66 protein-coding genes and 5 tRNA genes (2 of these 71 only partly in view) are annotated in these 57044 nt (G+C 38.3%); 9 read left to right on the top strand and 62 right to left on the bottom strand.

The genetic code is table 11. From position 1 onward, the window contains the following. From comGG to AC1VNJ_RS02035, 8 genes are all read right to left on the bottom strand, one after another. Positions 1–367, bottom strand: the 5' portion of a protein-coding gene (comGG, locus tag AC1VNJ_RS02070) for a competence type IV pilus minor pilin ComGG (RefSeq protein ID WP_482640278.1). Its footprint begins 8 nt before the window's first position; the window shows 367 of its 375 coding nt (coding positions 1–367); it begins with the start codon at positions 365–367; the stop codon falls past the left edge of the window. After that, positions 357–794: a competence type IV pilus minor pilin ComGF gene (comGF, locus tag AC1VNJ_RS02065; RefSeq protein ID WP_328152864.1), complete on the bottom strand. Its 438-nt coding sequence runs from the start codon at positions 792–794 to the stop codon at positions 357–359. Before comGF ends, comGG begins: the two co-directional genes overlap by 11 nt. Next, complete coding sequence (locus AC1VNJ_RS02060; RefSeq protein ID WP_033579698.1) at positions 791–1129, bottom strand: type II secretion system protein; 339 nt, start codon at positions 1127–1129, stop codon at positions 791–793. The genes comGF and AC1VNJ_RS02060 overlap by 4 nt, the downstream gene beginning before the upstream one ends. After that, complete coding sequence (gene comGD / locus AC1VNJ_RS02055; protein WP_033579697.1) at positions 1113–1550, bottom strand: competence type IV pilus minor pilin ComGD; 438 nt, start codon at positions 1548–1550, stop codon at positions 1113–1115. Before comGD ends, AC1VNJ_RS02060 begins: the two co-directional genes overlap by 17 nt. After that, positions 1537–1848 (bottom strand): competence type IV pilus major pilin ComGC, encoded by a 312-nt coding sequence (comGC, locus tag AC1VNJ_RS02050; RefSeq protein ID WP_016765560.1) that lies wholly within the window; start codon positions 1846–1848, stop codon positions 1537–1539. Before comGC ends, comGD begins: the two co-directional genes overlap by 14 nt. A 14-nt stretch (positions 1849–1862) precedes the next feature. Continuing rightward, a complete protein-coding gene (gene comGB / locus AC1VNJ_RS02045; RefSeq protein ID WP_033579696.1) occupies positions 1863–2909 on the bottom strand; it encodes a competence type IV pilus assembly protein ComGB in 1047 nt (348 codons plus the stop codon). Beyond that, complete coding sequence (comGA, locus tag AC1VNJ_RS02040; protein ID WP_311264976.1) at positions 2900–3952, bottom strand: competence type IV pilus ATPase ComGA; 1053 nt, start codon at positions 3950–3952, stop codon at positions 2900–2902. The genes comGB and comGA overlap by 10 nt, the downstream gene beginning before the upstream one ends. A 270-nt stretch (positions 3953–4222) precedes the next feature. Next, positions 4223–4606: a Spx/MgsR family RNA polymerase-binding regulatory protein gene (locus tag AC1VNJ_RS02035; RefSeq protein ID WP_028411612.1), complete on the bottom strand. Its 384-nt coding sequence runs from the start codon at positions 4604–4606 to the stop codon at positions 4223–4225. Between the two features lie 261 nt (positions 4607–4867). Between AC1VNJ_RS02035 and AC1VNJ_RS02030 the strand changes: the two genes are divergently transcribed. Beyond that, the gene (locus AC1VNJ_RS02030; RefSeq protein WP_013059179.1) at positions 4868–5104 is read left to right on the top strand and encodes a DUF2626 domain-containing protein; all 237 of its coding nucleotides are present in this window, start codon (positions 4868–4870) and stop codon (positions 5102–5104) included. A gap of 37 nt (positions 5105–5141) precedes the next feature. Here AC1VNJ_RS02030 and AC1VNJ_RS02025 read toward each other — a convergent pair whose 3' ends face one another. Beyond that, positions 5142–5774 carry an MBL fold metallo-hydrolase gene (locus tag AC1VNJ_RS02025; RefSeq protein WP_028411613.1) on the bottom strand — a complete coding sequence of 211 codons (633 nt, stop codon included), beginning with the start codon at positions 5772–5774 and terminating at the stop codon, positions 5142–5144. Positions 5775–5983: 209 nt separating this feature from the next. Here AC1VNJ_RS02025 and AC1VNJ_RS02020 point away from each other — a divergent pair, with 209 nt between their 5' ends. Next, a complete protein-coding gene (locus AC1VNJ_RS02020; protein WP_028411614.1) occupies positions 5984–6160 on the top strand; it encodes a DUF2759 domain-containing protein in 177 nt (58 codons plus the stop codon). A 35-nt stretch (positions 6161–6195) separates the two neighbouring features. On the opposite strand, the gene AC1VNJ_RS02015 is transcribed toward AC1VNJ_RS02020, so the two are convergent. The 24 genes from AC1VNJ_RS02015 to AC1VNJ_RS01900 all read right to left on the bottom strand — a co-directional run bounded on the left by AC1VNJ_RS02015 (position 6196) and on the right by AC1VNJ_RS01900 (position 25388). Next, positions 6196–7098, bottom strand: a complete 903-nt coding sequence (locus AC1VNJ_RS02015) for a M14 family metallopeptidase (RefSeq protein WP_028411615.1) — start codon at positions 7096–7098, stop codon at positions 6196–6198. A gap of 111 nt (positions 7099–7209) precedes the next feature. Continuing rightward, positions 7210–8178, bottom strand: a complete 969-nt coding sequence (locus AC1VNJ_RS02010) for an ROK family glucokinase (RefSeq protein ID WP_013059183.1) — start codon at positions 8176–8178, stop codon at positions 7210–7212. Positions 8179–8180: 2 nt separating this feature from the next. Then, entirely contained in the window at positions 8181–8387 is a 207-nt protein-coding gene (locus tag AC1VNJ_RS02005) for a YqgQ family protein (protein WP_028411617.1), read from the bottom strand. A 181-nt stretch (positions 8388–8568) separates the two neighbouring features. Beyond that, entirely contained in the window at positions 8569–10089 is a 1521-nt protein-coding gene (locus AC1VNJ_RS02000; protein ID WP_482640277.1) for a rhomboid family intramembrane serine protease, read from the bottom strand. 134 nt (positions 10090–10223) lie between these two features. Continuing rightward, complete coding sequence (locus tag AC1VNJ_RS01995; RefSeq protein ID WP_013059186.1) at positions 10224–10400, bottom strand: hypothetical protein; 177 nt, start codon at positions 10398–10400, stop codon at positions 10224–10226. Positions 10401–10451: 51 nt separating this feature from the next. Beyond that, on the bottom strand, positions 10452–11249 hold the full coding sequence (locus AC1VNJ_RS01990; RefSeq protein WP_482640276.1) for a DUF92 domain-containing protein: 798 nt from the start codon (positions 11247–11249) through the stop codon (positions 10452–10454). After that, positions 11236–11802, bottom strand: a complete 567-nt coding sequence (locus AC1VNJ_RS01985; protein WP_482640275.1) for a 5-formyltetrahydrofolate cyclo-ligase — start codon at positions 11800–11802, stop codon at positions 11236–11238. Before AC1VNJ_RS01985 ends, AC1VNJ_RS01990 begins: the two co-directional genes overlap by 14 nt. Positions 11803–11850: 48 nt before the next feature. Then, complete coding sequence (rpmG, locus tag AC1VNJ_RS01980) at positions 11851–12000, bottom strand: 50S ribosomal protein L33 (protein WP_013059189.1); 150 nt, start codon at positions 11998–12000, stop codon at positions 11851–11853. Between the two features lie 238 nt (positions 12001–12238). Beyond that, the gene (locus AC1VNJ_RS01975) at positions 12239–14518 is read right to left on the bottom strand and encodes a sugar phosphate nucleotidyltransferase (RefSeq protein ID WP_482640274.1); all 2280 of its coding nucleotides are present in this window, start codon (positions 14516–14518) and stop codon (positions 12239–12241) included. Then, on the bottom strand, positions 14515–16833 hold the full coding sequence (locus tag AC1VNJ_RS01970; protein WP_482640273.1) for a glycosyltransferase: 2319 nt from the start codon (positions 16831–16833) through the stop codon (positions 14515–14517). Before AC1VNJ_RS01970 ends, AC1VNJ_RS01975 begins: the two co-directional genes overlap by 4 nt. Continuing rightward, a complete protein-coding gene (locus AC1VNJ_RS01965; protein WP_482640272.1) occupies positions 16826–17320 on the bottom strand; it encodes a DUF4912 domain-containing protein in 495 nt (164 codons plus the stop codon). The genes AC1VNJ_RS01970 and AC1VNJ_RS01965 overlap by 8 nt, the downstream gene beginning before the upstream one ends. 67 nt (positions 17321–17387) lie before the next feature. Further along, entirely contained in the window at positions 17388–17594 is a 207-nt protein-coding gene (locus AC1VNJ_RS01960) for a hypothetical protein (RefSeq protein ID WP_176544770.1), read from the bottom strand. Positions 17595–17713: 119 nt separating this feature from the next. Beyond that, positions 17714–18373 (bottom strand): phosphate signaling complex protein PhoU, encoded by a 660-nt coding sequence (gene phoU, locus AC1VNJ_RS01955; RefSeq protein ID WP_013059193.1) that lies wholly within the window; start codon positions 18371–18373, stop codon positions 17714–17716. Positions 18374–18395: 22 nt separating this feature from the next. Beyond that, positions 18396–19193 (bottom strand): phosphate ABC transporter ATP-binding protein PstB, encoded by a 798-nt coding sequence (pstB, locus tag AC1VNJ_RS01950; protein WP_370506071.1) that lies wholly within the window; start codon positions 19191–19193, stop codon positions 18396–18398. A 388-nt stretch (positions 19194–19581) separates the two neighbouring features. After that, entirely contained in the window at positions 19582–19713 is a 132-nt protein-coding gene (locus AC1VNJ_RS01945; RefSeq protein ID WP_255219741.1) for a hypothetical protein, read from the bottom strand. Positions 19714–19839: 126 nt separating this feature from the next. Beyond that, positions 19840–22017, bottom strand: a complete 2178-nt coding sequence (locus AC1VNJ_RS01940) for a peptidoglycan D,D-transpeptidase FtsI family protein (RefSeq protein ID WP_033579690.1) — start codon at positions 22015–22017, stop codon at positions 19840–19842. Between the two features lie 161 nt (positions 22018–22178). Continuing rightward, positions 22179–23456, bottom strand: a complete 1278-nt coding sequence (locus AC1VNJ_RS01935) for an MFS transporter (protein ID WP_033579689.1) — start codon at positions 23454–23456, stop codon at positions 22179–22181. A gap of 129 nt (positions 23457–23585) precedes the next feature. After that, the gene (sodA, locus tag AC1VNJ_RS01930) at positions 23586–24194 is read right to left on the bottom strand and encodes a superoxide dismutase SodA (protein WP_013059198.1); all 609 of its coding nucleotides are present in this window, start codon (positions 24192–24194) and stop codon (positions 23586–23588) included. Between the two features lie 197 nt (positions 24195–24391). Then, positions 24392–24484: transfer RNA gene (locus AC1VNJ_RS01925), tRNA-Ser, on the bottom strand. Between the two features lie 11 nt (positions 24485–24495). Next, positions 24496–24572, bottom strand: a tRNA-Ile gene (locus AC1VNJ_RS01920). A 3-nt stretch (positions 24573–24575) separates the two neighbouring features. Next, a tRNA-Asn gene (locus tag AC1VNJ_RS01915) sits at positions 24576–24650 on the bottom strand. 40 nt (positions 24651–24690) lie between these two features. Then, positions 24691–24764, bottom strand: a tRNA-Met gene (locus AC1VNJ_RS01910). A 1-nt stretch (position 24765) separates the two neighbouring features. Continuing rightward, positions 24766–24840: transfer RNA gene (locus AC1VNJ_RS01905), tRNA-Asn, on the bottom strand. Positions 24841–24902: 62 nt separating this feature from the next. After that, on the bottom strand, positions 24903–25388 hold the full coding sequence (locus AC1VNJ_RS01900) for a DUF456 domain-containing protein (RefSeq protein WP_028411626.1): 486 nt from the start codon (positions 25386–25388) through the stop codon (positions 24903–24905). Positions 25389–25731: 343 nt separating this feature from the next. On the opposite strand from AC1VNJ_RS01900, the gene AC1VNJ_RS01895 reads away from it, so the two are divergent. Then, the gene (locus tag AC1VNJ_RS01895) at positions 25732–26514 is read left to right on the top strand and encodes a DUF1189 domain-containing protein (protein WP_482640271.1); all 783 of its coding nucleotides are present in this window, start codon (positions 25732–25734) and stop codon (positions 26512–26514) included. A gap of 151 nt (positions 26515–26665) precedes the next feature. On the opposite strand, the gene AC1VNJ_RS01890 is transcribed toward AC1VNJ_RS01895, so the two are convergent. Continuing rightward, complete coding sequence (locus AC1VNJ_RS01890) at positions 26666–27877, bottom strand: MFS transporter (RefSeq protein WP_482640270.1); 1212 nt, start codon at positions 27875–27877, stop codon at positions 26666–26668. A 76-nt stretch (positions 27878–27953) separates the two neighbouring features. Here AC1VNJ_RS01890 and AC1VNJ_RS01885 point away from each other — a divergent pair, with 76 nt between their 5' ends. Both AC1VNJ_RS01885 and ispG read left to right on the top strand, forming a co-directional pair. After that, the gene (locus AC1VNJ_RS01885) at positions 27954–28286 is read left to right on the top strand and encodes a hypothetical protein (RefSeq protein WP_033579687.1); all 333 of its coding nucleotides are present in this window, start codon (positions 27954–27956) and stop codon (positions 28284–28286) included. A 151-nt stretch (positions 28287–28437) separates the two neighbouring features. Continuing rightward, positions 28438–29541: a flavodoxin-dependent (E)-4-hydroxy-3-methylbut-2-enyl-diphosphate synthase gene (ispG, locus tag AC1VNJ_RS01880; RefSeq protein WP_201763664.1), complete on the top strand. Its 1104-nt coding sequence runs from the start codon at positions 28438–28440 to the stop codon at positions 29539–29541. Between the two features lie 36 nt (positions 29542–29577). Here ispG and AC1VNJ_RS01875 read toward each other — a convergent pair whose 3' ends face one another. Then, positions 29578–29943, bottom strand: coding sequence for a G protein-coupled receptor family protein (locus AC1VNJ_RS01875; RefSeq protein WP_013059205.1), 366 nt, complete (start codon positions 29941–29943; stop codon positions 29578–29580). A 259-nt stretch (positions 29944–30202) separates the two neighbouring features. On the opposite strand from AC1VNJ_RS01875, the gene AC1VNJ_RS01870 reads away from it, so the two are divergent. Further along, a complete protein-coding gene (locus AC1VNJ_RS01870; RefSeq protein WP_034271152.1) occupies positions 30203–30778 on the top strand; it encodes a 5' nucleotidase, NT5C type in 576 nt (191 codons plus the stop codon). Positions 30779–30808: 30 nt separating this feature from the next. Here the strand turns inward: AC1VNJ_RS01870 and AC1VNJ_RS01865 are convergent, their stop codons facing one another. The 3 genes from AC1VNJ_RS01865 to AC1VNJ_RS01855 are packed head-to-tail and all read right to left on the bottom strand — an operon-like array spanning position 30809 to position 32837. Continuing rightward, the gene (locus AC1VNJ_RS01865; RefSeq protein ID WP_013059207.1) at positions 30809–31222 is read right to left on the bottom strand and encodes a Fur family transcriptional regulator; all 414 of its coding nucleotides are present in this window, start codon (positions 31220–31222) and stop codon (positions 30809–30811) included. Beyond that, positions 31219–32061, bottom strand: a complete 843-nt coding sequence (locus AC1VNJ_RS01860; protein WP_028411633.1) for a metal ABC transporter permease — start codon at positions 32059–32061, stop codon at positions 31219–31221. Before AC1VNJ_RS01860 ends, AC1VNJ_RS01865 begins: the two co-directional genes overlap by 4 nt. Further along, positions 32058–32837, bottom strand: a complete 780-nt coding sequence (locus AC1VNJ_RS01855; RefSeq protein WP_028411634.1) for a metal ABC transporter ATP-binding protein — start codon at positions 32835–32837, stop codon at positions 32058–32060. Before AC1VNJ_RS01855 ends, AC1VNJ_RS01860 begins: the two co-directional genes overlap by 4 nt. Positions 32838–33110: 273 nt before the next feature. Here AC1VNJ_RS01855 and AC1VNJ_RS01850 point away from each other — a divergent pair, with 273 nt between their 5' ends. Next, the gene (locus AC1VNJ_RS01850) at positions 33111–33362 is read left to right on the top strand and encodes a DUF2624 domain-containing protein (RefSeq protein WP_013059210.1); all 252 of its coding nucleotides are present in this window, start codon (positions 33111–33113) and stop codon (positions 33360–33362) included. A gap of 49 nt (positions 33363–33411) precedes the next feature. Here AC1VNJ_RS01850 and AC1VNJ_RS01845 read toward each other — a convergent pair whose 3' ends face one another. Continuing rightward, complete coding sequence (locus AC1VNJ_RS01845) at positions 33412–34299, bottom strand: deoxyribonuclease IV (protein WP_028411635.1); 888 nt, start codon at positions 34297–34299, stop codon at positions 33412–33414. A 28-nt stretch (positions 34300–34327) separates the two neighbouring features. Then, the gene (locus tag AC1VNJ_RS01840; RefSeq protein ID WP_099000494.1) at positions 34328–35647 is read right to left on the bottom strand and encodes a DEAD/DEAH box helicase; all 1320 of its coding nucleotides are present in this window, start codon (positions 35645–35647) and stop codon (positions 34328–34330) included. Positions 35648–35832: 185 nt separating this feature from the next. Here AC1VNJ_RS01840 and AC1VNJ_RS01835 point away from each other — a divergent pair, with 185 nt between their 5' ends. Together AC1VNJ_RS01835 and AC1VNJ_RS01830 are read left to right on the top strand one after the other, a co-directional pair. Further along, positions 35833–36537: a YqfQ family protein gene (locus tag AC1VNJ_RS01835; RefSeq protein ID WP_028411637.1), complete on the top strand. Its 705-nt coding sequence runs from the start codon at positions 35833–35835 to the stop codon at positions 36535–36537. Between the two features lie 128 nt (positions 36538–36665). After that, positions 36666–37616, top strand: coding sequence for a 4-hydroxy-3-methylbut-2-enyl diphosphate reductase (locus AC1VNJ_RS01830; RefSeq protein WP_028411638.1), 951 nt, complete (start codon positions 36666–36668; stop codon positions 37614–37616). 43 nt (positions 37617–37659) lie between these two features. On the opposite strand, the gene AC1VNJ_RS01825 is transcribed toward AC1VNJ_RS01830, so the two are convergent. From AC1VNJ_RS01825 to AC1VNJ_RS01720, 22 genes are all read right to left on the bottom strand, one after another. After that, positions 37660–38781, bottom strand: a complete 1122-nt coding sequence (locus tag AC1VNJ_RS01825; RefSeq protein ID WP_049166210.1) for a Nif3-like dinuclear metal center hexameric protein — start codon at positions 38779–38781, stop codon at positions 37660–37662. Further along, positions 38778–39482, bottom strand: a complete 705-nt coding sequence (locus AC1VNJ_RS01820; protein ID WP_154991833.1) for a tRNA (adenine(22)-N(1))-methyltransferase — start codon at positions 39480–39482, stop codon at positions 38778–38780. Before AC1VNJ_RS01820 ends, AC1VNJ_RS01825 begins: the two co-directional genes overlap by 4 nt. Before the next feature lie 169 nt (positions 39483–39651). Next, a complete protein-coding gene (gene cccA / locus AC1VNJ_RS01815) occupies positions 39652–40011 on the bottom strand; it encodes a cytochrome c550 (RefSeq protein ID WP_028411641.1) in 360 nt (119 codons plus the stop codon). Positions 40012–40142: 131 nt separating this feature from the next. Next, the gene (locus AC1VNJ_RS01810) at positions 40143–41282 is read right to left on the bottom strand and encodes an acyl-CoA dehydrogenase family protein (protein ID WP_028411642.1); all 1140 of its coding nucleotides are present in this window, start codon (positions 41280–41282) and stop codon (positions 40143–40145) included. A 384-nt stretch (positions 41283–41666) separates the two neighbouring features. Beyond that, entirely contained in the window at positions 41667–42800 is a 1134-nt protein-coding gene (rpoD, locus tag AC1VNJ_RS01805; protein ID WP_013059219.1) for an RNA polymerase sigma factor RpoD, read from the bottom strand. 65 nt (positions 42801–42865) lie between these two features. Beyond that, entirely contained in the window at positions 42866–44674 is a 1809-nt protein-coding gene (dnaG, locus tag AC1VNJ_RS01800; protein WP_016765586.1) for a DNA primase, read from the bottom strand. Positions 44675–44715: 41 nt separating this feature from the next. Further along, complete coding sequence (locus tag AC1VNJ_RS01795; protein ID WP_028411643.1) at positions 44716–45186, bottom strand: YaiI/YqxD family protein; 471 nt, start codon at positions 45184–45186, stop codon at positions 44716–44718. A 311-nt stretch (positions 45187–45497) separates the two neighbouring features. Beyond that, entirely contained in the window at positions 45498–46301 is an 804-nt protein-coding gene (locus AC1VNJ_RS01790) for a pyruvate, water dikinase regulatory protein (protein WP_014458195.1), read from the bottom strand. Positions 46302–46334: 33 nt separating this feature from the next. Beyond that, positions 46335–46973, bottom strand: a complete 639-nt coding sequence (ccpN, locus tag AC1VNJ_RS01785) for a transcriptional regulator CcpN (protein WP_025750542.1) — start codon at positions 46971–46973, stop codon at positions 46335–46337. Positions 46974–47231: 258 nt separating this feature from the next. After that, positions 47232–47996, bottom strand: coding sequence for a DNA repair protein RecO (gene recO, locus AC1VNJ_RS01780; protein WP_033579683.1), 765 nt, complete (start codon positions 47994–47996; stop codon positions 47232–47234). A 27-nt stretch (positions 47997–48023) separates the two neighbouring features. Then, positions 48024–48167, bottom strand: coding sequence for a YqzL family protein (locus tag AC1VNJ_RS01775; protein WP_014458193.1), 144 nt, complete (start codon positions 48165–48167; stop codon positions 48024–48026). A 155-nt stretch (positions 48168–48322) separates the two neighbouring features. Further along, positions 48323–49228 (bottom strand): GTPase Era, encoded by a 906-nt coding sequence (era, locus tag AC1VNJ_RS01770; RefSeq protein WP_013059225.1) that lies wholly within the window; start codon positions 49226–49228, stop codon positions 48323–48325. Beyond that, positions 49221–49619 (bottom strand): cytidine deaminase, encoded by a 399-nt coding sequence (locus AC1VNJ_RS01765; RefSeq protein WP_033579682.1) that lies wholly within the window; start codon positions 49617–49619, stop codon positions 49221–49223. Before AC1VNJ_RS01765 ends, era begins: the two co-directional genes overlap by 8 nt. 91 nt (positions 49620–49710) lie before the next feature. Next, positions 49711–50082 (bottom strand): diacylglycerol kinase family protein, encoded by a 372-nt coding sequence (locus AC1VNJ_RS01760; protein ID WP_016765589.1) that lies wholly within the window; start codon positions 50080–50082, stop codon positions 49711–49713. Beyond that, entirely contained in the window at positions 50066–50536 is a 471-nt protein-coding gene (gene ybeY, locus AC1VNJ_RS01755; RefSeq protein ID WP_033579681.1) for an rRNA maturation RNase YbeY, read from the bottom strand. Before ybeY ends, AC1VNJ_RS01760 begins: the two co-directional genes overlap by 17 nt. After that, positions 50533–52641, bottom strand: coding sequence for an HD family phosphohydrolase (locus AC1VNJ_RS01750; protein WP_182028503.1), 2109 nt, complete (start codon positions 52639–52641; stop codon positions 50533–50535). The genes ybeY and AC1VNJ_RS01750 overlap by 4 nt, the downstream gene beginning before the upstream one ends. A 62-nt stretch (positions 52642–52703) precedes the next feature. After that, positions 52704–53678 (bottom strand): PhoH family protein, encoded by a 975-nt coding sequence (locus AC1VNJ_RS01745; protein ID WP_033579680.1) that lies wholly within the window; start codon positions 53676–53678, stop codon positions 52704–52706. 3 nt (positions 53679–53681) lie between these two features. Next, complete coding sequence (gene yqfD, locus AC1VNJ_RS01740) at positions 53682–54869, bottom strand: sporulation protein YqfD (RefSeq protein ID WP_028411649.1); 1188 nt, start codon at positions 54867–54869, stop codon at positions 53682–53684. A gap of 16 nt (positions 54870–54885) precedes the next feature. Further along, positions 54886–55170, bottom strand: coding sequence for a sporulation protein YqfC (gene yqfC, locus AC1VNJ_RS01735; RefSeq protein ID WP_013059232.1), 285 nt, complete (start codon positions 55168–55170; stop codon positions 54886–54888). Positions 55171–55229: 59 nt separating this feature from the next. Continuing rightward, on the bottom strand, positions 55230–55691 hold the full coding sequence (locus AC1VNJ_RS01730; protein ID WP_482640269.1) for a hypothetical protein: 462 nt from the start codon (positions 55689–55691) through the stop codon (positions 55230–55232). 31 nt (positions 55692–55722) lie between these two features. Continuing rightward, a complete protein-coding gene (floA, locus tag AC1VNJ_RS01725; protein WP_028411651.1) occupies positions 55723–56706 on the bottom strand; it encodes a flotillin-like protein FloA in 984 nt (327 codons plus the stop codon). Beyond that, positions 56706–57044, bottom strand: partial view of an NfeD family protein gene (locus tag AC1VNJ_RS01720; RefSeq protein ID WP_482640268.1) — the 3' end only. Its footprint extends 993 nt past the window's final position; 339 of the gene's 1332 nt are visible here — the last part of the coding sequence; its start codon lies beyond the right edge, outside the window; its stop codon occupies positions 56706–56708. The genes floA and AC1VNJ_RS01720 overlap by 1 nt, the downstream gene beginning before the upstream one ends.

Raw genomic sequence — 57044 nt, 5'->3', positions numbered from 1 at the left:
TCCACTTCACAATGTGCTGGTCCTTTTTTTGAATATATGCGGTTTCTGTCAATGCTCTTCCTTGCAGTGTTTGACACTTTATTTTTAGGATAATCATCTGTTCATCTTCACTTACTACGTCGTATGAAACCGTACCCGTTTCTAACACTAAGGGTGCAGATGGAGATTTATTATGTTCTTTTATTTCTTTTTTTACATGTACAACCGCGTTTTCTAAAAGATGCTGCAGACGATTTTTCTGCTCTACTTCTTGATAAAATGAACTTTTCGTCACAAAATAAGTAGTTTGCTGAGCTACTAACAGAAGAAAAAGCGCACAAAATGCCAACACAACCGGGAGAATAAACCCTTGCTCATTATCTTTCATAAGCAAGCATCAAAAACGTCGTAATGGTTTCTTCTCTAACTTTGTTAACACCGTCTGTTGAACGAATCAGCAGCCTTTCTTTTTGCTGTTCATACATGATATTCTTAATATGCTGCAGCACAACTTCATGACCGCTTTCATCCACTCGTCTTCTTATCTTGTCTTCGTATCGTTCATAAGTGATGATCTGATTATTTTCCATTTTCAACGTAAGCGTAGTCGCATGAATTCTCACTTCTTTTGCTTCTCGATATTCCATAGCAAGTTGATTCACAAAAATTTCCCACTCCATTTCATTCATACTAAAGTCTGGATTATATGTTTGCTTAGCTAGCGGAATGATAATGGGGAAAAATGAAACAATGATCAAAAAAAGAGCAAAACTGACTAACATCTCTACAAGCGTAAAGCCTTTTTCACTTTTCACTTCAACATCACATCACACTTCTTTTTCATTTTATCAGCCGAATCTGTCCATTCTACACAAAGCTTTTGAGCACTTTCTCCGTTCCACTTCAGATAAAACACAACGTTTTCTTTTACGATTTTTTCTCGCCGTTTATATCCTGTTTCATATTTATATTTCAATAGCTCTTCGTGCAAGATAGCATCAGCTTGATACGAAACATATTGCTTCTTTTCTTCTTCCTTCATCTGAACATACAAAGGAATAATTGTACCGGTTAGGAGTAAAAGCATGCTAAATGAAACAAGCATTTCTAACAAGGTATAGCCCTGCTGACCCTTACATCTTGTCCACATAAAAACGCCCTCTACCTATTTGAAAAGTAACTTTGTATTTAAACTTTTGACTGCTGATAAAAATGGTCTTTGCTTGAGAAATATTGCCGTTTTTGTTGTATTGTATCGTGGAATTGCCGCTTCCAAACGTGATATGAATGGTGGAATCATAGGCGCGCTTATAAAGAACGGCACGAGAATCAGAAACAATATATTCTGTTCCCTTCGGTGCGAAGTTAATTTTAATTGGAGATTCTCGGTTCATGGCTGTCTGCTGCACATAAAACGTGTCGCTTTGCAGCTGTCGCAAGAATAATGTGATTTTGTAATATTCCACAAGCGGCCGAATGGTTACGATAATGGAAAACATCATCACTTGCACAATAAATAAAACCATCAGCATCTCAATGAGGGTAAATCCTCTTTGCTTAAGAAGAACCACTAGCCGTAACCTTTCCGGTACCGTCAATTTGAATAGCTTGACCATTTGGACACACGGTGCCTTCTTTTAAGTAGCCTCCTGCTTCAAGCTCTTCTAGACTTGGTTTTTCGCCGTTTTCAAGCTCATATACTTGTACCTCAGCCTCTACGGTTTTGACAAGAGCTGAGCAGCCTTTATTGTTAATAACCGTATTATGCTTTAATACATTTGGAATCATAATGAGCAAAAGCACGGTAATAACGAGCATAACGATTAACATTTCAATAAGGGTAAACCCTTTATTACCTTTTAGAATCATATTCTTTCACCCTTCTACAAGCTCGACATCACTTCTAACATCGGAAGCATAACGGACATATACATAAGCAGAATGACCATTCCGATGAACAAAAATGTAAGCGGCTGTACATATTTTAAAATACGAAAAATAAATTGTTCCATTCTTTCCATCATAAATAGACTGTAATCATACAGCTCTTGAGAAAGCTCACCGTTCTGCTGGCCATGCACAATAACGTGAGCCAAGTCTTTTTCATAATGAGATTTAGCTGAAACGATATGATCTAATCGCATTCCTGAGGAAAGTTGATCTGTAAAAGCAAAAGCTTCCACTTGAAAGAACGGATGATGCTCCTGCTTTTGAAAAAGAGCAAAACATTCATAAATAGATAAACCACCGTTTAATAAATTGCTCATATGAACAGAAAAAAAGTAGGAGTTAAATAGCCGTGTGAACGTTCGGATAACGGGAACTCTCATAAAAAGCTGCATTTGAACTACGGGAGGCAATTTTTTAATGTAAATCACATAAAACAAATAAAGGATGATTGGCATACTGATGACTGCAGGTAACACAAAAGGAAAGAACGACATCGCCTGCATAAATAAGAGGATAAACGAAGACTGCTTGTTTCCAAAGGATAAGTACAGAGCTTCAAACTGCGGAAGTAAAACCGTACTTAAAACAAATAAAATGGAAAGAATAAACAGAAGCAGCAATACGGGATATTGAACAAGCTTTTGAAATTTTTTACGATGCCTTACTTTTTCTTCAATCATTGAGCTACTTTCTTTTAAAGCAAATTGAAGGTTTCCATGCTGTTCCGCAAAATATAAATAGCTTAAAATATCACGGTGAAACTGAAGTTTAACAAAAGCATCGTGCAAAGATTCTCCTCGTTTTAACTGCTCAAGACATTTTTCAATATCCGTTTTTTCTTTGTTAGATACTTGAAACGTCAAAAATGAAAGAGCTTGAGAAAGAGTGTAGCCTTTTTCTAAGAGCTTGGAGACCTGCTTAAGAATTTTTGCTTGCTGAGCGAGAGACCACCTTTTTTGTCTATTTGTCTTTACCCCCATCCGTCTAGCGAATGCGGATATAAATAGCCTAGCGCAATTCCTTTTAGAATAACATCTCGGAGCGTCTTATAATCATAATCCGCATTTTCTCCTTTCACTTCTCTCATCACTGCGCCAAGCTCCTTGCCATAAAGCAATTCGTATATGCTGGACTGACGATGCTTCCTCATTTTTTTACAAGCAGGGTGGCATTTTCCCGAACACAGCGGACAGCGAATTTCTACAAGACGCTGTGCAGCTACTGCTACAAGAGTCTGCTCCATTTCTTGAAAGCTAACGCCAAACTCAAGCAGCCTGTACAAAGATCCTTTTGTATCTTTAGTATGCATCGTTGTCAAAACCAAGTGTCCGGTAAGCGCTGCTCTCACAGCAATTTTGGCGGTCTCACTATCTCTTATTTCTCCCACCATGATAATGTCTGGATCATGGCGCAATATAGCTTTTAAACCAGTCGTATACGTAATCCCTGCGCGTTCATTTACCTGCACTTGAAGCACGGTTTCACTCGGTTTTTCAATAGGATCTTCTAGTGTAATAACATTTCGATTAAAAAGGTGCTTTACTTCGTGTAAAAGAGTATATAGAGTAGTGGTTTTACCTGATCCTGTAGGACCGGTAAAAATAATTAATCCATGAGAGAATTTCAAGAGAGAAATAAGCTTTTTAGTATGTTCAGGAAAAAGAGATAAATGTTTGAGAGAGGTAGATTGTTGATGAGGCAAAAGCCGAATAACAAGACTTTCATCATGAGAAGTAGGAAGAGTTGATAAACGCAAATTTACTTGATAGTGATCAACGGAAGTGGTCAATGCACCATTTTGAGGTTTTCTGCGCTCCCCAATATCCATTCCCCCTAAAAATTTAAAATGCGAAATGAGCCGTTCAGACATTTCCTTTGAAATAACCCTCTTTAAAATAAGCTCCTGGTCAATTCGCAGCTGAATCACAGCATCTTTCTTTCGGGGCACAATATGCACATCAGAACTTCGACACTCACATGCATCTCGTATAACGTAAGTAGCAAACTGTTCAATTTCGGTCAAACGATCATCACTCCTTTATTTGTAATGAAGATGATTCTTAAAACACCTAGAAACAGTAATTTCGACCTTTTTCGAGATTTCCCTCCTTCTTTTTTCATTTTTTATAATTTTTTTCGTATACGCTTCTTTTCTTCGCTTCAGTCCTTGTACACGATGTACAACTTCTGTACACCTCTAAACGATTACATAAAAAAAAGACAACGTGATGTAAAACTCTACGCTGTCGTTTTATTCGTTATTTACTGAATTGAGCTTCTTCATCATGTATACTTACACAACTAGAGACGCAAGACTTGTTTTTTTCTTGACCAAATTTTTAAGTGCAGATTCGTTATAACCTACTACAAGCTTTTTGCCATCCGTTAAAATGGGGCGGCGAAGCAAACGAGGATGTTCAATTAATAGATTAACTACTTGTGATAACGTCATGCTGTCCACATCAACATTTAACTTTTTATATTCCTGACTTCTTTTAGCAAGAAGTTCATCCATCCCTTCTGTTGTCATAGAAAGAAGTTCAAGCATTTCTTTATGAGTAGGTGTTTCTCTAAATAAATGACGCTCTTTAAAATTTACATCTTCCTTCACTAGCCACTTTTTCGTTTTACGACATGATGTACAGCTCGGGTACGTATAAAATTTAATTTCTTCCATATGAAACCCTCCCGTTTTTTAGTTATAGATTGTTTATATACATTGTACACGTTTTGTATAACCTTTGTATAGTATTTTGCATACGTTTTGTATAACTTTTTTTCTTCTGTCGTATTTCAAGGAAAAGATAGCGTTTTCAGGAAAGAAAGGATGTATTATAATGGAAAAGTATCGATATAGTTTCATAAGTGCTTTCTAGTGCTTACACAGCGATGACATTCATCATGACACTAACTAAGTTTGATAAAGGAGGAAATGGACGTGGAACGAATGTACCGTGTAATGGGGTTCTGGACAGCAATTTTCACTGTAATGTTTTACCTCGGTCACATGCATAAGACTTCTTTACTCTTTTTAGCTCAAACAGGCTTTTTTGTAATTCTTAGTTATTTAAAGCTGTCTGAAAGAATGTACATTTACGTTTTTGGAGCATATTTGACCGTCTTTTTTGTGGGGTTCACGTACTGGTCAACTTTTATGATGACACCAGGACAGTAAAGAGAAAAGCGATGGGCTTCCATCGCTTTTTGTATTCTTAAAACCCATTTAGAAAAGGATTTTGATCCATTTCGTGTCCCACAGTTGTTTCAGGTCCGTGACCGCTTAGTACAAGCGTATCTTCTGGAAGGGACAGCAATTTCGATTCGATGCTTTCTAACAGCTGAGCTTGATTACCTCCAGGTAAATCTGTGCGCCCGATGCCGCCTGCAAAAAGCGCGTCACCAGATACTACAAAGTTACCCGGTTTGAAATAATATGAAACGCTGCCAGGAGAATGACCAGGCGTTTCATACACCTCAAATTGGAATGAACCGATTGTTAAATTGCCTTCTGATGAAATAATATCGGTTGCATCTGGAGCTGTAATTTCTCCTAGGTCAAAAAATTTCGACCCGTTTAAGTCACTATTATGGAGCCATTCTTTTTCGTTTTTATGTACATAAAGCGGGATAGAGTAGTGATTCATCACCTCATCTACTCCTCCAATGTGATCGAAATGAGCGTGTGTCAGCAAAATAGCTAATGGTTTATACGTTTGTTTTTCGAGAAATTCAACGAGCTGTTTTCCCTGAGCTCCCGGATCAAAAATTAAACATTCTTTTTTTTCGTTAGCAACGACATAACAATTCGTTTGAATAGGTCCTAGCGGTATACGATGATAGTTCATAATGTGTCCTCCTTGTGTAAATTTATTTCCGTTATATGCATTATCATACACACATCATCTTATAAATGAAAGTAAGGACCTTTCTAAGCCAAAGAAGCAAAAGAAAGATTGGTTTTCATCTCGACAAACGGTTAGAAAAGTTTTACAATTGAAGGGATAAGCTAATGATAGCGCTTTAATTTTAAGTTACCTAAAGGAGGTTTCTTCGAGTGGGTCTTATGATTATTTTTGCACTAACAACATTGCTAGGCGTATTTGCAGCTATTTCATCTTTGAGAAATAAAAACATATTAGGCATTGGTTTTTCGGTACTAACATTCGGTGTATTCGGATGGTTTACCGTGATGACCATCATACATCACGGCTATCCGGCGGTACATCATTAAAAAAGCCATGCAAAGCATATGCTTTGCGTGGCTTTTTAAATAGACAGATAATCCATTGCCGCAACTAAAATAGCTTTAGTCGGATTATATACGCGCGATATTTGAGATAAAGGCAGCGGATTAATCCCTTTTCCCAATTCTAGGGTGAACCCCAGCTTTTTCTTTTCTAAAATAAACCAATCCTTAAATCCCGCGTGACTATCAATCGTTTTGACAGCTTTATAACCGCTTACCCTTTCAAAATAGCTTGCTATTTCCTCTGCTTCCTCAGGCTCTTCATTCATATACCCCCAATAAAATTCTTCTCCTTGGGTATGTAAAGCAATCACACAATCAAAATCATGACGCTCAACGAGTTTTACCATTGCCTGAGCTTCAGGTTCAGAGAGAGATTCATAGCCTGGAAAATCTCGATAATGCGGCGCTTTAGGTTCTTTACGCTTTTTTTCGATTTCCCAATAAGCCGGAAACTGATTGTTTAAGTCCACCCCTCGGATATTTGCTTTCCAGCTTTGAAAATCTGGAAAATCTCTCCCTATTTTAGAAAGAAAAGACGCATAAGGTTCGCCTACACCAGGACCTTTTAAGACCAGATCTACTCCGTCTGGGTTAACAATTGGAACTGCAGAAAGCGTAATTTGATTAAAAAGAGCTCTTGAATCTTGCCCGTTCAACGCCTGATCATAATGAAGAGCAGCTAAATAATCTTCCATAAACTGTAGAAGAACATTTGTCGTAATCCATTCATTAGCATGAAACGACGCATTGATATGAACCTTTCTCTTTCCGTTTCCAATTAAAATATGAGGAATCGGCTTTCCAAGCACGCTGCACCCTATCCATTCAAGAGAACCATAGGGATAATAAGTCAAAAGTGTTTGTATGTCTTTTATGGTTCGCTTGTAATCGTAAGGCTTTTGGATATCTATAATTCGCATAATCTTCACTCCTTTACACTATGTATATGTAAAGATTGAAAAGATGCATGATAAAAAAGCGCTTTGACATTTAGTCAAAGCGCTTTTTTATCTCAGTTAGATTCATGCTTATTATTCAAAATAAGATTTAACTAACCAAGCTCCTCCAATAATTCCCGCATCGTTTCCTAAAGTAGCGATTGCTAGTTCAGCACCTTGCGCTACGCGAGGAAATGCAAAACGTTTGAAATAATCTCTTACCGGTGCAAGTAATACCTCGCCTGCACGAGACACACCGCCACCTAGAACGATTTTCTCAGGGTTTAATGCATTAGCAGAGTTTGCTAGTGCTAGGCCTAAATGAAAGGCAACTTTATCTACAACATGCATAGCTAACTCGTCTTTTGAACGAGCTGCATCAAATACATCTTTAGATGTAACTTGTCCGTTTTGTTCTAACACTGTGCGAAGCTCACTTGGTTTGTCCGTTTCCGTTAACTCTTCCATCGTTAAACGTACAATCCCAGTTGCTGAAGCAATTGTTTCCAAACAGCCGGTTTTGCCGCAGTTACACGGTGCACCGCCTTCAGGAATAGATGTGATGTGGCCAATCTCACCAGCTGCTCCATTTACGCCTTGTACAATTTCACCGTTGGCAATGACACCGCCGCCAACACCTGTGCCAAGCGTAACGCACAGCAAATCTTTTGCTCCGTCTCCAGCACCTTTCCACATTTCCCCAATGGCTGCAATGTTTGCATCATTGTCTACTACAACAGGAAGAGAAGTTTCTACTTCCAAGATATCTTTGATAGGGAATTTTTCCCAACCTAAATTGACAGCTACTTCAATCGAACCGTTTGCAAAGTTGACAGGCCCCGGTGCACCAATACCAATTCCTACCAATCTTGACTTTACTTCTCCAAGATCGTTTAACTTTTTATCAATTGCTTTTGCAATATCTGTTGGAATTTTACGGCCTTGCTCGCTCACATCCGTATTAATTTCCCACTTGTGAATGATTTCTCCATAATGATTAATAAAGGCCATTTTTATTGTTGTACCGCCTAAATCAACTCCAACTAACCATTTGTCATCCATGTTCATTCATCCTTTTTCTCTTTTTGTTGTTTTAACTCTCGACGAAGCAAAAGAATTGCCATTTGGTAATCACGTACATCAATCAAATTAGACTGATATAATTCTTTTACTTCCGCTTCCATCAGCTCTAAATCAGCAGTACGATCGCCTACGTATATAAAAATGCCGAAGGACTTTAATAATTGTTGTACATCATATAACGTATTCATTCTGTCACCTTTATCCTATTTTCTAGGTGATATGATTCATTTATTTTGAGATAACTCAACAGTCATTCAGTCATAAACAGCGGCCGTATTTAACGCCCACTGCTAGGTCTACATATTAATATTCTAGTAAACGTTCTCACAATAGTAAAGTATAAAATATTAAATTCGTCATTCAACAGTTTTAATTTTCTAGCTGTCGCTTCAGCTTTTCATATTTTTTACTTTGTGGTTCAAGCGCAATTGCTTTGTCGATATTTTGTGTGGCCGCTGTAATATCATTCAGTTTTATATTCACCAAAGCTAAATTGTAATACGCCTCATGAAAAGTTGAATCATACTTTACAGCCTGATTCAATTGCTGTTTAGCTTCTTTATAATTTTCAAGATAAAATTCTGCGCTAGCACTGATAAAATATATGTCACTATTGCTTGTCCCTTTTTCAATAAAAAGCTTGATGGCGTCTTTTGCTTCTTCATACTGCTTCTGCTGAAGATACGTAGCCGCTACGCTGAGTGCATATGGCTCATCTTGATAAACAGAACGCTCATGATATCCATAAAAAAGCAGACTTCCTACTAATAAAAGCGTGCAAATGAAAGCCGGAATCTGAATATACAGCTTTTTTTGTTTGGGTAAACTGACGATACTCGCAGCTAAAAATCCGCCAACCAAACCGCCAATATGCCCTGCATTATCGACGTTCGGCGCAACAAATCCAAAAATCAAGTTAATTACAATAATGACAATGAAACTCGACCCCATTGTTCGAAAAAAGAAGCGTGGATTTGTTCTTGCTATAAACAGTAAAGCTCCAAAGCAACCGAAAATAGCCCCTGAGGCTCCTGCGGAAATAGACGTATTCCATATAAAACTTCCTAGAGATCCTGCAAACCCGGCAAATATATAAATAAAGACAAAACGCCCGCTGCCATATATCCTCTCTACAAGCGTTCCTAAATAATACAGGGCTACACTATTCATAAGCAAATGCAGAAGTCCTATATGCAAAATTATAGGTGTAAAAAAACGCCACCATTCGCCTTCCATAATTAAGGGGTTGTATTTAGCTCCGTATTGAATCAGAGTGAGCGTATTTTGTGTACTGCTCTTCCACTCCAGAAATAGAAACATTAAGATTTGCAGCGCTAAAAATATATATGTAAAAATAGGCTTCCCGTATCCAGCTATTTGCTGTTCTTCGCTTTGTTTTTTCTGTACAAAAAGCACAATTTTATGTTTCCACTGCTCTATTCGCTGTGCTTCTTCTTCGGAAGAGAAATTGTCTGCGCTTTCTAATGTAAGACCTAGCCGTTCGAATAAAGGTTCATAAGCGCTTGCTTTCTCTGCCGTTAGTTGTTCAACGTAACTATTCACTTTAGAGGGACTCGGCGCGCTTTCTAAGGACTGCTCTGTATAAAAAGGATCAAAATCAGCAAAGTAAATCGTGTTAAGAGTAAGCGTTGATTTACCTCTCTGCTTTCGCACATTCTCAGCTCTTTGTAATGCGTACAATACATCTTTTTGCTGCTCAACGGCTGATTTAAAATTCCGGCGAACTATGCGGACAATTGACTTATCTTTACGATGCGACGATTGAAACCATAGCTCAGAAGCATCAGCTTTCATCGAAATCAGCTCATATGAAGAATGGCCAAGCAATTGCTGTGCCACCTGCAAATAATAAAAATCTTGCCTAGACAAATAGTCACCTCCTCACACTCTCTATATGTAAAGATGGCAGAAAGCCAGGAAAAAAGCAACGATTTTCCCTTTTTCTTTTTCTACGAAAAAACACCTTACATGTCTGTAAGGTGTTTTTTATGTATCTTTCGCTCTTAGCGGAAGACCTGCTTCATTAAACGATCCCGAACAAACGGCAAATTAAAAAATGAACGAACAGCTAGACTGCGAATAAATGAATTTCCAAACAGCGAATTTAAAACACGGTATCTCATTTGGTAGCCCAGCGTTCCAACAACTAAAAGCGTAAGTACTAATACAATATGTCTCATTTTCAAGCCTCCTTACGTTTACTTTGCTCCTATGACGAACATTTTATGCTCTTATATAGGTAAAAGCAGGATAAGGATTCCGCCTGTAAAAGCAGCAAGCAAAATAGCGGCAAGATTCACAACATCATTGTTAAAGAACGTTATTCCTTTTTCTTTTACGGTTGGCTTGCCGCAATGATCTTTCCGTTCCGTTTCAATACCGCAGCTTTGACAGCGAAAGCGAACTTGCACACTTGCTCCAAGAAGAGTGTCTATAGCGTTTCCAATAAAACCAAAGCACCCAACTAGCAATATACTACTCAGCGATATGGATGGAAAAGCAAAATAACAAGCGGCAGCAATAAGAAAAGCTCCGGCTGCTCCGGCTGCTGTACCTAAAAGTGAAACGGCTCCTGAAGTACCCGCTTCTACTCTCTTTAACGTCCAAATGTAAAACGGCGGCTTCTTACTAAGAGACCCTATTTCAGATGCCCATGTGTCAGCATTAGCAGCTGAGATACTAATCATAAACATCCACATGTAAACAGGCAAAGCTGTTGCAGCATATAACAAACCGCAAGCAGCAGCTACACCTCCATTAGCAAGGACTTGAATGTAATCTCGCCTGTCGTGCTTCTCTAGCTTTTCTTCTAATGCGCGTTTTTTTTCTTTTTTATACTTACTACACAACGTAGAAGTGCTAAAAAATAAGAGTAAGAGTAAAAAACCTTGAAGCGAAAAACCGATATAAACGCTCGCTCCTACGATGAAAGACATGCAGGCTCCCGATACTGTCAGTGCTTTTGCTATGTAGCCCGCTCCTGCCATGAGTAATATCACGATTATCATGACAGCATCAAACGGATTCACAGCAAATAAGCTCCTTCTCTGTCAAAATATATTCAACGGGAATATCATGAGATTCATATGGAACCTCTGAAACGACTTGACAATCAAACGCAAGGCTTAGCTTCTGTCCGGTATAATCTGTTAAATAACGATCGTAATAGCCGCCTCCATAGCCGATACGATATCCATTCTTGCTATATACCACGCCAGGCACAAGGAGTAAATCAATTGAAGATTTTGAAATGGGAACCGTTTCTTCAACAATTGGTTCGGCTAACCCGTAGTACACTGTTTCAAGCTGTGAAAAATTCGTAATCTCGTAGAAAATCATTTGAGATGTTGTGGGGTTGCATTTTGGAACAGCTACTTTCTTTCCATCTTTCCAAGCCCGTTCAATGATGGCTTTCGTATTAACTTCTTTATTTCTTGAAACCGTAGCTGCAATGACTCTAGCCTCTTTCCATAAACAAGTTTCATACAGTGCATTTGCTATGCTCGTTGAATGTGCCTCGTGCTGCTCTTCAGAAATTAAATTAAGAACGCGCTTCATCTCTTTGCGCAGATGAGATTTCATTTTAATTCCCCCCTATAAAAAAAAACAGCAGGATTGTACTCCTACTGCTTACTTTGTTTCACGATGAAGTGTAACTTTTTTAAGTCTTGGGCTGTATTTTTTTAACTCAAGACGATCTGGGTTATTACGCTTGTTTTTAGTTGTAATGTAATTACGGTCACCAGTTTCAGTGCAAGCTAATGTAACGTTTACGCGCATCTATTTTCCCTCCAAACATTATAAACATAAATCAGACTTTAATATAATATCATTTTTCGAAAGGAAATGCCAGTCTGTTTTTTTGAAGAAAGTCATTTAATTTCATTTCTTCACTTTTTCTTTCCTCTTAGAGCCCTGAGTTCCTTCTCTGCTGCGCCTTATATATGAAGTTTCTTGAAATAAGCGGAACTCTTTTTACGAGAGGCGCACTTCCTTTCTTTTAAATAAAATCCATTATTTACACTCTTTGATACTCTTGTATTTTTTCTACAAAATATGCCGACAGCTTCTTGGCAGTCTGAGTGTTTAACGCCTCGGAATAAATATTTAATACAGGCAAGTGACCATCGGGCAAAATAAGCGTCCATTCATGAGGATCATGATAAATTTTCAAGCCATCAATGACATACACTTGTTTACCGATTGCTTCTTCTAATAGTTTCTTCATCACTTGTTCTTGAATTTCTAGCGGACACGAAATATACCGCCAGTTCATATAAGCGTGCGGGACATATTGAATCATTTCAGAAATTTTCCGCTGTTGCACCATAATTAATTCGATCAGCTGACATAAAGCGTACATGGCATCCAACTGAAATTGAACGGGTCCCAAAAGACTAAGCAAATCACGTTTTTTTGCTTTTGTCCTCATAAATGATTGATTGAGAGATTGAGCAAATGTTTCTAGTGTGGATGAATAGTGTATAGGAATAGGAACGAATGCTACTTTTTTTGTCATGTATACGCTATAAATATAAAGCGACATAATTTCTGAGTCATTTACGCTGCAGCCTTTTTCATCATATAGAGCAAATGTTTCTCCATCTTCTTTAATCTGAATACAAAAAGACAGCTTATTTCGTTTAATTATTCGTTTGGTTTCTTCTGTTTTCTCCCACTTGTTTAAAAATAACACATGGATACGAAGACGCTTACATAATAATTCGACAACTTCCTGTATAAACGGTGAACAAATCACACCAATCCGCGTACTGTCTTCTAATAAAACATGCTGATTAATTGATTTTACTAAAGCATCACAATATTCTTCCCTGATATTTCCTATGCTTGTTTCTTTAAGTGAAACAGAAGTCGTTATGTTTGCTTTTTTAGCTTGAAGATACATCCGCTCAATCTTTTTTTCAATAAGCTGATTAACTAATTGTCCTTTATTATCATATATTTCTAAAAACAGACCGCTGTTTTTGCTATCCACACCAATATAAATACCAATGCTCGCTTGTGAAGTCATCATGTAATATCGAAATACCGGAAGAGCTTCTTTTTTAATATCATACACAGCTGAATGATTACTCCGTAAAAAAGAAAAGCATTCTTTGCGAAGTTGAGTGGCTTCTCCTTCATCATCGCTTGCTAGACAGAACGATCCTTGATGTTTGCATACAAGTAATAACGCATTGTATAGTCTTTCTCGATCAACAGATGAATGTACATACAGGCGACCGTTTTTGAAGATAGAAACATCTGGTTTTACAGAAAGGTGAGGTAGCACTTGATTTTCAGCTACTGTATCTTGGACATACGTAGTCATTGCTTGAACATTTACATACGGACCTATCGTAGCGTTGTATAAAAACGATTCTGCCCCCACCGTTACGTTTTGAAGCAAAATCGTTTTATCGATTGCAGCATGTGCTTCTATGATACTATTGGTTCCGATAATCGTGTAAGGACCAATTGAAGCACCTTTTCTAATCACCACATTTTCTCCTACGTAAACCGGATCGTAAACAGTCACCCCTTCTTCTATAAGCGCGTCATCTGAGACAATACTTTCCTGTCTATCGCCAAACCACTTGCTCCACAAATCATAGTGTGCTTGACGATAATGGTGGATTTGCCCAATATCAATCCAATAGTCCTCTGTTACAAAACTGCACACAGTATGATTATATTCCAAAAGAAGCGGGATAATGTCAAAGCTAAAATCTGTAGGACCATAAGAATTCACGTAATCAAGAACGGATTTTTTGATCACATACACTCCCGTATTAATCAATCGGCTATTGGCCTGTTCGTAGGTGGGTTTCTCTACAAATCCCGTGACTCGATTCCCTTCATCTATCGTCACCACTCCATAACCCCGCACGTCGTTTACTTCTTTTGTAACAATGGTCATTTCGCTTTTTTGTTCATAATGAAAATGAATAACGTCTTGAAGATTAATTTCTGTTAAGGCATCTCCACTAATAATAATACAGTCTTCCTCAATAAAGGCCTCTGCTCGCTTAATTCCGCCCGCTGTTCCAAGAGGCTCTTTTTCGATAAAATAAGTAAGCGTCACTCCCCACTGAGAGCCATCCCCAAAGTATTCAATAATTTGTTCATGCCTATACTGCAGCGTAATCCCAATCTCTGTAATTCCATGTTTCTTAAGCAGTTCAATGCTATATTCCATCACAGGTTTATCGTAAAGCGGCAGCATAGGCTTTGGAATCGTGTAGGTCAAGGGCTGCAGTCTTGTTCCTTTACCGCCAGCAAGTATAATGGCTTTCAATTTTTTGCCTCCCTCCTTTTTTTATCCTGGCAAATGTGATGTTGAAACAGCTTACTTGTATCGATAGCGATTTTCTCCCAGCTAAACATCGTTGTTGCTTTTCTATACCCATTTTCGCTGATTTTCGCAGCTATTTTTTCATTTTTTAACAAAAATTCAATACAGTTGATTAATTCGAGCGTATCTCCTCTGGCAAACGTCAGGCCCGTGTCGAAATGTGAAACAATATCGCTTAGACCTCCTGTATCGGCAACGATGGTTGGCTTCTTGGCTACCATCCCCTCTAAAGCCACAATTCCAAAAGGTTCATATAGACTTGGAAAAACAACCATTTTGCAAGCTTGAAGAAGTTGATTTCGTTCGTTATCGGTAATGTATCCAATAAAATACACGTATTTGTCTAGTTGCTTTTCACTTACCTGTGTTCGAAATTCATGAAGTAAAGGCCCTTTTCCCGCCACAACAAATTGAACATCTATTTGTTTTTTCTTAAATAGTTCCGCTGCTTCAATAAATAGCTGAAATCCTTTTTCATATACAATTCGTCCAATTGAAAAAATAATAGGGGCCTTTCTAAAATTATATTTCTTTTGTAAACTTTCTTTTAACCGTTCATTTACTGCGTCGACTACCAGCTGCTTGTCAATTCCATTTGGAAATATAGCAATTTTATCCTGTTCTACGTGAAATAAAGTGATTAATTCTTTCTTCATATAGTCGCTGCAGACAATGATTGAGCTTGATTGTCGAATCAGCTCCTCTTCTTGCAAGTGAATTTTCTGCTGCATGTCATTATGAATACCATTATTGCGCCCATGTTCTGTCGCATGAATGGTCGTAATTAGCGGCCTATCCGTTTTATCTGCTAAACATTTTGCTGCGGATGCAACAAGCCAGTCATGAGCATGAATAACGTCAAAAGACAGCTTGTAGCCTAACTCCAGTCCTCTAAGAGCCATAGCCACGTTCAAACTGTTTACCCATGTCAAAAAATCCGGATGATGAGGCTGCAGGCTTTTAACTCTGTAAACGTGAACACCGTATAAACGTTCATATTCCGGCAGCCCCTCTACATACGTCGTTAATACACTAACGTGATGACCCGCTCTAGCTAACGCTCTGGATAAATCAAATACATGTCGTGCAAGTCCTCCGATAACTAGAGGAGGGAATTCCCATGCAAGCATTAAAATGGAGAGACCGCCTTTATATTGATTTACTGATAAAGCCGACGGCTCTATCTCTTTTACAGGGTATAAAAAAGAACTTCCTGAAAGAAAACTGTTTTCACTATCCATCCTTGGATTCTCTTCGTGACAGAGAAAATCAAACAGCTTTATTTGCCTTTCGTATTCACCTCTGACTTTTTCAAAAGTATAAAGCCAATCGCTGCTACTTAAAAGGAGCCACTGTCGGTAGATGGCATTCACCACGCTAGGATGTTTAAAATCGATCACACCTAGCATCGCCTCTGACTTCTGTACGGTTGAAATAAACAATTGATTGTTCTCATTGACAAATTCGGCGCTTTTTGTTGCACCGTAGAGTGCAAGAGTTTCGTTTTGATGAAACTGTATATCCCTCGCGTAATCTAAAGGATATTGAAATGTACCGCTTGCTGCTTGCATTCGCTGAAAGCCAAGCGTGTCCTTCGCTTTCAAATCCAAAACAGCGCTCGCTTTATTCATTGTTCCTTCCTCAACTTGTTTTCCTTGCTTAGGATATGGAAACAAGATAATACCAGCAGGGGACTTTTTTAGTTCATCTGTTGATGACTTCACAAAGGTGTAGCGCATTTCATGAGATTTCAGGAGCATATCTACTTGATGAGTATACTCTCCTTGCTGTATAAAAAAACCGACGGGCTTTTTTTCAAAAAACTGTTGAAAAACACGTATTGCTTCTGTAATTTGGAGATTTAATGTTTGTTCTGTTTTAAGGATGGAAACGAACGCGTTCGTTACGGTAGTAGGAATACATTCCAGCATGTCATGCTGAAAGAAATATTTGCAGGCTGAGAACAAGCTCCCGTCCCACTTTTTTAAAAAAGTGAGTGCTCTCTGATGCTGCCGGCTTGAAAACTGGTGTAAATACTGAGCGTAACGAGTATTAAACTCCTCGTCGTTTAATACGTTCAAAAATACACAAGACATCACAGCTGTTGCACCTATCAATTTTTCAGACTCAATTTGATCTAAAAAAGGGATGAATTCGTTCGTTACTTGTTCAAACAGCGGATACTCACTCTTTGCTTGAAGTACATGTAGCAACGGATAATGCATATAAGTTAAAAGAATACAGTCATCACTATTCATATTGCTTCTTCACCTGCTCCAAGTCATTTGAATATAAGGAATATGTGCTAAATTCATTTTGAACACCCTGGTGAACTTTTACAGGTTCGTACATCCAGCTCAACGACGTTACATTCACTTGTTCATGCTGTTCTTTCATCAAATAAACCGGATTCGAACGAAGAAGGGAAAAAAAACTTCCTTCTTTATCTTGAATACCAATATCTATTACATACGTGCGCTCACTTTCCAAGCTATTCATAAATATGAAGGCTTGCTTAGGAGTAAGACCCTTCATATAATAGCGGTTTGATTCATGGCCGTTAAAATGAAGGCCTGTTATATCATACGTACACATAGCTAGATTCAATTCTTCCCATCGTGTCGAAAACATACTTTCTACCATTTCTCGAATATGCTCTGAAAACGACCAGTGAACATAAATACGAGATGAGTCAAGCTGAGTAGCTATACACACATTTAAGTTTTGAATAAGATTAGGAGCCACTGTTTTATCACTTCGTTTCTTAGATTGTTTTTTCTACATATAAATGCCGTATAAACTTATTAACATCTTACCATTCAGAAAAAGTTGCCACAATAAACGCAATTTGTCGATTTGTGTTAAAAAATCCAGGCCAGCAAATTGGATGCATGGGCCCGTATGAATCGTTTGTTACACCGCTGTTGATTTCCGTGCAAAATGTCGCTTTCCGAGGGCGGCGATGAGCCTCCTCGTCGCTTCCGCTTTTCCTGCAGGAGTCTTTGCCCTTCCCTCTCATTAACTGCTAGAAGCAGCTACATTAAACCTACGTTTCTCGATACAATGAAAAAAATCCGAACGATTCATCGTTCGGATCTTCCTTCAACTAAAACACTTTTGTCCCAGCCTCTTTTTCCACTATTCATTTAAATCGTAGCGTTTGCCTTTTACAAGGTAAAATACGCTTTCTGCTACGTTAGTGGTATGATCAGCCATACGCTCTAAATAACGGGCTACAAATAAAAGCTGTGTAATTTGGTTCATAGCCTCCTGCTTTTCTTTAGCAAGACTTAAAAGTTCTTTAATTGTTATTCCGTAAAGCTCATCCACTTGATCGTCCATTTCCGCTACTTTTTTAGCCAACACAAGATCTTCTTCGTGATAAGCTTTTAACGAAAGGCTCAGCATTTCAATCGAAATATCGTGCATTTTCTTTACATGTTCTAACGGCTTAATTAATTCTTCGTTTCCAATTCGTATAGCTGATTTTGCTACATTAACGGCAAAGTCTGCCATACGCTCAACATCCGAAGCAATTTTAATTGCCACAATAATACGTCTTAAATCAATAGCCACGGGCTGCTGCTTTGCAATCAGTAGGATAGCTAGGTCATTAATTTCTTCTTCTAAGTCATCCACGTATGAATCACCGTCGATAATTTCTAGCGCCAGCTCAACGTTACTTGTTTGCAACGCTTCAATTGATTTTGATAACGCCTCATGCGTTAAGCGCCCTATTTCTAATAATTTTTCACGTAATATCTTTAAATCACCATGAAACTTTTCGCGTACAACCACTCATCCCATCTCCTTGTATGTCTTAACCGAAACGACCTGTAATATAATCTTCTGTGCGTTTATCAGATGGCATTGAGAAGATTTTATCTGTTTCTGCGTACTCTACCACTTCTCCATTTAAGAAAAATGCTGTTTTATCTGAAATACGTGCCGCTTGCTGCATATTATGTGTAACAATAATAATGCTGAAGTCTTTCTTTAATTCTTGTACTAACTCTTCTACTTTTAATGTCGAAATTGGATCGAGTGCAGAAGTAGGCTCATCCATTAAAATAACGTCGGGTTCAATAGCCAAGCAGCGCGCAATACAGATACGCTGCTGTTGTCCACCTGACAACCCATTCGCATTTTGATTCAAACGATCTTTAACTTCGTCCCAAATAGCTGCTCCTCGTAAACTTTTTTCAACAATTTCATCTAGTTTTTTCTTGTTGCGAACGCCATGAATTCTTGGACCGTACGCGATATTATCATAAATAGATTTTGGGAACGGATTTGGTTTTTGGAAAACCATTCCTACTTGCGTGCGCAGCTCTTCCACATGGTACGATTTATCAAAAATATTTTTTCCTCTATACTCAATTTCACCTGATGTACGGACAATTGGCGTCATTTCTACCATACGATTTAACGTTTTAATATATGTTGATTTTCCGCAGCCCGATGGACCGATGATCGCGGTAACTTCGTTAGCATGAATGTCTAAATCAATATTTTTTAAGGCATGTGTGTTGCCATACCATAAATTCAAACCTTTTGTTTTATATACAATTTCTTTTGTTTGCGGAGTATTTACTTTTTCTTTGTTAGTCAATTCCATTGTTATTGCCATTGGATAATCCTCCTTCATCGTCTTTAACCGTTTTGAGCACAATAAAAGTCTCTCTATGTCTATTTAATATCTATTGTTTACTATTAGTGTAAATACATACGAGAAGCCGAACGCTTCCCCTTATTTTGATCATTTCTATTAATCCTTACACTTACAGAATAATAGCCGACTATTAATTGTGTTTTAACTCAATGTAAAGCTTTTGTAAATGAAGGCCTATCTGCGTGTTTTTTAGGTAAAAAACTAGTTCTTACGACCCTTAAATTCAATAAAAAACCATATATGTAAAGATTTCTAACAAAAAAGAAGAGGTTGAGACATAACTAAATTAATTTGATATAAAGATAAGTAAATTAGATAAATAAGCCAGTACGAATCACTTCTTCTGACACCACTGTTGATTTCCGTGCAAGCAGGCGGCCGGTGAGCCTCGTTGTCGCTTCCGCTCCTGCGGGGTCTCACTTCTTCCGCTTTTCCGGCAGAAGTCTTCGCCCTGCCCTCCAATCAACCGCTTAAAGCACCTACTTACATGAAATCTACGTTCACCCTCTCAATAAAAAAATCCGAACAGCGTTAATTCTTAATCAACGTCGTTCGGATCTTACTTCAACTAATATGCTTTTTCCCAGCCTCTTTAATTGGCGTCGTTTGCAATGACAGCCTGTTGATTCTCTTCTTGATCTTTTACTTCTTGTTCACCTTTTTTCTTTAAATCAAAATACGTATCGAGCGCAGAACGAGCAAGCTCTTTTGTAATGGTATTTGGTGCACTTGGCACAAATGCCGATGGTACCACGACAGCTACTGCAATTTCAGGATCATTTGCCGGAGCAAAGGCCACAAAGTTTGAGTTATTAACTTTAATCGGATCCCCTCCGCTTGGGTTTTTCTCATAGGCTTGTGCCGTTCCAGATTTACCAGCAGGATTATAGTTCGCTGTATGGAAAGCTGCGTACCCTGTACCGCCTTGTTCCTGCGTAACCCGCTTAAAGCCATTTTGAACATCTTTAATGTATTCTTCTTTCATCGTGATACGATTTAACACATCAGGTTCAAATGAATGCTGCGTACCGCCAATTTCATCGGTTTTTATCGTTGGCTTTCGGATTTCTTTTACTAGCTGCGGCTTGATGCGATACCCTCCATTAGCTATTGCAGAAGTATATTGAACAAGCTGCAGCGGCGTGTACGTATCATACTGGCCAATTCCTAAATCAAGCGCTGTACCTGGAACATTGCTTCCGCCTTGTACACCTGTTGATTCGTTATCGAGGTTTATGCCTGTTGATACGCCTAAGCCGAACTGACTGTAGTACGAACGCAGTTCGCTGAATGTGTCAGGTTTAATCGGTAAAGTCATGTTCTTGTGGTACTGTAATCCAGCCATCGCCATTACCGTTTTAAACATAAATACGTTGGATGAATATTTTAACGCGGATGAATACGTTAAGGGTCCTAACCCCTCAGCCTCAGCTGATTTCTTAATTGGTGTTCCTTTAATTTTTAACGGTTCATCAACGAACACTGTGTTTGGCTTAATAGCTCCTGAATCTAAGCCAGCTAGAACCGTTGCCCCTTTTACAACAGAGCCCATTGTATAAGATGTTGAAATATTCCCTAATGCAAAATCTTCTATTTTAGGTACCCCAGTCTTCTTATCAATGGTGTATTTTTTACCTGCCATTGTTAAGATTTCTCCTGTGTGAGGATCCATCATAATCACAAAAGCACGGTCTAAAAACTGCGTTCCTTTCATTTTCTTTTTGGCTAAAAGCTGGTCCGTAATTTGTTTTTCTACCGCTTTTTGAAGCTCCATATCAATAGTTAAAACTAAATCACTGCCGCGTTCGCCTTTCGACACTTGAATTGTATCAAGGAGATTTCCTTTATCATCTGTTACATACTGGACTTTTTCTTTTTGACCGCTGAGCTGAGCTTCGTATTGCTTCTCTAAATAGCTCGTCCCAACTTGGTCATTTCGACTATAGCCTCTTGATAAGTAATACTGTACTTTATCTTTGGGCAGACCCTCGTTGGCAGAGGATACATTTCCAAGCAAAGTACGGAGAGTGCTGTTTTCTGGGTATGAGCGATCCCAATACGTTGTTGTATCAACACCCGGAAGTTCATCTAAATGCTCACTTACAACGGCATACTCTTCATTTGTCACACCGCTTTTAACAATTTGCGGGGTGTTAGAATAACCTGCCTCCATTTGGCGCTTAATAGCTAGAACTTCTAAATCACTCTTTAAACTTTCTAAATCTTTTTTAGAAATGCGGTCTAACTGACGTTGATACAGTTCGTCATCAGTCATTTCACCATCTTGAACTTTTTTACGATCAGCTTTCGTAATTTTCTGCTCCGCTTCTTTAGGGTGAAGCATAATCCAATAATCCTTCATGTCGCGTTCTGTAATTTTTACCACGTTTTTAGCATCTTTATTCTTTCTATTTTCTGGAATATCAATCACATTTGTGGTGTAAGGAACATCGATCATAGTGGCTAACTTTTTAGCGATGCGCAGCCTTTCTTCAGCTGTATTTCCTTGAAAACGAGTATATGTAATCGTATTTAAAGAGGTATTATCTACAATTACGCGGTTATACCGATCGTACATTTTCCCTCGAGGAACAGGCGTACTGACTGTAACGTCCTGTGTTTTTTCGACTTCTCGTTCGTAATTCTCACCGTACACAATTTGAACAAGTCCCAACCGCAAAATTAATACGGAAAATAGGGCAAATACGGTCAAGAAAAGTAAGTTCACACGAAAAGGCACATGACTTTTTCTTCTTTTTTTCTTTTTCATACCAACACCTACACTTTATAAAACATATATACCATAACACCATAAAATCAGACATTTAGCAAATAAATAGACACCTGGCAGGTGCCTATTTACACAACGTATTTATTCTAAAAGAAAAGCGAGGCATTTTCCATAGTACAAATGAAGGAGCTGATAATACTCTAAGCTGGAGACTCTCCGTCTCCTTCATTTAATACTGGAGGAGTAACAGTCGTTTCTTTTTTGTGCAGAGGCTGTGAGATATGTCTTACACAAAAATAAATGATCGTATGCCCTGCTCCAACAATAGCTAATAAAACGGGAATACTTTTTGCTTCATCAAAAAATAGTACGGCTATTAAAAATAAAGATATGGAAACAACGCGCCCAATATTCAGAAATACTTCTCTGACAACAATGTATTCGATTCTTTTTGAAACAACGTCCTTTGCTCGTCCAATCACATCGTACGTTAGAGAAATGAATGGAACCAACAAAATAGGATAGGCAATGGCAATACAAACAGCATATATAATTAACTTTGGATACGATAAGTTAAAGATAAGCAAAAAGACTGCTCCATAGAGAAGGAGGCCCCCGGTGAAAATAAATCGAAGGCGATTTTTTTGCTTAATAAATCTTGAGGCTACATAGTATCCTACAAACGCCACCGCTGAATTCACCAGTCCATAAGTTCCTAAAGCTAATTCACTTCCCGTCGTAATAAATACCATGACGGATACGACAAAAATGAACGTACCTTCACGCAATCCTTGAAAGAAATGAGCCTGTAATATTCGATTCCAGTCTTTGTTGACTTTTCGTTCAGCCCACACTTCTTTAAATTTGTATACTCCTTCAGCTGCGCGTCTTGTAATAAAAAAACTAAGCACAACGGCACCGACAAACAATAGCAGAGATACACCAAACACAATTTTATACCCAAGTGATTCATACAAAGCGGAAATAACAAAGCCCGCTCCTAAAGGACCAATCATCCCTGCAAAAGAGTTTAAGATCCCTAAAAATCCGTTAAAAAAGTCTCTTGTATCAGGTTCTGTAATTTCAAAGGTTAGCACATTAAAAGCTAGCCAATAAAAGCCATATCCTATACCCAGCAGTCCACCAAGCAATACTAAATACTCGGCTGCGTTAGCTCCACTGACTAATACAGCGATATAAAAAACAGCTAAAAAAGATACGCCTAACCTTAAAACCACAACCCGGTCAATTCGTTTGGCCCATTTACCTGCTAAAATAAACGTAAGCGGCTGAAGCACCACTACCGCTAAATTATAAATAGCGAGATCCGAAAATTCGCCTGATTGTTTCCACAGATAAATGTTAACAAACGAATTGGAAATTGAAATAGCCAAGGCATAAAGACCGCCTATAATTAAAAGCAAAAGTAAATCTTTACTAACTTCTACATCTCCAACTACTTTTTTTAATAAAGGCATATCAAAAAACTCCTTTTCTCTTCTACACCTAGTGTGTGAAAAAGAAAAGGAGATATGTAAAAGAATTGGAAAACAAAAAAGCCAGTAAAGGTAATAATTACTTTACTGGCTCTTAAATACGTCTTCAGCTTATTTTGCAGCGTCGTAACGCTTAGCAACTTCGTCCCATTTTACAACATTAAAGAATGCTGAAATGTAATCTGGACGGCGGTTTTGATAATTTAAGTAGTAAGCGTGCTCCCAAACGTCTAGACCAAGAATTGGCGTTTTGCCTTCCATTAATGGGCTATCTTGGTTTGGTGTGCTTGTTACTTCTAATTCGCCGTTGTTTACAACTAACCAAGCCCAGCCAGAACCGAAGCGAGTTTTAGCTGCATTTGCAAATTCTTCTTTGAATTGATCAAAGCTGCCGAATTTGCTAGCGATAGCGTCTGCTAATTCACCAGTTGGAGCACCGCCGCCGTTAGGGCAAAGGATTGTCCAAAATAATGAGTGGTTCGCATGACCGCCACCGTTATTGCGTACTGCTGTACGGATATCTTCAGGAACAGCATCTAAGTTTGAAATTAACTCTTCAATACTTTTGCTTTCTAAATCCGCTTTGCCTTCAACAGCAGCGTTTAGGTTTGTAACATATGTGTTGTGATGTTTTGTGTGGTGAATATTCATTGTTTCTTTGTCGATATGTGGTTCCAGTGCATCGTATGCATAAGGTAGTTCTGGTAATTTGTAAGCCATGAATAATTCCTCCTTCAAAATATGTAAGCATTTTGGCGCAAAAGCACCATATACGTTTAGATTAGCAAATTTACCCTACTCTTTCAAATAAAAAGTACCTAATCCATGATTTATATTTACCTAATTCCCATTCGCTATTCTTTTAAACATAAAAAAAGCTTCTTTTTCTCAAAAGAAGCTTTGAATAGACAATAGTATGGCGGAGGAAGAGGGATTCGAACCCCCGCGGGCTTTAACACCCCTGTCGGTTTTCAAGACCGATCCCTTCAGCCGGACTTGGGTATTCCTCCAACCCTATAAATGGTGGACCCTGCAGGACTCGAACCTGCGACCGGACGGTTATGAGCCGTCTGCTCTAACCAGCTGAGCTAAGGGTCCACATGGCTCCACAGGTAGGACTCGAACCTACGACCGATCGGTTAACAGCCGATAGCTCTACCACTGAGCTACTGTGGAACAATATGAATTATGTATGTCACAAACGTAAATTGGAAAATAGCGGCGGAGGGGATCGAACCCCCGACCTCACGGGTATGAACCGTACGCTCTAGCCAGCTGAGCTACACCGCCATGGCTCCACAGGTAGGACTCGAACCTACGACCGATCGGTTAACAGCCGATAGCTCTACCACTGAGCTACTGTGGAACAATATAACATTTACTAGCGACATTAAAAATTTAACATGTTTCTGGCCTAAAGTCAATATATTATTTTAAAACAGCGTATAAAAAATAGGCAATCATCAACAGTTGAATAAATCCTTTTGAGATAGCGCCACTAAAAAAGCCAATAACCGAACCTACTCCAATTTTTACTGCGTTGCTAATTGTGGTCCGATGAACAATCAGTTCTCCTACAATCGCTCCGATAAACGGCCCTAAAATAATTCCAAATCCCGGAATAACAAACGGACCCACAAGCAATCCAACTGTACTTCCCCAAACGCCTGCTTTAGTGCCTCCGAATTTTTTCACACCAATAATATTAGCGATATAGTCTGCTAAAAAAAGTGCGACAACTAACAATCCTTGTATCACCCAAAATAACCAGCTATAGGAGCTAAAATCATAAAATAAACCGTATATGACAAATCCTAGCGCTACAAATAGCACGCTTGGGATGATGGGATAAACCAACCCAACAAACGATACAACAAAGCTAATGATAACTAATGCCCAACATAAAATAGCCATGCCCGCACCTATCCTTTTTATTATTACTATTTATCATACAATAACCACTCCTATAAAGAAAGACCTTGCACCACGAGACCTTCCTTTATTTTACTTTCGAATATATCTTCAGATAACGATTTTCGAGTGTACCACTGCACTATTAACAGCACAGTCCTCAAACTGCCCGTAATAACCCCCAAAAACAATGACAGCAAAATCTGTACATATAAAGAAATGCTTTTGACAAAACGCTCCATCGCACCATTGTAATTGGTAACGTTTTCTAAAACCTATTGTAAACCTTAAATTTCCGCTATAAAATAAGGTATAATCAGAATTTTAAATAATAGGAGGCTTTACAATGAGCATGCTGAAAAAGATAGCATGGAGTTTTACTTCCTTTCAAAAAATAAAGTCGCTTCGCTTTGAGCATACGAATAAAACAATTGGCTTTGTGCTGTTTTTAACATTCATTTCTTTGCTGCCTACATTTTTCTTTATGACTTTGACAATTGTAAACGGCTATCATACCGCGACTACAGATCTCCCGAAATCTGTTTCTTCTTTTTCTATTTCAAATTCACAGCTTACGTCAAGCCAACCTTTCACAAAAAAAGTAAACGGTACCGCTTTTATCTTAGACCCCTCACAGTCTATTGAACGGTTTCATTCCCCTGCTCATGCAATTGGTTTTTTAAAGGATGGAATTTATATCACGACTAATTCACAAACACAAACGTATTCATATGAGTTGCTAAACTGGCATCATAAAGATAAAAATGAACTGTTAAACTTGCTGCACGAACAAAAATTTTCTTTATACATACTTGTCCCTATCGCTATGCTTTTACTGTACGTATTAACATCTGGACTAAACTTCCTTTCTATTACCTGCCTTGCTTATCTTGGAAAACTGATTGGACTCATCACTAAGAAGCAGCTTCCTTTCAAACAGCTATGGGCACTGAGCGCTTATAGTACGGTAGCCTTCACGCTGCTTTATACGCTTTTTGAAGCTTTTTCTTTGTCTCTAGCAACACATAGCTCTCTTTACTGGATAGGAACGTTCTTCATTTACTTATTGCTCGTCACAAGGGTTCCTATGAGAAAAAAGGTAAAATCTAATAAAGCGATTGAAACATAACGAAATGAATCCAATCAACCGCTAGAAGCACCTACATACATAAAATCTATGTTTACCCTGCCAATGAAAAACTCCGAACGAATTTAATTCTTGATCAAGAATCAAATTTGTTCGGAGCTTCTTCAACTAACATACTTTTGTCCCAGCCTCTTTATTTCTGTACAACTTTTCTTCTCCCCATTGCAGAAGAAAAAATTTTCAACTGATACAAAACCCACAAACCTCCTGCTGCGAGCAAACTAAAGCTATAAATAAACATCAGCCTTTCAGTATGCATCCACACTTCAAAAACAACGGGTCCCAACGCTACTCCTAAAAATCTCACCGTTCCATAAATGGATACAATAAATCCTCTTTCTTCGTCTGAAGCCGCTGAAGTAATCATCATATTAATACAAGGAAGAACAAATCCTAAGCCGCCAAAGGCGACTGTCAAACAAAACATCAGCACAGGAAGCGTATAAATCACCGTTAATACTCCAAACATTACGAATAAAAGAATCATTCCTACTATCATCAATTTTTTCATGAGCACTACATCTGTTTTGATTCGCTGACCGGTCCAATAAGAAACGAGCGTCATCGCGCCAAGAGGAAATAAAAAAGCGGTTCCTTTGAAAAAACCGTCTATATGATACGTTTCCTCTATTAAAAAAGATAAGTAATATAAAATGCCAAATAATAAAAACAACCCCAGTCCCCCCACAAAGAATAAAGGAAAAAGCGATTTTCTTTTATCATAGACGATCCCAATGGCTCTCTTTAAATACTCTCCAACAGATACTGAATCTGAACCTGTTTTCGCTTCTCTCACATACATGCCTATACCTACTAAAGCAGCACCTGCAGCTAAAGGATACACAAAAAATGCGGCATACCATACAACGAGTGCCGCCGTTGCTCCAATTATAGGTGCAACCACTTTTCCAGCTCCATTATATACTTCTAAAATCCCAAGGACTTTTGCTCTTTTTTCCCCTGTAAATACATCTCCAGTTAATGCCATTGCCAACGTTGTAGTACCAGCAGCGCCAATCCCTTGAATCACTCTTCCAGCCATCAACACAGCAAAGCTTCCAGAAGAGACCAAAGCGCTACTAGCAGCGACAAGGCTACCGATTATCATCACGATGAGGGAATACATAATTAATTTTTTACGTCCATATCGATCTGATAAAATTCCTACCGCAGGAATACACAATGCAGCCGGAATAGAAAATACACTCAGTATCAAACTGGTTTGGACTCCACTTAAGTGAAGTGACTTTTGAATGCTTGGCAGCAGAGGAATGAGCATGGAATTTCCCAGCACCATGATTAAAGGCAATAAGCCTAATGAAACAATCATTAATTTTTCTTTCAAATTTCGTTCTCCAATCATATTTAAGTAAGACAAGCATAGGCTTTACACATAAGCAAAAGAATGAAGGAGGAGCATAATGAAAAAGCTATGTGCATTAGCCGCTTTCGCTTTTATCGGATATATTTGTCACTACGACATTAAATACGGGACCATTCCTACTGCGACTGAAGCAGTTCAAGTCAGCAAAGCGCAGCCTGCAGAAACAAAAGCCGCCAGCTCTTCTTCAATCTATACAAAAATAAAAATTAAGCCAGGCGATACAGTTTTGTCCGTCATTGAAGAGCTTACAAAAAAATCGATACCGGTTTCTATGAACCAAATGATTAAAGACTTTAAGAAGTTAAATAACGGTACAGCGCCTGAAGATATTCAAATTGGAAAAACGTATAAGTTCCCTATTTACAAGTAATGACAGCATTCTTCTTGTCAAGATGGGATAGTCATTGTTAAAATAGCTAAGGTAGTACTTTCTACTAGTTATTTTGTTCATAAAGAGTTATTCTATTAATGAATTCAAATTCTTGATTTCATTTTGAAGGAGAGATTATCACGTGAGTGAAATTATACATCGTACAAAAACACGCCCCGTTAAAGTTGGAGATTTAACAATTGGGGGCAGTAACGAATTAGTTATTCAAAGTATGACAACCACTAAAACACATGATGTTGAAGCAACGGTTGCAGAAATTAAACGTTTAGAAGAAGCAGGATGCCAAGTTGTTCGTGTTGCTTGTCCAGATGAGCGCGCAGCAGATGCAATCCCTGAAATTAAAAAACGCATTAACATTCCATTAGTTGTAGATATTCATTTTGACTATCGCTTAGCGTTAAAAGCAATTGAAGGCGGAGCGGATAAAATCCGTATCAACCCAGGTAATATTGGACGCCGTGAAAAAGTGGAAGCTGTTGTAAATGCTGCAAAAGCTAAAAATATTCCAATTCGTATTGGAGTTAACGCCGGTTCACTGGAAAAACGTATTTTAGATAAATACGGCTATCCGACAGCAGATGGCATGGTAGAAAGTGCACTTCATCACATTAAAATTTTAGAAGACCTTGATTTTCATGACATCATCGTTTCAATGAAAGCATCCGATGTTAACTTGGCAATTGAAGCATATGAAAAAGCTGCTCAAGCTTTTGACTACCCTCTTCACTTAGGAATTACAGAATCGGGTACATTATTTGCGGGAACTGTAAAAAGTGCAGCAGGTCTTGGCGCTATTTTGTCTAAAGGAATCGGAAATACATTACGTATTTCTTTAAGTGCGGATCCTGTAGAAGAAGTAAAAGTTGCACGCGAGTTGCTAAAATCATTCGGTTTAGCTTCCAATGCTGCAACGCTTATTTCTTGCCCAACTTGCGGACGTATTGAAATTGATTTAATTAGCATTGCTAATGAAGTTGAAGAGTATATTTCAACCGTAAAAGCACCGATTAAAGTAGCGGTACTTGGCTGCGCTGTAAACGGTCCTGGCGAAGCTCGTGAAGCTGATATCGGGATTGCAGGAGCACGCGGTGAAGGTCTTCTATTCCGCAAAGGTGAAATCGTACGCAAAGTTCCGGAAGAAACAATGGTTGAGGAACTAAAAAAAGAAATTGATAAAATTGCTGCTGAATATCACGCAAAGCAAGAAGCTGAAAAAGCTGCAGCTAAATCATAACCAAAAAAAGCGAGGCGCATATGCGCCTCGCTTTTTTTATGAAAAGAACGGTAATATAAACGTACCGACAATAATCGATACAACTCCGATCCCTATTGCCCATGCTCCTAGCGTAAGTGCTCCTTTTCTGCGTGCGATAAACCCTAGAATAATCCCAGCGGCACCAAGAATAATTGGTAAAAAGAATAGTGAAAGAATCGAAAGCACGAGTGCGAAACGACCGTATCCCGTTCCTTCTCCTCGTCCAGCGACTTCATGATTGCGATTGCGGTCAATATCTATAACTTCACGCTCTGCATGTGGCTCTCCTACTCGGTAAGGAACGCCCACTTCAGCTGCAGTTTCTTCCATGAAATCAGCTTCATATACATCTTTTCTACGCCTTTGTTCTTCATTCTCCATGCTTAATCCCTCGCTTTCGTAAATAAGGAGCATTTATAGTATCTGAATGCGAGAAAAAATTATAAGTGTTAATCTTATACAGCTGCTCATTTTCTTGCAAAAATAGATACCTGCACGATTCCCACACCGTATAATCATCCTTATCTTTTTTCTTAAGGAGTATAAAAAGTATTACTGTTTCTCTTTAGGCTTTATGTTACACTAGACAAGAATAATCAAGCACCTAAGTAGAATAAACGTATTAAAGGAGTGCACGTAGTTGACAAAAAAGTTTGGAATTGACATTGATGGAACTGTTACCTCTCCTGAAACTTTTGTTCCTCATTTAAATAAAGCCTTTAACTTAAATTTAACACTTGAAGATATTACAGAATATGATTTCAGCCCTTTTGTAAATGTATCACCTGCAGAACTCGGGAAATGGTTTAAAGCAAATGAACGCTCTATTTACGAAACCTCTCCACTTGCAGACGATGCAAAAGCGGTTTTGCAAAAGTGGCATCAAAAGCACGAATTATTCTTTATTAGTGCAAGGCACGATCAGCTATTGGACGTCACGGAAGAATGGTTTCAAAAAAATGAGCTATCGTTTCATCACATTGAGTTAGTCGGCTCTCATTTTAAAGTTGAGACAGCAAAACGATACGATGTTGATATCTTTTTTGAAGACAAACATGATAATGCTTGTGAAATCAGTGAAGAATGCAATATTCCCGTTATCTTATTTGATACTCCTTATAATCGCTTACCTGTTCCAAAAGGAGTGGTTCGCGTATATAACTGGCTAGAAGCAGATCAGTGGGTAGCCGACTGGTTAAAAGAACAGCAAAAATAAAAAAGAGAGGTGCATAGCACCCTCTCTTTTTTATTGATTACATTCTATACATTGACCGTAAATTTCGAATTTATGGCCTGTAATATTATACCCTCGCAAATCCTCGTCTACATACTCCATCGGACAAGCTTCAATTTCTTTTGTTTTTCCACAATCTAAACAAATGAAGTGGTGATGATGATGAGCAGTTGCACATTTAAATCGAAAGTGCTTTTCGCTCGAAAGCTCCGTCATTTCAAGTACGCCTAACTCCACAAATAATGATAAATTACGGTAGATTGTATCAAAACTTAGACCAGGATAATCAGGCTTCATATATTCTAATACATCTTTTGCCGTTAAGTACTTATTTGATTTTGAAAACAAGGCAAGCATTTCTTCACGTTTTCCTGTATGTTTATATCCTTGATCTTTTAATAAATGAATGGCTTCAGTTAAATTCATTTTTGTTTCCCCTTCCGTCCTTTATTAATCATAATAGATATGATTAAAATAACAACAGCAATGACAACAATTGTACCGCCTGGTGCTAAATCCAAGTAGTACGCTGAAAATAATCCGCCTAAAACAGATATTTCACCAAAAATCACCGAAAGCAGAATCGTTTGTTTAAAGCCTCTAGCTAAGCGAATGCTTGCTGCTACAGGAAGAGTCATAAGCGATGACACCAATAGAATACCGACGATACGCATCGATACAGCAATGACAAGAGCAACCATCACGATAAATAAAAAGTGCATCCACTTCGATTTAATTCCAGAAGCAGAAGCATGCTCCTCGTCAAAAGATAAAATAAATAATTCTTTATATAAGAAAAAGACAATAGCTATTACAAATACGGCTATGACAACAACTGTCCAAAGATCCGAACGACTAACTGCACTCACGCTTCCAAACAAATAATTCATTAAATCATTATTAAAACCGTCTGCCAGCGAGATACAAATTGCACTAATACCAATTCCGCCCGATAAAATAATCGGAATGGCCAGCTCTTGATAGTGCTTGTAGACCCCTCGAAGCTTCTCGATAAAAAGAGCCCCTGTAACGGAAGACACCATTCCTAAATAGACGGGGTTCACTCCTTGCATAAACCCTATTTTCTGACTAAGAAGCAAGCTCGCAGAAATTCCGGCTAGCGTCACGTGACTTAACGCGTCTGCAATTAAAGAAAGACGTCTTACTACGATGAACGTGCCCAATAAAGGAGCTAAGACGCCAATAATCATACCTGTTAAAAATGCATTTCGCAAAAACTCAAATTGAAATAAACTGCTTATCATACGTGCTGCCCTCCATGATGATGATCATGGGTTAACACATGAACATTATGACCATAAAACATAGATACGTCATGTTCACAAAGCTGTTCGAATTCTTTGGCATTCCCATGAAAGTGTAAAAATTTATTTAAACAAGCAACGTGGGTTACTTTTTCCGAGACAGTTCCAATATCGTGAGTAACAAGCACAAGCGTAATTCCTTTTTCTTTATTTAACTTTTCAAGAAGCTCATAAAAAGTGTATACATTTTGTGCATCCACTCCGACCGTAGGCTCATCTAAAATTAACAGCTCGGGCTCACTTACAAGCGCGCGTGCAATAAAAATTCGCTGCTGCTGACCACCGGATAGCTCTCCTATGTTTCGATTTAAAAATTCGCTCATCCCCACTGCTTCTACCGCTTCTTTTACCTTTTGTTTATGAGAGGCATTCATAAAGCGAAACAAACCTAGTTTTGAAGTAAGGCCCGTGGAAACCACTTCAAAAACGGTAGCAGGAAAGCCGCTGTTGAAACTATTCGCTTTTTGCGATACATATCCAATTTTACTTCGTTCTTTAAACCTTCTCTGATCTTTTCCAAATAAACGAATTGAACCTTGAGATGGTTTTTGCAAACCAAGCAAACATTTGATTAGCGTTGATTTCCCAGAACCATTTGGACCAACGAGCCCCAAAAAAGCTCCTTTTGGAATTGAAAAACTTATATCTTCTAATACATTCACTCCATCATATTGAAATGATAAATGATCAATTTCAATGATATCAGGTGTATTCATATGCGCCTCACCATTCTTTTTTTATATTTCTCCATACAAAAGAGGGCACGGTTTCTATCGTATACTCCGTTACCCATTTACTTTCTCAGAATCATTACGATTTAGTCATTAATGTAGTATACAGGATTGTCTTTTATTTGTAAACTAAGCCGTTTCACTCTTTCGCTTTCTTACCCCCGTAGGTTCATCCGACTCAAAATGTTGTTTTATTACACAATATAGTCACATCTTTCTTTTTTATTCATAAACTGTATATGACGAGGAGGTAATCATATGAAAATTGTACAGCAGATTGTCAATAAGAAAGTAAACAATATTACCCCGAAAGAGCTTTTAAAGTATAGCAAACAATACAACATCCCCATTACAGATCAGCAGGCACACACCCTTGTATCTGTCATTAGACAGCAGCCCGTAAATATTTATAACCTTGAAGAGCGCCGAAATTTAATCAAACAAATTGCTCAAGTAACAGATCGTGAAACTGCCAGACGCGTGAACGAATTATTTCAGCAGTTAATGTAAAAGAAGAGGTCATGTCTGTAGACATGACCTCTTTCAATCACATATGAAATTACATAAGCTTTTGTTTTAATTCTGAATCAAAGCTTTGTGCACGAATCATATCAATTTCCAATTGATATGGCGCTTTTTTATTTTTCTTATCTTCTCCTACATAAGGAGTTTCTAGAATTTTAGGAACTTCTTTAAACGCTGGGTGATGAACAATATAATTCAGTGCACCAAATCCGATTTCACCAAACCCAATGTTTTCATGACGGTCTTTTCGAGCACCGCATACATTTTTACTATCATTGATGTGAAGCACTTTAATTCGCTGTATTCCTACGGTTTTGTCAAATTCATTTAATACACCGTCAAAGTCTTGAACGATATCGTAACCAGCATCATGTACGTGACATGTGTCAAAACAAACAGAGAGCTTTTCATTGTGCGTCACACCATCAATAATTTGGGCGATTTCTTCAAAGCTTCTTCCACACTCTGTTCCTTTTCCAGCCATTGTCTCAAGCGCAATTTGAACTTCTTGATCAGCTGTCAACACTTCGTTTAGACCGTTGATAATTTGCTGAATACCAGCATCTGCTCCGGCCCCCACATGAGCCCCTGGATGAAGAACAATTTGCTTTGCGCCAAGAGCATGGGTGCGCTGAATTTCAGACGTTAAGAAATCTACTCCAAGCTCAAATGTTTCGGGCTTTGTTGTATTCCCTAAATTAATGATATAAGGAGCATGTACAACAATATCTTTCATTCCATGCTCTTTCATATGCAAAAGACCAGCTTCAATATTAAGCTCTTCAATCTTTTTGCGACGAGTATTTTGTGGAGCGCCTGTATAGATCATAAACGTATTTGCTCCATAAGAAGCTGCCTCTTCACTTGCTCCTAAAAGCATCTTTTTGCCGCTCATCGATACGTGAGAACCAATTTTCAACATTCTTTTTTACACCTCTAACCTATTGCGATTAACGATTGTTGCGTCTTTCACTACGCTTTTTCTTTTGCACGTACTTTGTAATTTCACGAGCACGTTTTTTCTTATAGCCAGGCTTTACTTTCTTAGGCTTTTGAATAAAGCGATGTGCCTCTTCTCCCACTTCATCCGCTTTCTTCACACGCTTTTTACGGCGGTTACGGTCATCAATAGAAACCCATTCTTGCTTTTGAAGATCTTTGTTTACAAACTCGATTCCCATTTTCTCTAGCTTATTTACTGCATCTTCATCTTCCACATCGAAGATTGTAGCAGCAATTCCAGAATGACCAGCACGAGCTGTACGGCCTACGCGGTGAATGTAGAAATCTAGATCTGAAGGAAGCTCAAAGTTAATAACGTGTGAAATCCCTTCAATATCAATACCGCGAGCTGCTAAATCTGTCGCTACTACGTATTGAAATTCTAAATTATTAATTTGCTTCATCATTTTCTTACGGTCACGAGGAGATAAGTCTCCGTGAATTCTTCCTACTTTTAAGCCTTTAGACAGTAGGTCATCTGCTACTTCGTCCGCCATTTTCTTTGTATTTGTAAAGACGATAGCTAAATAAGGATTATACGAAATAAGCATATCGTGCAGCAGCTTAAACTTGTTACGATGACGTAGTGGAACTAATACATGCTCTAATTTAGCCGCTGCTGCTTGCTTCGGCGAAACATGCGTAAATTTTGGATTTTCCATGTATTTTTTTAAGAATGGCTTTAATTTTTCAGGAATCGTTGCTGAAAAAACAAGCATCTGTAATTTTTCAGGCATGTTGCTTGCCAAACGGTCCACATCTTCTAAAAATCCCATATCAAGCATTAAATCAGCTTCGTCTACTACTAACGCCTTAGTTGTATACACAACTAACGCTTTTTCATTTACTAAATCAAACAAACGAGCCGGTGTTCCTACAACCACTTGAGGCTGTTTCTTTAATTTGTCGATTGTACGCTGCTTATCTGTACCGCCGATAAAACATTTTGCTGAAATTTCTTCTCCTTCAGCACTGTGTTTTGTTAGCTTTAAGACTTCTTGATAAATTTGAGAAGCAAGCTCACGAGTTGGAGCGGTAATTACAACTTGTACTTCTTCTTTTTTAGGATCTACCTTTTCAAGTAAAGGCAACAAATAAGCGTGTGTTTTGCCCGTCCCTGTTTGTGACTGACCAATTACACTTTCCCCTTTTAAAACGGCAGGAATTAAGCGCTCTTGAATCTCTGTAGGCTGATAAAAACCTAATTGTTTAATTGCTTCTATTAAAAATGGTTGAAACTCAAAACGTTCAAAGTTTGTTTTTTCCATAATAGTCTCCTTTTTTACATTCACGTTCATCTTTTAAGGCACAATATATGATTATAATCGATTTTTCCTTCTGTGACTACTTCTCATTCATATTACTAAAACTTATTACCTGTTTCAAAAACATTTTATCGCGAGTTGCATACGATAGTAAAAGAAAATCTACTTTACTAAAGGAGGTGCGTCCTTTGCTACAGCGAAGACCACCATTTCCACCCGGTATGCAAAGAAGAATGATGCCAGGAATGCCACCGCAAAACGGTTTTGGGCAACAACCTGGTAACTTTGGCCAATTTAATCCATTACAGCAGTTTCGTAACTTTGCCCAGCAAACAAATGCTCAACAATCATTTTACCCGAATCAGCAAGGCCTGAACCGTGGAGGAGGTAACTTCTTAACTCGCCTATTCCGAAGAGGCGGGAATAGAAACATCCCCTTTCAACAAGCAGCAGCTGCTGCTCCTCGAGGTTCTTTGTTTTCAGGCCTTTCAGGAGCCCAAGGTGCTGCAGGAGCGACCAACTCTTCTTCCCTGCTTGGAGGTTTGCAAGGTTTAACGAACCCTGCTAACTTAAGCTCCATGATGGGAAATGTTCAGCGAGTATTAAAAGCTGCGGAAACGATGGGACCTATGATTCAACAATACGGACCTCTTGTCAAAAATGCTCCTTCTCTATGGAAAATCTATCAAGCCCTGCGCTCAAGTGACGATACAGATGAAGTACTCGAAGCAGAAGGAACAGAGGTTGCTGAAACTGATGAAAGCAAAGACAGTAAGGTTTTGTCAACAGGCGCAGAAAGCACGGATTCATCTGATGATGAGCTGGATTTCTTCGAAGAAGAAATTGAACTTTCCTCTAGAGATCGAGTGTCTAAACCAAAACTTTATATTTGATAAATCTGCTAGTTCCGTAAGTAAAGACAGTAAGTAAAAAAAGAATATCTTTGTATTCTTCCTTCCTCTTTTATATAATAGAAGCGAGTTGAATTGCTCGTCAGGATTATGATGAGGAGGAAATTGAAATGAAAGTTATTAAAATCGCACCGCGCGGCTATTGTTATGGTGTAGTAGACGCAATGGTCATTGCACGAAACGCCGCTTTAGATAAATCATTGCCTCGACCAATCTATATCTTAGGAATGATTGTTCATAATAAACACGTTACAGATGCGTTTGAAGAGGACGGCATTATCACACTGGACGGTGCTAATCGCCTAGAAATCTTAGACCAAATAAATGAAGGAACCGTTATTTTTACGGCGCACGGAGTATCTCCAGAAGTAAAAGAACGAGCAAAAGAAAAAGGTTTAACAACAATCGATGCTACATGTCCGGATGTTACAAAAACCCACGACCTTATTCGCCAAAAAGAAAAAGAAGGTTATGACGTTATTTATATCGGAAAAAGAAATCATCCTGAGCCAGAAGGTGCACTTGGCATCGCACCAGATATCGTTCATTTAATTGAAAAAGCAGAAGACGTAGCCCATTTAAATATTCAACGTGAAAAAGTCATTGTAACCAATCAGACAACAATGAGTCAGTGGGACGTTGCAGATGTCATGGAAAAAGTAAAAGAAAAATATCCGCACGCTGAAGTTCACAAGGAAATTTGTTTAGCTACACAAGTTCGCCAAGAAGCTGTAGCTGAGCAAGCAGGTGAAGCAGATGTTACAATCGTAGTAGGAGATCCTAAAAGTAACAATTCAAACCGTCTAGCTCAAGTATCAATGGAGATTGCCGGCACTGAGGCATATCGCATCGGTGACATCTCAGAGCTTCAGATCGAATGGTTGATGAACGCGAAAACCGTAGCTGTTACGGCAGGCGCATCTACCCCTACTCCAATCACAAAAGAGGTCATCAATTTTCTAGATCAGTTCGATCCGGAAGATGAAACAACATGGACACGTGAAAAAAGTGTGCCTCTTTCAAAAATTTTACCAAAAGTTCGAACAAAAAAATCGTCTTAATAGACGCAAAAGAAGGTGTTGACATTCGTCAACACCTTCTTTGTTACATAAACGTAAATGGGTTTGTGTCTACTTTTGAATCAAATACTTCACACTCAAAGTTTTTCGCTTCAAAAAGACTGTTTAATACGCGTGTTACACCTTGTCTCATGACTTTTTCAACATGATGACCAGGATCTACAACGTTTAATCCCATTGCCATTGCATCATGCGCAACGTGGAAATACAAATCACCTGTTACATAGGCATCTGCTCCGCTAAATTTTGCGTTTGTAATATATTTGTTTCCGTCTCCGCCAAGAACAGCTACTTTTTTCACAGTAGCATCCATAGACCCTACTACTCTGACACCATCTACATCCAATGCTTGTTTAACGTGATCGGCAAACTGTTTTAACGTCATCTCTTCTTTTAACTTACCAATTCGTCCAAGTCCAAGCGTTTCGCCCGTTTGTTCCACTGGATAAATGTCATAGGCTACTTCTTCGTAAGGATGAGCACTGAGCATGGCACGAATAATTTTATTTTGTTGACCCGCTTCAAAAATAGTTTCAACTTTTGTTTCATTGACACGTTCTAGCTCTTCTTTTGAGCCAATGTATGGATTGGCTTCTGAAGAAGGTTTAAATGTGCCTTCGCCTTCTGTTGAAAACGTACAGTCGCTGTAAAGGCCAACATGTCCAGCTCCCGCATCACAAATAGCTGTGCGCACTGCTTCAGCGTCATTTGAAGGAACAAATACAGCTAGCTTTTTCAATTGAATCGACGTTGTCGGAACCAGCACTTTTGTCTCTTGTAGCCCCAACGCTTCGGCTAACAAGTCATTTACTCCGCCTTTAGCTATATCTAAGTTTGTATGAGCAGCATATACGGCAATATCATGCTTAATGCATTTCTCTAAAATACGTCCTTCAGGACGATCTGTAACCACTTGTTTTAGAGGTCTAAAAATAGGAGGATGATGAGCAATAATTAAATCCACTTGTTTTTCAATTGCTTCGTCTACGACCGTTTCAAGAACATCTAACGTTACCATTACTTTTTTTACAGGCTTGTTTAACGTTCCAATCTGTAAACCAATTTTATCTCCTTCAACCGCTAAATGCTTGGGAGAAAATGATTCAAATGCCTCAATTACTTGAAATCCGTTAGGGATTTTACTCATTTTAACGCCTCCTCAATTAATGAGATGTCTTGGGTAAGTTTTTGAAGTTTTGCTTTGCTTTCCTCTGACTGAGCCTGTTCCATTTGACTGACAATTTGTTTAAGATGATTTAGTTCATGCGTCCACTTTGTCATAAAAGCAGAAGAGCGCTTTTCTTTTAAAATAGGGCCCATTAACACACCGGCTTCCACTTCCCCGTTATACGGAGCTAAAGGGTTTCCAGGTTCAGCGACGATGACTTCATACATACGACCGTCTTCTTCAATGATTTTTTCATCAATGATTTCCCAGTTGTGTTGAATCAGCCAGCTGCGAATATGATGTGAACCAATATTTGGCTGAAGCACAAGTCTTTTTACTCCTTCTAATTTTGCCTTTCCTTCTTCTAAAATCATCGTAATAAGCGTTCCGCCCATTCCGCAGATTGTAATACAGTCTACTTCATTCGGCGATATTACTTCTAGGCCGTTTCCTTTTCGAACATCAATAACATCCGTTAAGCTTGTTTTTTTCACCTGCTGAATAGCCGATTGCAGGGGACCTTCTGTAATTTCACCTGCTACAGCCCCGCTAATATATCCATTTAAATAAGCAAAACATGGCAAATACGCATGATCTGAGCCAATGTCTGCTATCTTTGCTCCCAAAGGAATCGACTTTACTACTTCTTCAAGTCTTGCTGATAAGTTTAATTCATTCATTTTGTCACCTATTCTCTATGTGATTACTGTTCATTATTTTAACATAGATAGCTGCATGATTCCTATTTCTCTTCATGTTTTCCTTCTAGCTGAATGCGTATAAAAACATCATAAAAAAAAAGCCTGCTTTATAAATGAGCGGCTTTCCAGAAAATCATGTTTCTGAACTCTATTTAATTTCGGATACCCATTTAGCCATTTCCTTCGCTTTTTCCGGTGGAACCAGCCCGGCCGGCATGTTTCCTTTACCGTTTACAACAATATTTGCAATTTCGTCTTGAGAAACTTTTTTCCCAATTCCTTTTAACGAAGGACCTACTCCACCTTGATACTGATCACCGTGACAACCAATACAAGTTTTTTGATAAATTTCTTCTGGTTTAGCTGAAGCCTGCTGTTCCGCGCCACCGCCTTCTTTTTCAGCCGCGATTTCTTTTGCATTGTTCAATCCGTTGAACGAAAGCGTTAACATTAAGGCAATCCCAATTACCGCAATTAATAAAAATGGTATTAGCGGATTTCGCTTCACTCACTATACCCCCTTTATGTATTCCCATCCCTAGAAATAACAAAATAGTATAAGCACTTTTATTTTACTTGAAAATGCTCATAAGTGAAAGGGTTTTATTTACATAATTAACTAATTTATTATTGCTTATCTTAACAGCCAATTTGCCTTGCAATAACAGAGCGCTGAATTTCCGAAGTTCCTTCTCCAATTTCTAAAAGCTTGGCATCCCGTAAATACCGCTCCACGTGATACTCTTTCATGTAGCCGTATCCTCCATGAATCTGCACAGCTTGACTGGCTACTTCCATACAAATTTCAGAAGCATACAGTTTACACATAGCTGCTTCTTTCGTAAATGGCTTTCCTTGGTCTTTTAACCACGCTGCTTTATACACCATATTTCTTGCTAACTCAATTTTCATGGCCATATCAGCTAATTTAAACTGAATCGCTTGAAACGATGAAATAGCTTTCCCAAACTGCTTTCTTTCCTGCGCATATGACAGTGCTTTTTCATAAGCCGCTTGAGCGATTCCAACGGCCATTGCCCCAATTCCAATTCTTCCCCCGTCAAGCGTCATTAGAAATTGTTTGAATCCTTCTCCTCTTACACCGAGTAAATTCTCTTCAGGCACTTCAACATCCTCTAAAACGAGTTCAGTTGTATTTGAAGCATGTAGACCCATTTTCTCGTAATTGTCTATTACAGTAAAACCTCGAGCTTCTGTGGGCACGATAATAGCTGAAATTTCTTTTTTACCTTCTGTACGGTTTGTAACAGCTGTTAAAGCTAAAAACTTTGCATAGCTGGCATTCGTAATATAGCATTTACTTCCATTAATCCTAAATGTTCCATCCTTCAACACTGCTTCGGTCTCCGTTCCCCCCGCGTCACTTCCTGCGTTCGGTTCGGTTAAACCAAACGCTCCAAAAGATTCCCCGGAGCATAAAGCAGGTAGGTACTGTTCTTTTTGCTCCTTTGTTCCGAATAAATAAATAGGTGCCCCCCCGAGCGAAACATGAGCTGAGTATGTAATTCCTGTAGAGCCACAAGCTTTACTTAACTCCTCTACGACAATAGCAAAACTAACCGTATCTGCGCCTCCGCCACCATACTCTTCAGGAAAAGGAAGGCCCATTACACCAAGCTCACTTAACTTTTTAAAAACATCAAGCGGAAATTGCTTACTTCGATCGCGCTCTAGTGCATTTGGTGCTACTTCAGCTTCTGAAAATTCTCTCAGCGTCCGTTGAATCATCTTTTGTTCATTGGTTAATTCATAATTCATTTTTATTCCCCCTAAAAATGTATACGCTTACATTATCTAATTATAATTCATTTTTGTAAATTTTCTCAACTTTTAAAACGTTTTAATTTTTTCATGTTATAATAGAGGAGTATTCATCAAGGCAAGAATAAAATGAGAGCGATTCCATTTTTTTCGGATGTTTAAATGAAATTTGAACATCTTACGCTTCTATAACAAAAGAATATAAAGGAGCATTTGCAAAACGAAGGACAATTCAGTAAAATATATGAAAGAAGAAAAGTTGGTAAAAAAATCAATATACTTCTTTAAAATGCGTTTTCATGAAATTTATTCCATAAAAAAACAGACAGCCTCTTTCCGCAGGGAAAGAAGCTATCTCATAAGCGCTATTTACGCTTTTATCTATTCTAAGAAATCTTTTAAACGTTTGCTTCGACTAGGGTGACGGAGCTTGCGAAGCGCTTTAGCTTCAATTTGACGAATACGCTCACGCGTTACGCCAAATACTTTTCCTACTTCTTCAAGCGTACGCGTACGCCCATCGTCCAGACCAAAGCGGAGTCTAAGAACATTTTCTTCGCGATCTGTTAACGTATCAAGGACGTCTTCTAACTGCTCTTTTAATAATTCATATGCAGCATGTTCAGAAGGTGATGTTGCATCCTGGTCTTCAATGAAGTCACCTAAATGAGAATCATCTTCCTCACCAATTGGCGTTTCAAGAGAAACCGGCTCTTGGGCAATTTTTAAGATTTCACGAACTTTTTCTGGTGTTAAGTCCATATCTTCTGCAATTTCTTCAGGAGATGGTTCGCGACCTAAATCTTGTAGAAGCTGACGTTGAACACGAATTAGTTTGTTAATCGTTTCAACCATATGAACAGGGATACGAATCGTTCTTGCTTGGTCAGCAATCGCACGAGTAATAGCTTGACGAATCCACCATGTCGCATACGTACTGAATTTATAACCTTTGCGATAATCAAATTTTTCTACCGCTTTAATAAGACCCATGTTTCCTTCTTGAATTAAATCAAGAAACAGCATACCGCGTCCAACATAGCGTTTAGCGATACTTACCACAAGACGTAAGTTTGCTTCAGCAAGACGACGTTTCGCTTCTTCATCGCCTTCTTCAATACGTTTTGCTAAATTGATTTCTTCCTCTGCCGACAATAAGTCAACGCGTCCGATTTCTTTTAAGTACATACGAACTGGATCATTAATTTTCACACCAGGAGGTACACTTAAATCATTTAAATCAAACTCTTCTTCTTTTGACAGTTCTTGAATATCGGGATCGGCATCGTCATCATTTGCTTCAGATTCACTCATTACTTCAACACCTTGTTCTCCAAGGTATTCATAATATTCATCCATTTGATCGGATTCAATTTCGAAGTTCGCCATACGCTCTGCAATTTCTTCGTATGTTAGCACACCACGTTTTTTTCCGATTTCGGTCAATTGATCTTTTACTTGTTCAATTGTTAAATCTGAATCAAGTTGTTTTGATTGAGCTGATTTTTCAGCCATCAGATCCCCTCCTTCCAAAATTTTAAGGAAAACCTTCTAAAAGTGGGACTAATACGCAACATCGTTTATTTTAACGTTTTTTTCAACTGTAAAATTTCCATTGCTATTGTCGCAGCTTTTAAATAATCTTTTTGACGCTCTGCTTCTTGCTTTTCTGCTTCTTTTTTTTCTATCGCTACCCTTTGTGGATAAATCAATATCGTTTGGATATAATCATTCAAAGCTTGCTCCGACAATTCATCATTGATTGACATCATCGCCAATTCTGAAGCTAGACTAGACAACGAAGATTCGGGCAACCGCTCAATAAATCCGCTCGGATTAGGCTCGTGTCCTTCCTCGTAATAGGCATACAAATATAGAACAAGCGCACGATGTTCTTCGACATTGAACTGACCTTGAAGTCGGTCTTGAATTCTAAATGCTACATCCTTATCTTTCAACATATGAGCGATCAAAAAACGTTCTGCATTTTGATAAGCCGGTAATAAGCTTCTCTTTACGACTGGTTGTCTATTTATATTATTTCGATTTGGAGAATCATTATCCTTTTTCTTTTTTTCCGTTCGATACACTTGATACTGCTGTTCTTTAAGCGCATCTAATGAAATGGAAAACTCTTGTGCCAATTGGCGTAAATAATGATCTCGCTCTACAGCTTTTGTAAGGAGGCTTATTTCTTTCAAAACGTCTTCAATGTATTGCATACGTTCAGATTCATTTTGTAGATTTCGCTTTCGGCGGAGATACCTCATTTGAAATGCCATAAAGGTCAAGCTGCTATTAATAACATCATTTTGAAACTTCTCTGCCCCGTATTCTTTAATATAATCATCCGGGTCATAACCATCCGGCATCACAGCAATCTTAACGGTACAACCCACATTTGTTAAGATAGCAGTTGCTTTGTGCGCTGCTTCAATTCCAGCAGAATCTGCATCATAGCAAATGATAACGGACTCTACATTTCGGCGAATAATTTTGGCTTGTTCTTCTGTTAAGGCAGTTCCCATTGTTGCAATTGCGTTTGGGCACCCCGCTTTAACAGCTGAAATAACATCTGCAAATCCTTCAAATAAAATAACCTGCTGATTTTTGCGTATATGTTTTTTAGCGCGGTGAAAGTTGTAGAGTGTGCGACTTTTGTTAAAAATAGAAGTTTCGGGACTGTTTAAATATTTAGGCTGCCCTTTTATCTCTTTTAGCAGGCGCCCTGAAAATGCAATTGTTTTGCCTTGCAAGTCAGCAATAGGAAACATAATTCGATCGCGAAAACGATCAAAGTACGTTTCATCTTGGTTGCGTTTAATGATTAAACCTGCATGTTCCATCTCTTGCGGATTAAACCCACGTTTTGTTAAGAACTTACTTACAAATTCCCACGAATCTAAAGCAAAACCTATCTCAAATTCATCGATAATTTCTCGTGAAAACCCTCGATTTATTAAATAATCATAAGCATCTTGGCCTTCTTTTGTATTTACCAATAAATGATGGTAAAATTTCTTTAAAAGCTCGTGTGCTTCAATCATTTTATTGCTAGGCTTTTGATTATCTTCTTCATGAGGATGTATCTCATGTTCAAAAGGAATGTCTCCTTTTTCAGCAAGCTGCTGAGCTGCTTCCGTGAAGGACAGTCCTTCTAATTCCATTATGAATGAAAATGAATTCCCTCCTGCACCGCATCCAAAGCAATGATAAATTTGTTTATCAGGCGATACTGAAAAAGATGGTGTGCTTTCCCCATGAAACGGACAGAGTCCAAAATAATTGCGCCCTTGTTTTTTTAGTTGTACATAATCGCTTATGACGTCGACAATATCTACTGAATGCCGAATACGGTCGATTACTTCATCAGGAATTCGATTTGCCATAGTAACAGCTCCGTATTTCATATAATATTCTTCACTAAGTGCTAAATTCCTGCAAGTTTCGACAACATTTTTTCAAAAGCTTGAATGAAATGCTGGCGATCTTCTTCACTAAATGCCTTTGGGCCTTTAGTATGACGCCCTGACCGTCGCTCTTTTGCAGAAACATAGCGAAAGAAAAGCACCGTATTCATTTCGTCGTCATTATAGTACTTTCCACGAGGAGACAGTGCGTAAACCCCTCGACTTACTAACATGCTTGCTAAGCCAGTATCTTGAGTTACGACAATATCCTGCTTGGCTGCGTGATTTAAAATATATAAATCTGCGGCTTCCTTTTCTGCATCTACATAGACCCATTTTCCTGGTGTAGGATTTGTTTGCATGTGAGCATAGGAAGCAACAAACACAAGCTCGATGTCATATGTATGTGTAAGTTCAACGATTTCTGCTTTAACAGGGCATGCATCAGCATCGACAAAAACTTTACTTTTTCTTTTGCTATAACTCTGTATTCTACATCCCTCCAGAGATTCCTTCTAACAATTTGTTATTTCCTGTAGATGGCATTTGTCGAATACTTTTTTCGATTTTGACTTGACTTTTATATAAATAGTTTATTCGTTCTTAACAAAGTCTAAACCTAAAACTATTCTTTTTTATCACAATTTTTTATTATAATATAAACAACCTATATTTTCTATACCAAAGTCACTTGTTTTTAAAAGTTCTGTCATATTCATCTTTGGTATATTTTCTTAGGCCTACAGCATACAAACATAAGAAAGCAATCTCCTTTCTGTCACGCACAGAGGAGATTCATCGTTTATTTCTTTTTGATGGTATTGAGAATGATACCAGCTGTTTCTTCTACGGCTCTGTTGGATACATCAACCACTTCACAGCCAATCTTATCTACAATTCCTTGGAAGAATTCAAGTTCTTCTTTAATACGGCCAATATTAGCATAAATTGCTTTATCGTTTAGCCCAAGAGACTTTAAACGCTCTTTACGAATATCGTTTAATTTTTCAGGACTGATAGTAAGCCCTATACACTTCTCAGGTGATACGTGAAACAGCTCTTCTGGTGGATCTACCTCAGGTACAATCGGAACGTTGGCTACTTTCAAACGCTTGTGTGCTAAAAACTGAGAAAGAGGTGTTTTAGATGTTCTTGATACACCGATTAATACGATATCCGCTCTAAGAATGCCTCTTGGATCACGCCCATCATCATATTTCACTGCAAATTCAATCGCTTCTACTTTCTTAAAATAATCTTCGTCTAACTTTCTAGCCATTCCAGGCTCATAGCGAGGAGAAAGTTGATAAGAAGATTGAATTTTATCAATTAAAGGTCCAATAATATCAAATACCTCTACCCCGTTTTTGGACGCTTCTTGAATTAAAAATTCTCTCATTTCGGGCTTTACTAGCGTAAAGCCAATAATAGCGTTGTTCAACTTCGCTACTGAAACCACTTCTGAAAGTGTTGCGATGTCCTCTACGTAAGGTACTCTTTTAATTACAAAGTCCGTCATATTGAACTGACTTGATGCAGCCTTTACAACTAGTTCAGCTGTCTCACCTACAGAATCCGAAATGACATAAAGACATGGGTTGTTCATATTTTGTGCATCCCCTTTTTAATCCTTTTTCACTTATAATACTTCATCATTTGCTAGTGCTACTAGTAATTTTGTAATATTTGTTTTGGTAATGCGTCCCACCACTTCAAAATTGCCGTCTCCCTCTTTAATAACGGGCATAGCATCAATCTGTTTTTCAATTAAGATCTTAGCAATATCAATTAACAAATCTTCGCGATAACAATATGTAATGTTGGGCATTCTCGTCATGATAATATGAACAGGAATAGATGTGAGCTCTTGCTTTCCGATACTCGCGCGCAATAAATCTTTACGCGACAGTACTCCCACTAGCTGTGATTTCTCATCCACTACAAAAAGGGTCCCCACGTCTTCTAGAAACATTGTACAAATAGCATCATATACCGACACATTTTCGTTCACGACTACAGGGATAGACTGATATTCTTGCACCTGTATTTTTTTTATTTTATCTGTAAGAAGCTGTGCTCCTGTTTTACCTGTGTAAAAGTAACCTACGCGCGGTCGCGCTTCTAGATAACCAGCCATTGTTAAAATAGCCAAGTCCGGTCTTAGCGTGGCCCGCGTAAGGCTAAGCTGATCTGCAATATGCTCGCCTGTAATAGGGCCTTCGTCTTTGACAATTTGTAAAATTTGTTCTTGTCGTTTGTTCAGTTCGATTGTACTCACCACCTAATCATTAAATGTGACATACTATTTATAAAACATTATATACTTTTTAAGCAAAAGTAAAAGCTATAACTTATTAATTTTAGCATTTTATCTTTTTAGAATGCCGTTTATTTTACCATGGCTTCTCAAAAAAAGCAGACATTACGCTTACAATAAGCGAAACTATCCCTTCGCTCCACAGTAAAAAGGGTGTCCTCTACACACTACGAGGCACCCTAGCGACAGCAATTCCTTGCATATCACTGATTATCTTTTCTATTTCTTATCAGAGAGCGATTGTTTTAAAGACTCCATCTGATTCAAAAACCGCTTTGTTTTTAAAAACAATCCTGAATATTCTTCATAATATTGATCAATTACAAACTTTAATTGTTTTTTTGTTTCGGGTTTAACAGAAATAGAACCTAACCGCTTTAAATCAATGTAATAAAATAGCCTTAATAGTTTAACCGTCATCGGACTAATTTTCAAATGATAAGGATCTTTTTCTAAGCATCGATGACAAATAAACCCGCCTTCTCGAATGGAAAAATGAAATGTTCCTTCACCTTGATGGCAGACTGCACATTCATTTAATGTAGGATGAAGACCTAGAACGTTTAACATTTTCATTTCATAAATAAATGTTAAGATCTCTGCATCATACTCTTCGTTCATATAATGAATGGTTTGGTGCAGCAGTTCAAATAGAAATGGATTTGGTTTATTGTTCTCAGTAGCTTTATCTGTTAATTCAAGAATATAAGAAGCATACGCTGTTGTGAAGATATCTTCGCGTATGCTTCTCATAGATGAGATAACTTCTCCTTGATGGAGAGTACCCATTCCTGAACCTGCTTGTATAAAAAAGTATCCATACGTAAATAATTGTGTGACGGAAGCTAAGCGACTACTGGGCTTTTTTGCCCCTCTTGCCATAAGACCCACTTTTCCGAGTTCACGTGAATAAATGGTGACAATTTTATTTGATTCACCGTAATCATTCGTTCGAATGACAATTCCTTCGCACTTTTTAAACAATCATCATCACCGCCATCTTACAGAAGGCTAAGACAAGGGAGAATTGAGACTTTCGCTGTTGTCCTCATATGTTTCGGGTCTTTCTTTCACTTCATTTTCAAGTTCCTTAAAAATGAGATAAGTATCAATGCTACCTGTTTGTGAAAAAATGTTCCAAGTAAAATTCAACATAGAACTCCCACCTTTCTAACCATAAAGATCAGATACATATTTCAATTCCTTATGTTTAGAATAGCCTTCCGACGTAAAATCATGTAACACAATTTTTTACAAATTACCTTCTTTTATGAAGGGGTATAAATCGACGCCAACAAGAACTCAAATGATTAATATTCGTCTTCTCTAAATCCAAAGTCACGGAGATGCGACGCTCGGTTTCGCCAATCTTTTTGCACTTTTACCCATAGTTCTAAAAATACTTTTGAACCTAAAAGAGCTTCAATGTCTGCTCTTGCTTTTCTTCCTACCTCTTTTAACATCTTTCCTTGCTTTCCAATTACGATGCCTTTTTGTGAATCTCTTTCGACGATAATTGTAGCGCCGACGTAAACAGCGCCATTATCTCGTCTTTGCATAGAATCCATTACAACGGCAATAGAATGAGGTATTTCTTCCCTCGTTGCATGCAGTACTTTTTCACGAATTAATTCCGTAATAATAAAGCGCTCTGGGTGATCTGTTACCTGATCTGCCGGGTAATACTGCGGACCTTCCGGCAATCGCTGCTTGATTTGATCAAGCAAGCGCTCCACGTTATTTCCTTGTAAAGCTGAAATTGGCACAATTTCAGCGAAAGGATATAAGTCTTTATAATTCGTGATAATTGAAAACAATTCGTCTGGATGAATTTCATCAATTTTATTAATCACAAGGAAAACAGGCGTTTTTGTATCTTTTAAACGCTCGATAATAAATTCATCGCCTCGACCTAAACCCTCTGTTGCGTTAATCATAAATAAAATTAAATCTACTTCTTTAAGCGTATTTTGCGCTACCTTCATCATAAAGTCGCCTAATTTATGCTTTGGTTTGTGAATTCCTGGTGTATCAATAAACACAATTTGCGCCTGATCTTCCGTGTACACACCCTGAATTTTATTTCTAGTTGTTTGCGGTTTGTCACTCATAATCGCAATCTTTTGACCGATTACTCGGTTCAAAAAAGTTGATTTCCCTACGTTTGGTCTTCCAATAATTGAAACAAAACCTGACTTAAATTCATTATTACTCATGTAAATCCTCCGATGAAAATGCTCCTGGAAGTAATTCTTCCACAGTTAGTTCTTGTATGTTATTTTTTAAATTGGTTAATATAACTTTCATTTCTTTTGGACAAAGCTCAGAGATTACTTGTCTGCATGCTCCACACGGAGAAACAGGACGATCAGTATCAGCTACTACAGCAAGTGCTGCATACTCTTTATCTCCTTCTGAATAGGCTTTAAATAAAGCCGTACGCTCAGCACAATTGCACATGCTATAAGCCGCATTTTCAATATTGCAGCCGCGATAAACCTTTCCATCTTTCGTCAATAAAGCTGCACCAACTTTAAATTTTGAATACGGTACATAAGCCATTTCACGAGCTTTTTTCGCCTCATCAATCAGTCCGGTCTTATCCATTTATTCGCTCTCCTTTTGCGCTTCTACATGTCTTTTAACTTGTCCTTTTTTATTATACCACGGGGGTGTAAAGAACCAAAAAGAATCCTTTTTAAAACAAATACTTTAAGAAAATAATTCCTCCTATAAGGACAGCAAAACACGCATAGACCAACACCGCTGCTGCGGCTGCATCTTTTGCGTGTTTTGCTAGTATGTGATATTCAGGAGAAACTAAATCGACAACTTTTTCCACCGCTGTATTCATTAACTCTAAGCTGAACATGCCTGCAATGAGAAGCAGCACAACCGTCCATTCACCAGCTGTAATTGACAGCACGGCTCCTAAGAGAAGGACGATGAAAGAAGCTGCTACGTGAATTTGCATATTTCTCTGTGTTTTACAAACATAGAGAAACCCTTCTATTGCATAACCAAAGCTACTGACAACTTTAGCTATCCCTTTTTTATCGCGAGAGTCCATATTGTTCTAAAATATCTTTTTGACGTGTAAACATCTCTTTTTCATCTTCTGATGTTTCATGGTCATACCCAAGCAAGTGCAAGAAACCGTGAACCGTTAAGAATCCTAGCTCCCTCATAAACGAGTGATTGTATTCTTCTGCTTGCTCATGAGCTTTTGGAATCGAAATGACAATATCCCCTAGGACCCTTGGCATCTCATCTCCGATAATTTGCATTTCATCTTCGCCCATTTCTTCTAGCGCAAACGATATTACATCCGTTGGCTGATTTTTATGGCGGTATTGATGATTGATTTCTTGAATTCGATCATTATCCACAAATGTAACGGATACTTCTGCATCCTCTTGCAGATTTTCATATATAGCAGCGGCTTCAAGCAGCTTCTCAAGCTCTTTTTGCTGCTGTTCACTCACTTCGTTTGTTTCATCAATAAAATCAATAACTAAACTCATACCTTCACCTTCTCTTTTTTTATCTCTGGATATTCGATTCGGGAATGAAAAATCCCATTTAAAGTTTCACATAGTGCTTGGCGAATTAACTCTAATTCTTTGAGCGTTACGTTACACTCGCTAAGCTGCTCATCCTGCAGGCGATCTTTAATAATATTTCGCACCAAGTTTTCAATTTTTTCCGGAGTCGGATTGGACATTGACCTTACGGCTGCTTCTACACTATCAGCTATGCAAATAACCGCTGCTTCTTTCGACTGAGGCTTTGGTCCAGGATAGCGATATTCTTTTTCATCAAGTTTTTCTTCTGTTTGTTCAAGTGCCTTATGATAGAAAAACTTAAGCAGGGTCGTTCCGTGATGCTGCTCTGCAATATCTACAATCTCTTTTGGAAACTTGTGATTTCGCAAAATGGTCGCTCCATCTGTAGCATGTGCGATTATAATATTTTTACTAGTCTTCGGACTTAGTTTATCATGCGGATTGGTAATATTCATTTGATTTTCAATAAAATACTGCGGTCGCTTCGTTTTACCAATATCGTGGTAATAAGCCCCCACTCTCGCTAATAAACCGTTAGCTCCTATCGTTTCGCACGCCGCTTCAGATAAGTTTGCCACCATTACACTGTGATGATACGTTCCCGGTGTTTCGGTTAAGATTTTACGTAATAGCGGATGATTAGGACTCGATAATTCAATCAGCTTCATCGTAGATAAAATGCCAAATCCACTTTCAAAAAACGGAAGCAAACCTATAGTTAAAACGGAAGCAATAACACCAGATGCAATTGACATCATACTGTAATAGCCAAGCTCTACAGTGCCAATTTGGCCATTTTTAATAAAAATAATAGCAAAGCTGATAATTACGTTTACCATAGCCACAAATAGACCTGCCTGCAAAATCCGTGAACGCCTGTGCTGCCTGCTTAAAAATAAAATAGCAGCAATATTGCTAATTAAAAAGTAGATCCCGATGTTCATATTAAACGAGGTTGTCAATTCACCATTAAAAATAATGCTTCCACAAATAGCAAATACAATGCTTGATAAAATAGCAATGCGTTCATCCATTAAAATTCGAATCAGCAAACCTCCCACTGCAACAGGAGCTAAGAAACCTATTTCCGATAAATCAATTTGCTGAAACACGCTTAAGATTTTCATGAGGCCAATCGTAATGGTTGCTACCAATACATACAACAACAAGGGCTGATATGTCTTGGTGTGAAATTCACGCAAATAGTAAATGAGGCCCGCTATCATCATCACAATCAGCAAAGCTAATCCCGCAAAAGGCTGAATAGATCCTTTATTATTCAACAATCCCGCGAGCTGGAGCTGACGATATATATCAGGATTAATAAGCTGATTTTCTTCTACAATAATCTGACCTTGTTTAATTCGAACAGGCTCCACTTTTTCCACAGCTGCTTGACGGTTTTCAGCTGTTTTTTGGGGATCATAAATCACATTTGGAATGATAGCGAATTTAGCAATTGCATTCATTGAATCCTTTAGAGAGTTGCTGACATTGGTGTAAACAAGCTGACCTTCTACCTGGTCTTTTTTCTCTTCTACATCGCTAATCTTCACTTGATCTTTCATCACATGATGAACGGCTGTAACTACAGCGTCTTTCGCAATCGATAAATCACTGTTAGAAGACTGAAGCAGCTGCTTGATGGTATCCTTTGGCAAGTTTTTTTGAATGTCTTCAGGAAGCTTGTCCTCTAACATTTTTTGTTTGGTTTTTAATACGGCATCGATACTGTCATCTTCATGATCTTCTTTTTCATATTCTGTATTAACTTCCATCATCGCATCAAAAATAGATGCAACAAGATCGACTTGGTTCTGTGCGTATTCTGTTTTTTGTGTATACACATCTTCAACGGCTTGTTCTGCCTCTGCCCGTTTTTTCTCTGTGCTCTCTTTATCTTCAATGGTAACGGGTGAGTAAATGGTTTGCGGGGAAATAGACAATAGTCTGAGATCTAATTCCTGCGGCTTTACATTGCTATACATAGACGCAAACATCATTATACCTAACAAGGCATATAACCCAATTTGAATTAACCGTAATCGCTCGATCTGTGCCATTGTTTGCTTGATTATCCGAAACGTTGACACAAACGTACCCCCTTTACAAAAAATAGACCCTATTAAGAAAGGGTCTTTTGGTCAGCTTGTTCGTACGCTTGAATGATGCGTCCCACAAGTGGATGGCGCACAACATCTGACTGTTCTAGATGAACAAACGAAATACCTTTAACATTGGTCAGGATTTTCGAGACAGCCGCTAGACCAGACTGAGCTCCTTTTGGTAAATCAATTTGTGAAATATCTCCTGTAATCACCATTTTAGACCCAAATCCTAGTCGTGTTAAAAACATCTTCATTTGCGCCATCGTGGTGTTTTGTGCTTCGTCTAAGATAACAAACGCATCATCTAGTGTACGACCTCGCATGTAAGCAAGGGGTGCTATTTCAATAACTCCGCGTTCGATTAGGCGTTGCGTATGTTCTGTTCCTAATACATCATGTAATGCATCGTACAGAGGCCGCAAGTACGGATCTACTTTTTCTTTCAAATCTCCTGGCAAGAAGCCAAGACTTTCACCTGCTTCAACAGCAGGACGTGTTAAAATAATACGCTGTACGTGACCATTTTTAAGAGCATTAACGGCCATGACAACGGCTAAATACGTTTTACCGGTACCAGCAGGCCCAATTCCAAATACCAAATCATTTTTCTTAATAGCAGAAATGTAGTGACTTTGTCCTAATGTCTTAACACGAATAGTCTTACCTTTTACGTTTTTACCAATCTCTTCTTCATATACATCTTCAAAAAACTCGAGAGAATTTTTCTTAGCTAATTGAATCGCATACACAACATCTCGTTCAGATATGGAAATATTTTTGCGGATAATGTTCAGTAACTTTTTAAGCATTTCTTCCACTAGCTGAACATTTTCTGTACTTCCGGAGACTACAACAGTCTCACCTCTTGAAATGATCGAGACCTGCATTTCTTCTTCAATTCGCTTTAAATTCGCATCTTGTACGCCAAATAATGAAATGGCTTCGTTTGAATCATCAAGTTGTACGTTAATTGTTACTAGCTGTTCTGACATTCATCAATCTCCTTGAATAATTGGTTGAGTGTTCGCAATATTTTCTATAACTTGGTAATGTATTGATAATCTAACTTTACCATTGTCCTGTTCTTGGTGCAAAACTTTTTCACCTTTTATTTTAGCATCCTCACCTAAAGTTGATAGTAATTTTTTTCGACCGATTTCCAAAGCTTTTTCCACCGCCTCTTGTTTAGAATAGACGCGCTGCGAATTCTGTTCTTCTCGTACAGCAACTTTCTCATACGACAGAGGTAATTTCCATTTAAAAAAATAGAGTGGATGCTCCACTTTTTCTGTCACCTTTGAGCCGTATTTCTCTTTGTTAAAAGCCCAAAGAGGCATTTTAAAAGCTTGAAAATCTAAATAGTGCTTCGTATATCCATTACCCGTTAATACTTGAAAATCAGTTTTTAAAGGCACTTCCACCTCAGACTTATACCATGTTTCACCGTAGACTTTTCCTTTAGCAGCTACTACTTTTTTATTTTTTTCGTTTCCAATAATACCGGAAACTAAGACCTCGCCTTCGTTGACAAAATCATTAACCTTGACTAAAGGTTGTCCTTTTTCGACAAACAAATTCGTAATAATAGCTTTCTTTTTAGCAATTAAATGTTGGTAAGGTGTTTTTTGCTGAGGCTTGGGCTCATTTTTTTCAACCACTTGGAAGTGATAAGAAGTGCCGCGCACTTCTACTCCCACCCAGGTAATATTGTTCATATTATCCGTTAAATAGCGCTGAATTTTTTCAGGACTCTCTAACAGAAATTGAAACTCTCCTCTTTTTACACCTATTTTGGCCAGCTGCTTCGTCATTTGATGTTCTGTTTGTGGTTCTGCACCGCTAATTTCCACTTTCCACACCATGTTGGAAAGCAAACCAAGAATAATAAAAAAAGAAAGAAAACCTAAAGCAAATCCACTATTTTTAATCACTCGTTTTGTTAAAAAAGGAAAACCTCGGCCTCTTATAAAATAAATTTTACAGTCTGCGTTGCGAATTAGTATACGAATTTTCTTTACATCTTTCAATAATATCGTTGCTGTCGCTAGCTGACCGTCAACTTTATGGACATTCGAAATCATAATCTGTTGTCTCACACAATTATTTAAAAAACGTTCAATTCCTTTTCCAACAATTCGAATACGTACGGTACCAATAACAAAGTTTGTCCATCCATTCTTCATTTTTTTCCTCCTTGTGTTATTGTTCTAAATAAAGAACTTGATTGATTTTACCTTCTAAAACCAGTTCTTCTGGCAGTATTACTTTAATGACCAGTCCTTCACCTCGAATTAACATTTGTCCCTGTTTTAGTAACACGCGTATTTCAGTATCAGAAAAGGCTAATAAACCTTTATGATTTTCAATATAAATGTGTATTTGTCCAACTAACGTAATACGGGGAAGATCCATTAATACATCAGCGGGTAGTTCCATTGTTTTTGTCATCCATCTTTTCATTTGGTGTCTCCACTTTTTGCTCATAAAAAGAACCCCCTTTCATCTCATGTTTATGAGAAAGGGGGTTAATGTATCACATCTATTTATCGTTTATATTTACGTTGTTTCGATTTTGGCGGCCCTAGAATTTCGGACCATATCACTCCTTGAACAGCTTCTTTACGAGAAATGGGCTTAAAAACGTTTTTCTCATCAGATATTTTTGGTTTTTCAACTGCGATTTTCTTTTGAATAGAAGGTTCATGATACGAACGGTTTTTTAGCTCTTCCAGTTTTTCTTGCAAAGGATTTGTTTCCGCTGAAGGAACAGTTTCTGGCTCCATACGAGCTGTTTTTGGCTCTTCTTTGACAGGGCGATATCTAGGTCTTTCCCGCCTTGAAGGATTGTTTACAGGAGGCATAGGAGCTCTTTTAGAACGCTGCTGTTCTTCCTCTTTTGACTGAGCCATAAAACGCTGCACAACGTTAAAAATAATCCCTCCAATGATGACAAAAATGAAAGCATTATTAATAATTAGTTTAATAAGCGTTTCAACGATATTCATTAGGAGAAAACCTCCTTGTTAAACTGATTCATTATTTCTCATCGTCTTCTTTAGACATTTTTCCAATTGAATCACGCATATCCGTATCAGCAGTCAAGTTTTGAATATTCATATAATCCATGACGCCAATATTGCCAGAGCGCAGTGCTTCTGCCATCGCTAATGGTACTTCTGCTTCTGCTTCTACTACTTTTGCACGCATTTCTTCTACTTTTGCACGCATTTCTTGTTCTTGAGCAACGGCCATAGCACGACGTTCTTCGGCTTTTGCTTGGGCAATATTTTTATCTGCTTCTGCTTGGTCTGTTTGAAGAACTGCCCCAATATTTTTACCAATGTCGATATCAGCAATATCAATGGATAAGATTTCAAACGCTGTTCCGGAATCCAACCCTTTTCCTAAAACCGTTTGAGAGATCATATCAGGGTTTTCCAATACTTTTTTGTGATCTTTTTGTGAACCGATTGTAGAAACAATCCCCTCGCCAACACGGGCAATAATCGTTTCTTCTCCAGCTCCCCCTACTAGTCGATCAATGTTTGCACGAACGGTAATTCGGGCTTTTGCTTTGACTTCGATTCCATCCATAGCCACCCCTGCAATAAAAGGTGTTTCAATAACTTTTGGATTAACGCTCATTTGTACAGCTTCTAGCACATCACGGCCCGCTAAGTCGATAGCTGCTCCGCGCTCAAATGTTAACTCAATATTTGCTCGGTGCGCTGCAATCAACGCATTTACCACGCGGTCCACGTTACCGCCTGCTAAATAGTGGCTTTCTAATTGATTAATGGTAATACCTAAACCGGCTTTACTTGCTTTAATTAACGGGTTCACAACGCGAGATGGTATCACTCGACGAAGTCTCATTCCGACCAGTGTGAAAATACTAATACGAACGCCTGCTGCTAATGCTGAGATCCATAACATAATCGGTACAAAAGTGAAAAAAACAGCTAAAGCAATAATTGCTAGGCCAATAACTACAAAAAACAATACGCTACCTGCTTCCATTAATTAAGGTCCTCCTTTTTCAAAGGTTCTGTGAGCTTCCGCACCACAACCCTTGATCCCTCTACTTTTATAATATTTACTAACACATCTTTGTCTAAATATCCGCCTTCAGTGACTACATCCACATACTCTTCATCGATGAGCACGGTGCCTGAAGGACGCAGCGGTGTTGTTGTTTTACCTTGTTTTCCTATTAATTCATACCGATTTTGATTCGATACATAACCAGATTCGGTATTAAGTGAATCATTAAGCACCATTTTTTTGAAAGGTGTAAGCTTTCTTTTAAAAAATTTCATCATCACAAACGCACCTCCCAGTGCCACCACTATTGCAAT

It is taken from the genome of Priestia sp. 3CA3 (genome assembly GCF_056836725.1).
Note: the sequence above shows the minus strand (reverse complement) of the source record. Positions and strands in the feature narration are given on the sequence as shown.

Coding starts and splice junctions, on each gene's coding strand:
- yqfD (WP_028411649.1), bottom strand. CDS start 54,869: ATGAAGAATGGATGGACAAACTTTGTTATTGGTACCGTACGTATTCGA.
- AC1VNJ_RS02060 (WP_033579698.1), bottom strand. CDS start 1,129: ATGTGGACAAGATGTAAGGGTCAGCAGGGCTATACCTTGTTAGAAATG.
- AC1VNJ_RS01790 (WP_014458195.1), bottom strand. CDS start 46,301: ATGAACAACCCATGTCTTTATGTCATTTCGGATTCTGTAGGTGAGACA.
- AC1VNJ_RS02010 (WP_013059183.1), bottom strand. CDS start 8,178: ATGGATGACAAATGGTTAGTTGGAGTTGATTTAGGCGGTACAACAATA.
- rpmG (WP_013059189.1), bottom strand. CDS start 12,000: ATGCGCGTAAACGTTACATTAGCTTGCACTGAAACTGGTGACCGTAAT.
- AC1VNJ_RS01960 (WP_176544770.1), bottom strand. CDS start 17,594: ATGAGAGGGAAGGGCAAAGACTCCTGCAGGAAAAGCGGAAGCGACGAG.
- sodA (WP_013059198.1), bottom strand. CDS start 24,194: ATGGCTTACAAATTACCAGAACTACCTTATGCATACGATGCACTGGAA.
- AC1VNJ_RS01860 (WP_028411633.1), bottom strand. CDS start 32,061: ATGATAAGCAGTTTATTTCAATTTGAGTTTTTGCGAAATGCATTTTTA.
- ybeY (WP_033579681.1), bottom strand. CDS start 50,536: ATGAGTTTAGTTATTGATTTTATTGATGAAACAAACGAAGTGAGTGAA.
- AC1VNJ_RS01995 (WP_013059186.1), bottom strand. CDS start 10,400: ATGAGACATATTGTATTAGTACTTACGCTTTTAGTTGTTGGAACGCTG.
- AC1VNJ_RS01970 (WP_482640273.1), bottom strand. CDS start 16,833: ATGAATAGTGATGACTGTATTCTTTTAACTTATATGCATTATCCGTTG.
- AC1VNJ_RS01900 (WP_028411626.1), bottom strand. CDS start 25,388: ATGGCTATTTTATGTTGGGCATTAGTTATCATTAGCTTTGTTGTATCG.
- AC1VNJ_RS01850 (WP_013059210.1), top strand. CDS start 33,111: ATGAAAATTGTACAGCAGATTGTCAATAAGAAAGTAAACAATATTACC.
- AC1VNJ_RS01840 (WP_099000494.1), bottom strand. CDS start 35,647: ATGGAAAAAACAAACTTTGAACGTTTTGAGTTTCAACCATTTTTAATA.
- pstB (WP_370506071.1), bottom strand. CDS start 19,193: ATGGAATTGACTAACAAAGAAAAAGTAAATACTCCGCAAACAAAAGAA.
- floA (WP_028411651.1), bottom strand. CDS start 56,706: ATGGAAGCAGGTAGCGTATTGTTTTTTGTAGTTATTGGCCTAGCAATT.
- AC1VNJ_RS01940 (WP_033579690.1), bottom strand. CDS start 22,017: ATGAAAAAGAAAAAAAGAAGAAAAAGTCATGTGCCTTTTCGTGTGAAC.
- era (WP_013059225.1), bottom strand. CDS start 49,228: ATGAGTAATAATGAATTTAAGTCAGGTTTTGTTTCAATTATTGGAAGA.
- AC1VNJ_RS01750 (WP_182028503.1), bottom strand. CDS start 52,641: ATGGCACAGATCGAGCGATTACGGTTAATTCAAATTGGGTTATATGCC.
- AC1VNJ_RS01830 (WP_028411638.1), top strand. CDS start 36,666: ATGAAAGTTATTAAAATCGCACCGCGCGGCTATTGTTATGGTGTAGTA.
- AC1VNJ_RS01845 (WP_028411635.1), bottom strand. CDS start 34,299: ATGTTGAAAATTGGTTCTCACGTATCGATGAGCGGCAAAAAGATGCTT.
- AC1VNJ_RS02025 (WP_028411613.1), bottom strand. CDS start 5,774: ATGAACTATCATCGTATACCGCTAGGACCTATTCAAACGAATTGTTAT.
- AC1VNJ_RS01760 (WP_016765589.1), bottom strand. CDS start 50,082: ATGGACTCTCGCGATAAAAAAGGGATAGCTAAAGTTGTCAGTAGCTTT.
- AC1VNJ_RS01895 (WP_482640271.1), top strand. CDS start 25,732: ATGAGCATGCTGAAAAAGATAGCATGGAGTTTTACTTCCTTTCAAAAA.
- AC1VNJ_RS01855 (WP_028411634.1), bottom strand. CDS start 32,837: ATGAATACACCTGATATCATTGAAATTGATCATTTATCATTTCAATAT.
- AC1VNJ_RS01875 (WP_013059205.1), bottom strand. CDS start 29,943: ATGGAGAATGAAGAACAAAGGCGTAGAAAAGATGTATATGAAGCTGAT.
- AC1VNJ_RS01775 (WP_014458193.1), bottom strand. CDS start 48,167: ATGTTGAATTTTACTTGGAACATTTTTTCACAAACAGGTAGCATTGAT.
- rpoD (WP_013059219.1), bottom strand. CDS start 42,800: ATGGCTGAAAAATCAGCTCAATCAAAACAACTTGATTCAGATTTAACA.
- AC1VNJ_RS01885 (WP_033579687.1), top strand. CDS start 27,954: ATGAAAAAGCTATGTGCATTAGCCGCTTTCGCTTTTATCGGATATATT.
- AC1VNJ_RS01935 (WP_033579689.1), bottom strand. CDS start 23,456: ATGCCTTTATTAAAAAAAGTAGTTGGAGATGTAGAAGTTAGTAAAGAT.
- AC1VNJ_RS02015 (WP_028411615.1), bottom strand. CDS start 7,098: ATGCGAATTATAGATATCCAAAAGCCTTACGATTACAAGCGAACCATA.
- AC1VNJ_RS01730 (WP_482640269.1), bottom strand. CDS start 55,691: ATGAATATCGTTGAAACGCTTATTAAACTAATTATTAATAATGCTTTC.
- dnaG (WP_016765586.1), bottom strand. CDS start 44,674: ATGGCAAATCGAATTCCTGATGAAGTAATCGACCGTATTCGGCATTCA.
- AC1VNJ_RS02035 (WP_028411612.1), bottom strand. CDS start 4,606: ATGGAAGAAATTAAATTTTATACGTACCCGAGCTGTACATCATGTCGT.
- AC1VNJ_RS01810 (WP_028411642.1), bottom strand. CDS start 41,282: ATGAATTATGAATTAACCAATGAACAAAAGATGATTCAACGGACGCTG.
- AC1VNJ_RS01820 (WP_154991833.1), bottom strand. CDS start 39,482: ATGAATGAATTAAACTTATCAGCAAGACTTGAAGAAGTAGTAAAGTCG.
- yqfC (WP_013059232.1), bottom strand. CDS start 55,170: ATGAGCAAAAAGTGGAGACACCAAATGAAAAGATGGATGACAAAAACA.
- AC1VNJ_RS02005 (WP_028411617.1), bottom strand. CDS start 8,387: ATGAATACGTTATATGATGTACAACAATTATTAAAGTCCTTCGGCATT.
- AC1VNJ_RS01765 (WP_033579682.1), bottom strand. CDS start 49,619: ATGGATAAGACCGGACTGATTGATGAGGCGAAAAAAGCTCGTGAAATG.
- AC1VNJ_RS01865 (WP_013059207.1), bottom strand. CDS start 31,222: ATGAATTTAACTGAAGCCATTCATTTATTAAAAGATCAAGGATATAAA.
- AC1VNJ_RS01985 (WP_482640275.1), bottom strand. CDS start 11,802: ATGAAATCTCATCTGCGCAAAGAGATGAAGCGCGTTCTTAATTTAATT.
- AC1VNJ_RS01745 (WP_033579680.1), bottom strand. CDS start 53,678: ATGTCAGAACAGCTAGTAACAATTAACGTACAACTTGATGATTCAAAC.
- comGB (WP_033579696.1), bottom strand. CDS start 2,909: ATGGGGGTAAAGACAAATAGACAAAAAAGGTGGTCTCTCGCTCAGCAA.
- AC1VNJ_RS01825 (WP_049166210.1), bottom strand. CDS start 38,781: ATGAGTAAAATCCCTAACGGATTTCAAGTAATTGAGGCATTTGAATCA.
- comGC (WP_016765560.1), bottom strand. CDS start 1,848: ATGATTCTAAAAGGTAATAAAGGGTTTACCCTTATTGAAATGTTAATC.